This window comes from Micromonospora sp. NPDC006431 (genome assembly GCF_042870725.1).
In the GTDB taxonomy this organism is placed as follows: domain Bacteria; phylum Actinomycetota; class Actinomycetes; order Mycobacteriales; family Micromonosporaceae; genus Micromonospora.
On record NZ_JBIAHQ010000028.1, the window covers coordinates 1 to 57,671 of the forward strand.

The following is a 57,671-nucleotide window of genomic DNA, read 5'->3' on the forward strand; positions in this document are numbered from 1 at the left end:
CCGTAGGTGGCCTCCAACACCACCTGCGGGCTCTCACCCCACGAACCGACCTGCCGTGCCAACTCGAACGGGTCGTTGTCGATACGAACCGCGCCACCGAGCCGTTGCCCATCGGGGGTCATCCGCACGATCACACTGCGCCGCCGGTGCAGGTCTATCCCCACATACTGACGGCCGCCATACTCATCCACCAGGGGCCTCCTTCGTCGTGGTGAGTCGTGACAACCCCCAGCAAACAACCGCCGAGGGTGACTGTCACGAGGAGCGGAGGCCCCGCTCCTTCATCCCATCAAGGGTCGTCGGTTCAAATCCGGCCGTCCCGGCGCGGCAAAGAGGGCGCATTCATTGATGGGCGTGCCCTCTTTCCGTAGCCAGGTTACTAACTGAGTGTCACCGTAAAGCCGAGCCGTTCAGCGCCTGCGCCCGTGGGGTCAAACTGGGTGGCCCGATCGGGATGGGTCGGCGACCATGGTCGGCATGGCAAGGGACCGGGCATGAGGTTGCCGCTTCAGGGTGGGCTGCCGCCGGTGGATGCGGTGCCCGGCACAGTCGTGGAGATCGCCTGTGACGAGTCAGGGTTCTCCGGCACCAATCTGCTTGATCCAGCCACCCCCGTGATCACCCACGCGAGTGTCGACCTGTGTGGCGAGGAGGCGGCGGGGCTGATCGCGACACTGCGGTCCGGTTTCCGGTTCTCGCCGTACGAGTTGAAGTCTCGGCAGTTCCTCCGCAGGCCCGAAGCGGGTGAGGTGCTGGAGTGGTTCCTGGCGGCGCTGCGCGGCCGGGCACACGTCCACCTGGTCGACAAGCAGTACTTCCTCGTCACCCGCATCGTCGACCTGCTGCTGACGGAGCCGTCGTACGCGGCCGGTACCCGCCTGAGCCAGGAACACCGTTCGGCGGCCCTCGCCTTGTATCGGGCCAGGCGCTCGGCCGGTTCCGATTGGGGGGCCTTCCTCGCGGCCTTCGTCGAGATGCTCCGGACCAAACGGCGAGACCGGCCGGATCACCGCAGCGTGGAACGGTTTTTCCGGGCACGGGATGTGCTGCTACGACACGCGCTGGGCGCGCCGGCTGAGGCCACCCTTCTCGGACTCGACCGGGCCCGGGTGGCCAACGTCCAGGCCCGGCTGCACGGCAACGACCGGTCGATCCCGCCACCGCTGGAGCCGATGCTGCCGGCGCTGGCCGAGACCGTCCTGTTCTGGAGCGGCGGGGGGCGGCGGGTGCTGGTGATCCACGACGAGCAGAGCGCCCTCACGGCCGACCGGTTGCGCCGCCTCCAGCAGGTGCTGGCCGACAGCGCCGGACTGTTGCCGGCCGGGGGGTCGCCGTTGGCCGGGCTGGTGATGGTCGACTCCCGGGACGATCCGCGCGTCCAGGTCGCCGACCTGCTCGCCGGGGTGGCCCGGCGGTTGCCGGGGATTGTCGACGATGGCCCACTCCGGCCGTTGCTCTCCCCGACCTCACTGCGCGATCCGATCGGTGACGCCCTACCGACCTGACGGCCAAGCGGGGACAGGGCTACCGGAGCTCACCCGGGTGGGCGGTGGGTGGATCCGGGCCGCAGACAGTGACGGGTGGCCAAGATCCTCGACGTCGCGGCCCTGCTGGTCGGGCGGCCGTGCGCGCGTGTTGACCTCCAACACGAAGGCCGCTGGGATGGCCAGAAGGCGCAGCTGCGGAGAGGCGGCGGGGTGGCTGACCGGGCGACTACAGGTAGGCCATCGGTAGCCGGCCGCCCCATTGCTGGTCTACGGGCGTACGGCCCGTAGAAGGACTTCCCGGTCTTCTCGACCTGGTAGAACTGCGTTGGACAGCGAGAGCAGGAGTACCACCGGGTTGGCCGATGTCCGTGGAGGTTGGGCACGCCGAGAAGAACCAGCTCACGTCCCCATGTCTCGCACGTCACCCGGGCATGATTCCGTCAATCGCTGCCGCGATCCCTCGGCTTGTCAACCAAGGTCGTGATGATCCGGAGCAGCCAGTGCCTCAGCGTCCGACAAACCAAGGCGGCTGGCGACCCGCCGCCGCATCCGGACTTGGGCGCTCGTTCGTGGCCGGAACTTCGGCTCCCGCGAACAGCCGCACACCTCGAAGCCTTCGTAGCGCAGCCCCGCCCCGAGAACTGCCGCGACCGCAGCCCACCCGGAGTCGTTCCGCCGACGGGGCGCCGCGAAGTCGTGCCCAGCAAAGACCATCGGCTGCCGACACGACGTGCATGGGTGCTTCGCGCCGTCCCAGGGATACTTGTGACTACGACGGCACGGCACGCATACGTAGTGGACCTTGTAAGTGATCTCTGCGTACCGGCACACGTCCGCATGTTAGCGATATCTCTCGGTGGGACACTATGACAGCGCCAGGACGCTGGGTCGCGGCGGGCGGCCTGGCTACTGCCCGGCGAGGAGATCGTCTTGGTGCAGCGTCATCCCGCCGCCGCTCGAGCGACTATGGACGTATCTGGACTGTCGAGGTGATCCAGGGATGCCCGGGAATCCTGGCACCCTCCAGGTCCCGGGGGTCGATGCTCCATCGCCCCGCGAGCGTGAGTACGGTCTCCTCATCGGGCCACGGCCAAGGCTCAGCATCGCCCTCGGGCCAGGGTTGGTCCTCGCCGTGGGCGGTCCCGACGCCGAGGGCCTGTTCGTCCGCTGTCGGATCTCCTACCTGAAACAGCACCTCACCTCGCTCGCCCAAGGTAGGCGAATGCTCGCTCCACGACGCCGTCCCGGGCGAGACCCCATCCGTGATACTCGACAACGCGATGAGTTCCGAAGTACTGCACCTCACCGAGCAGGCGGCTCAGCCCCGCCAGCCAGGCGGCGAACCGGTCGTCCTCAGGAGCGGGAACATCCCGCGAAGCGGCGAGCGTCCAGCCATCGAGCGGTGGCGTGGGAAGCCAGCGGCCGCGTCCGTCATAGGCAGCAGCCATGGCCTCACGCCAGGTGGACCGAGCGGGACGGCTGAGGCGGAGCGCAGCGGCGACATCAGCAACGCCCCGGCCACGCACCGCGAGCCACTGAAGCTTGTAGCCAAAACCAACCGCGGCCTCAGCCATGGTGTGATCGTAGATGGCTGGGCCGCAGAGATGGTGTTGGTGCTCCTCATCCTCGGCGTCGCTCGACTGGCGATGCCAACTACCGGGCCATCTCGTCTGAGGTGTTCCGCGACACACTAGACACTGTGGACGACGGTGGTAGGAAATAGCTGACGCCTACCTCCAGGAGATCACCGTGAAGCTCTCTCGTCTCTCCCGCCGGTCGCTGCTCGCGACCGGCGGTGCCGCCGTCGTCGCCGCGGCGGCCGCTCAACCCGCCGTCGCCGCGCCGGCTGAGGAGCCCGCCGTCACGCCGGACGAGGCCCTGCGCCGCCTGCTGCGCGGCAACCACCGGTTCGTCACCGGGCACGGCCGGCACCCTCACCAGAGCCTCGACGACCTGCACCGGCTGGCCGCGGGGCAGCACCCGTTCGCCGTCACCGTCGGCTGCGCTGACTCCCGGGTGGCCCCGGAAGTGCTGTTCGACCAGGGCCTGGGCGACCTGTTCGACAACCGGGTGGCCGGGAACATCGTCGACGACCTGCTGCTGGGCAGCGTGGAGTTCGCGGTCGAGGAGTTCCACAGCCCGCTGATCATCGTCCTCGGGCACGAGCGCTGTGGGGCCATCACGGCCACCATCGACGCCATCCGCTCCGGCGGCACGGCGCCGGGCCACATCGGCACGATCGTGGAGGCCCTGCGTCCCATCGTGGCGCCGGTTCTCGAGCAGCCGGGGGACCCGGTCGACAACGCCGTGCGGGCGAATGTCCGGGCGCAGGTGCGGGGGTTGGTCGAGCGCAGCCCGATCATCGCCGAGCGGGTGCACCAGGGTGTGCTGCGCGTGGTGGGCGGCCGGTACGACCTCGACACCGGCCACGTCACGCTCGTGGACTGACCCGAAACCAGCCGCGACGCCCGGGGGCGCGAGACGTGCCTCCGGGCGGCGCTGCCCGTGGCGACCGCGCCGACGTCAGCCGTGCAGCGCCGCGGTCAGCAGGTCGTACGTGGCTTGGTCGAAGGCGACGAGGCGGACCTGCTCGACCGTCGTCGGGGTTGCCCGGATGGTCGAGACCGCGATCGTCGCCGCCTGGTCGGCGGGGAATCCGTAGACGCCGGTGGCGATGGCGGGGAAGGCCACGCTGCGGGCGCCGATCTCATCGGCGACCTGGAGGCTGCGCCGGTAGCACGACGCCAGGATGCCGGCCTCGCCGTGGTCGCCACCTTCCCACACCGGACCGACCGTGTGGATGACGTGGCGTACCGGTGGGTACAGGTCGAACGCGGGCGTGGCCACCGCCTCGCCCGGGGCGCAGGGTGCCAGCGCGGCACCTGCTCGGGCCAGGCGCGGCCCGGCCGCCCGATGGATCGCCCCGTCCACCCCGCCGCCGCCCAGCAGCGACTCGTTCGCCGCGGTGACGATGGCGTCGACGTCCTCGCTGGTGATGTCACCGAGCACAACTTCGACCACAGGCATCTGCCGATGATGCCACCCGGCGCTCCCTGGTGCGGCTCACCAGCCCGTTGTCGCCGCCGGCGTGCGACCGGTCGTCGATGCTGCCTCGACCCGGTCGTGGTCAGGTCGATGCTTCCAGGATCATCCGACCAACGACCGGCGATGGTGTGGCCAGGCCGGTGGGATAGAGGCGATCAGCTGTGCTGCGAGAGAGACTGCGGCGGTGGGACCCCCGGGTGTGGAACGCCACTCCGGAGGAGGTGGCGGCCGACTATCCGTGCGATCGCCACATGACGGTGCCGTTCCGCTCGTTCGTCCGGGCCGTCGACGTGGCGGCGCCCGCCCCGCTGGTGTACCGGTGGCTGTGTCAACTCAAGGTCGCGCCGTACAGCTACGACCTGGTCGACAACCTGGGCCGGCGCAGTCCCCGGACCCTCACCCCGGGCGCCGAGGAGTTGGCGCTCGGTCAGAAGTTCCTGATCTTCGAAGTGGTCGAGTTCGTTCCGGACGGGCATCTCACCGGGATGATCGCCCAGCGGCACCGGCGCAGCTACGGCGAGGTGGCGGTCACCTACCGGGTGACGCCGGCCGCGGGTGGCACCCGGCTGGTCGGGCGGCTCGACGTCGGTGCCACCACCGTCTTCGAGCAGGCTCGGCGGGCGGCGCTGGCGGTCGGTGACGCGCTCATGGGCCGCAAGCAGTTGCTCACCATCAAGGCTCTCGCCGAGCGGTCTGCCCGGGCGGGGTGAACCGTGGATGGGCCGGCGCCGGTTGGCGGCGGGCGCGTCGGTGAAATGGGAGTGAACGCGAATCGCAATCGCATTCCCGGGCTGCGGGTGGTCGGTTGTCGGCACCCGGCGGCCGGCTTGGGAACTGTTTGTGAAACTATCCTACACGCTCAGCAACTTCGATGCCTGAAAAGTCAAGGCCTTTAGGGGGGTGGTGGCGTACCACCAAAGTAGTATCGATGAGGTCCGATGAGTAGCGCGTACGTTCACCTTGGACGCAGAAGGGCTTGAGACGGGCTCACGGGCAGTTAGCGTCTACGTCAGATGCGTAGAGAAGAGGGTACAAAATGCTCCGCTTCAACATCCTCGGCAGCCTGGAAGTCCGACACCACGGCGTGGATTGCACCCCCACCGCGCCGAAGGTCCGTGCGGTCCTCGCGCTGCTGCTGCTCCGGGCCAATCAGACGGTGAGCCAGGACGCCATCTTCGACTGGCTGTGGGGCAACCGGCCACCCCGGAGCGCCGCCACCACCACCCAGACGTACGTCTACCAGCTCCGGGCGCTCTTCGAGCGGGTGGGCGTGGCCGGCTCCGCCGACCAGCTGCTGATCACCCGGCCGACGGGATATCTGCTGTCAGTCGGCGAGGAGCAGCTCGACGCGACCGTCTTCGCCCGCCTGTGCGAGGAGGGCGGCGAGTTGCTGGATGCCGGGCAGGCGGCGGAGGCGGCCCAGCGCCTGCGTACCGCCCTGTCCCTGTGGCGGGGGCCGGTGCTCGACGACGTCAACGTCGAGGACTGGATGGCCGCCGACCTCGCGCACCTCACCGAGCTGCGGATGCGGGCGCTGGAGCTGCGCATCGAGGCGGACGCCCGGCTGGGTCGCTACCGGGAACTGATCACCGAGCTGCGGGCCCTGGTCGCGGCGCACCCGTTCAACGAATGGTTCCACGCCCAGCTGATCACCGCGCTGAACCGGTGCGGCCGGCGGGCCGAGGCGCTGCACGCGTACCGGAGCCTGCGGCAGACCCTCTCCGATGAACTGGGCCTGGAACCGACGCCCGAGCTGCAGGAGCTCCAGCGGCAGGTGCTGAACGGCAGCCCCGCCCGGCTCCTCGTCGCCGCCGGCTGACCGCCGGGTCGGCGCCCTCGGTCCCGCGTGCGGATCGAGGGCGCCGGCGGTGCCAGCTGCCGCCCGCGGTCACCCACGTGGCCGCGGGACGGCCGGCTTCTCCGGGCTGACCAGGTTCATGGCGATGGCCTTGTTCACCGCGTCGATCCGGGACACCGCGCCCAGCTTGGTGAACACGTTGCGCAGGTGCCGCTTGACCGTGCCCTCGGTGATGTCCAGCCGCCGGGCGATCTGCGAGTTGCTGTAGGCCTGCGCGACCAGGCTGACGATCTCCACCTCGCGGTCGGACAGGATCCGCGCGCCGGCGTCGCTGACCTGCTCGAAGCTCTCCCGCGAGATCGACAGCATGATCCGGCCGGCGTCGGTGCGCACGCTGCGCAGCGTGGCGACCAGGTCGTCGCGGGTCACGCTCTTCAGCAGGTACGCGCGGGCTCCGGCGCCGAGCAGTTCCCGCACCACGATGGGCTCGTCGAACATGCTCAGGATGACGATGCGGGTGGCCGGCGCAGCCGCCAGGGTCCGGGCGATGGTGGTGGCGGCGTGGTCGCCGGGGATGCCGACGTCGAGCAGCATCACGTCGGGCCGGTGCGCGGCGGCGAAGGCCACCGCCTCGGCCCCGGTGCTGGCCTCGCCGACCACGGTCAGGTCCGGCTCCATCGACAGCAGCTCGCGCAGGCCGTGCCGGAACAGCGCGTGGTCGTCGACGAGGAGGATCCTGGTGGGCACGGGAGGCTGGCCGGACGATGTCATCGCGAGGTCCCCGAGAGTGGGATGAAGGCCTCGACCCGGGTGCCGCGACCTGGCGAACTGTGCAGGAAGAGCTTGCCGCCGAGCAGTTCGACCCGTTCGCCCATGGAGGCCAGCCCACTGCCGCCGGTGCAGCCGCCGTAATCGGGGTCGAAGCCCACGCCGTCGTCGCTGACCCAGACCCGGATCTCGTGCGGAGCGATGTCCACGTGGCTCAGGATGGTCTGCGCCTGCGAGTGGCGGAAGGCGTTGCGCAGCGCCTCGCGGACCACCAGGAAGACCTCGGCCAGCACCTCGGCGGGGATCCAGGCCTCGTCCCCGCTGACCGCGAGGTCGACCGCCGCGTTGCCCTCGCCCATGACGTCGAGGAAGCCGCGCAGGGCCTGCTCCAGGTTGTCGAACTTGGACTCCAGCCGCAGGTCGGTGGCCACCCCCCGGACCGCCTCCAGGGTCTGCACGCTGGCCCGGTAGGCGACGTCGACCTTGTCGTGCGACCGGTCCTGGTCGGTGTCCGCGTACGCCTTGGCCAGTTCCAGGTTGCGGGTCACGACGCTGGCCGATCCGCCGACGCGGTCGTGCAGTTCGCGGGCTATCCGGCGCCGCTCGGCGAGCTGCGCCTGCTGGACCCGGTCGAGCAGGAATCCGACGTACGCCTCGGAAGCCCAGCGGACCCGGGTCATGACGCTGCGCTGCAGGGCCTGGGTGGCGGTCCGGACGATGCAGGCGGCGTCCGGCTGGCCGGCGGCGGTCTCGATCACCGCGTCGAGCACCGGATCGAACAGTTCGGTCGCGGCCCGCAGCGACTCGACCGGGTGCAGGTTGCCCATGGCGCGGGCCGCGCCGGCCTGCCAGGCGAGGGCGATCGCCGTCTCGTCGACCTGGATCTGTCCAGTTCGGATGCTCTCAGTGACGTCGGCCAGCACCTGCCGGGCCTGGATAATTGCCTGGTTGAGAAGCGTTTCCTCGATGCCAATCGGGCCGCAGGCCCCGATCAGACGCTTACGGAAAGTGTCCAGAACCGTGTCGTGGCGGGCCTGGAACGCGCTCGCGATAAAGAATCCCGTGGCGAGCGCGCTTGGCTCCATTGGTCTCTTACCTTTCGCCGAACTGTCCCCGCGAACGGCAAGTCTCCATTGTTTCGCACCGGATGGGCAAGGTCTTGTGACACATGATCGAACTAGTTTACCTATTTGTGCCGTAGAGTTCGTATGCTAAGCCGCGAGTAGCGTATTGCCGCCAGGGTGAACAGCAGACCACCGGAGAGCCACACCGGATCCCAGAGCAGCAGGTGCCACGGCAGTGCCGCCCGGCCGAGCCCGGCCGGGACCTCGACCACCCCCGCCACGATCAGCAGGTGTTGCGCCAGGTTCGCCACACCATACAGGGACAGCAGGGCGGCGGCGCCCCAGCCGGCGAGCAGCCGCATCCAGCGCGGCAGCCAGCGGGGACGCCCGTCGACGAGCGCCAGGGCGAGCGCCGCGGCGACCAGCTTGAGCACCGCGGTGGCCCACAGCAGGGCCACGAAACCGGGCTCCCGGGCCAGTGCCGGGCCTTCGACGGCCGGGCCGATGGTGCCGGTGCCGGCCCGACCCCCGGCCGCCCAGTAGAAGCTGAGCGCGGCGAACAGCACGGACCAGACGCAGGCGCCGTACGCGGCCCAGGGACCAGCTCGCCCACCGGCCCGCCGCGCCGGATCGGCGGAGCCGCCGCCGCGCTGGCCGTCGGTGCTCGCTGCGGTGCTCCGGGTCACCGGTCCTCCCGTGGTCGGGTTCGTCGATCGGCATCGTATCGGTGGACGTCGGTGCGGCCGCGTCCGCCTTCCGTGGCAAGGCTTTTCCGCGGTCCTCGAAGCGGCCTCTACGTTGGCTCGACGTCGCGGCCGGGGGTTCGAGGCGCCGTCGAGGCCGCCGCGAGGCCGTCACAAGGCGGCAGCTCGACGGTGAGAACCCGACCACGCTGCGGATGACGGGGCGGCGCGCGACGCTCGCCGACGGACGCGGCCCAAGGACTCACGAAGGACTCCTGGGTGATGAACGGACGGGTTGTGGTAACCGGGCTCGGGCCGGTGTCGAGCATCGGCATCGGCGTCGACGCCTTCACGACGGCACTGCGCGCCGGGCGCAGCGGCATCACGCCGATCGCCAGCTTCGACACCACCGGCTTCCTGACCGACCGGGCCGGCGAGGTGCACGAGTTCGCGCCGGAGGCCATGCTGACCCGGCTCGACCCGGCGGACTGGGGCCGCAGCAGTCTCTTCGCCGCCGCCGCGGCCCGGCTCGCGCTCACCGACGCGGGGGCCACCGACCTCCCGGATCGGTCCGACCGGATCGGCGTCTGCATGGGTACGACCAGCGGCGAGTCCCAGGTGGTGGAGCGGCTCACCGAGCACTGGTTGGCTCACGGCTACCCGGACACGCCGCGGCGGCTGGCCCGCCAGCTGCCCGCGGGACGCGTCGCCGAGGCGGTGAGCCGGGAACTGGGCCTCACCGGCGCGGCGTTGACCGTCTCGACCGCCTGCTCGGCGAGCAACTACGCCCTCGGCTACGCCCTCGACGTCATCGCCACCGGCGAACAGGACTACATGCTGGTCGGCGGGGCCGACTCGGTGTGCCGGTGGGCCCATGCCGGCTTCTACCGGTTGGGCGCGCTCGCCGCCGAGCGGTGCGCGCCGTTCGACCGCGACCGGGCCGGGGTGATCACCGCCGAGGGCGGCGTGGCGCTGTTCCTGGAGAGCCTGGACTCGGCCCGGGCCCGCGGCGCCCGGATCTACTGCGAGGTGCTCGGCTACGGGCTCACCTGCGACGCCAAGCACCCGACCGCGCCGGACGCGACGAGCGTGGCCCGCTGCATGCGGCTGGCCCACCAGGACGCCGGCGTCAAGCCCGACGAGGTCGACTTCATCTGCGCCCACGGCACCGCCACCCCGGCCAACGACGCCGCCGAGTACGAGGCGGTCCGCGACGTCTTCGGCGACCGGCTGCCGCCGATGAGCTCGGTGAAGTCGATGCTCGGCCACACGATGGGCGCGGCGAGCGGGTTCAGCGCCCTGGCCGGGGCGCTGGCCATCTCGTCCGGCTTCCTCGCGCCGACCATCAACCACGTGACCACCGACCCGGCGATGACCGGCCTGGACGTCGTACCCAACGAGTCGCGTCCCGAGCAGCCGCGCATCGTCCAGGTCAACGGTTTTGCCTTCGGCGGCAACAACGCCATCACGATCCTTGGACGGCTCGCATGACCGTGACCACCGATTCGCGTACCGACGCCTTCGTGCTCGGCGTCTCCGGGTGGGGCGTGCTCTCCCCGTTCGGGTTGGGCGCCGACGAGTTCACCGCCGGGCTGCGTACCGGTCAGGCCGGCACGGTCGACGCGGCCGCGCTGACCGAGGAGCCGGTGCCGGACCCGCGGGCGTACGGCCTGGTCGGGTTCCGCGCCCGGGACCACCTGGGCCGCAAGGGCACCAGCTTCCTCGACCGGCGGACCGCGTTCGCGGTGCTGGCCTGCGGCCAGGCGCTGGCCGACAGCGACCTCGTGGTCGGCGACGACAACCGGGACCGGGTCGGCGTCGTGCTCGGCACCAGCGTCGGCAGCCTCCAGTCGACCAGCGACTACAGCCGGGACACCCTGGTGCAGGAGAAGCCCTACCTGGTCAACCCGATCCTGTTCCCCAACACCGTGCTCAACTGCGCGGCCGGCCAGGCGGCCATCTGGCACCAGCTGCGCGGGGTCAACACCACCCTCGCCGGCGGCGGGATGGCGACCCTGGCCGCGCTCCGCTACGCCACGACGGTGCTGCGGCGCGGCCGCGCGGAGGCGCTGCTGGTCGGCGCGGTGGACGAGTACACCCCGCAGCTGGCGTGGGCCGAGCATGCCACCGCCGCGTCGCCGACCGCGGTCGGCGGCGAGGGCGGCGCGGTCTTCCTGGTCGAGGACGCGGCCGCCATGCGCGCTGCCGGCCGTGAGCCGGTCGCCGAGATCCTCGCGGTCGGCCTCGGCCACACCGGAGGGCGGACGGACCTCGCCGCGGCGCTCGCCGACCGGGTACGCCGGGTGCTGGACCAGGCCGGCGTCCACCCCCAGGACCTCGCCACCGTGGTCACCTCCGGCGCCGCCGCCGAGGAGCAGGCGCTCGACGAGGTGGTCGGCCCGGACGCCGACCGGGTGGCCATCACCGACCTCGCCGGCAACTGCCCGACCGCCGCCGGCGCGCTCCAGGTCGCCGCGGTGCTGGCCCACCGGCGGGGCGCGCCGGAGCACGACGGGTGCCTCTCGCTGATCGTCGCCAGCACCGCCGACGGCTCCGTCGGCGTTGCCGTCCTGAAGGGAACCGGGCGTGCGGCTCGCGATCACCGGTAGCGCGATGCGCACCAGCCTCGGCGACACCGCCGAGACGTACCAGGCGTTGCTGGCCGGGGAATCCGGCCGGCAACCGCTGCGGTACGTCGCCCCGGACGGCGTCAACGTCCGCCACGGCTACCACGTCGACGCGGCCGGCCCGGAACGCCCGTACCGGGCCAGCGCCTGGCTGGCCGAGTGCGTGGCGGCGGCGGCCCGGGAGGCCGGCCTCGACTGCGCCCGGCAGCGCGTCGTCGTGCTGGTCGGCACCGGGCTGCGCGAGCTGCGGGCGGTGGAACGGTGGCGGGCCGACGGGCAGCCGGCGGACCTGGACGCGCTGCACTTCGGCGCCGCCGTGCGCGCCGCGTTGCCCGGCGTCGAGGACGTCGTCACGGTCTCCAACGCCTGCTCGGCCTCCTCGCACGCGCTCGCGCTCGCCGCCGACCTGCTCCAGCTCGACGAGGCGGACGCGGTGCTGGCCTGCGGCGCCGACGCGATGACCGAGAGCATGCTCGCCATGATCGGGCGGGTCGGGGACGAGTCCAGCGACGCGGTACGGCCGTTCGACGCCGACCGCAAGGGGGTGCTGCTCGGCGACGGCGCGGTGGCCGTCGTGCTGCAGCGGGCCCCCGACGACGCCACGGTGCTGCTGCGCGGAGTGGGCATGTCGTGCGACGCGTACCACGAGACGGCACCCGACCCGGCCGGTCTGCGCGCCGCGATGGACGACGCGTACCGGCGGGCCGGGCTGAGCCCGGCCGACGTCGGGCTGGTGCTGGCGCACGGCACCGGCACCGCGCTGAACGATCCGACCGAGGCCGGCGTGCTGGCCGGGCTGTTCGCCGACGCCCGCCCCGGGCCGCTGGTCACCGGGATCAAGGGCGCGATCGGGCACACCTCCGGCAGCGCCGGGCTGATGAGCCTGCTGGTCGCCGTCGAGGCGCTGCGGCACGGCCAGGTGCCGCCGGTGGTCGGACTGCGGACCCCGATCCCCGAGGCGGCCCCGCTGCCCCTGGTGGTCGGCGGGCCGGCCGGCACCGACGCCCGGGTGGCCCAGGTCAACGCGTTCGGATTCGGCGGCGTGAACGCCGTCTGCCTGGTGGAGGTGCGGTATGGGCGGTGATCGTGTGGTGGTCGGGGCCGCGGCGGTACACGTGCCCGGGATCGCGCCGGAGCGGCTGATCGCCTCGGCCAGCGAGCCCGACTGCGGCCCCGACGAGGCGCACACCCTGCTCGGCCGCAAGGGTCTGCTGTTCAAGGAGCCGGCGGTGCGGCTCGCCATGTGCGCCGTACACCGGGCCCTGGGCCTGCCGCCCGGCCGGCCGACCGGGCCGGTGCCGGGCGCCGCCGGGACCGCCGTCGTGGTCAGCTCCAACCTCGGCAACGTCGCCACCGTCTGCGACATCGTCGACCAGGTACGCGCGGGCGGCCTGCGCGGGGTGAGCCCGATGCAGGCGCCGAACGCATCGAGCAACATCATCGCCAGCAGCATCGCCATCCGGTACGGCTTCACCGGCCCCAACCTGATGGTCTGCTCCGGCGCGACCGGCGGGCTCGACGCGGTGCGGCTCGGTGCACTGCTGGTGCGCAGCGGCCGGGCGCACCGTGCCATCGTGGTGGGCGCCGAACCGGCCGACGAGATCGCGGCCGGGCTGCGCGCCGCCGGCGGGATCCCGCCGGGGCCGCCGCAGGGGATGGCCGCCTGCGTGGTGCTCGTCCCGGCCGAGCAGCCGGGCCCGGTCCGGCTGCACTCGGTACGCCGGCACCGGGCCCCGGAGCCGGTCCCGGCCGGCGGGCTGCGGACCATCCGGCTCGCCTGCGGCACCGGCGACGGCCCGGACCAGGACCTGGCCGCCCTGTTCGGCGGCGGTTACGGCGCGGCCGGGGTGCTGCAGACCGCGCTCGCCAGCCGGTGGCTGACCGACCCGGCGACCCGACCGGATGGTGTCGAGGACTCGGTCGAGGCGGTGCTGACCTGCGGCTCGACCGGCGACGGATTCGCCACCGCACGGCTGTGCCGCGACGGGGACCGGACATGACCTGGCGGCTGCTCGCCGCGCCCGGCGCCGCCGGCGAGCACGGGCGGGCCCGGGTGGTGGCGGCCGTGCACGGCCTGGCCGACCACGGGAGCACCTGGCAGGACCTGGCCGTACGACTCGGCCCCGGCTACCGCTGCTACGCCGTCGACGCCCCGTGGAGCGGCGACCCCGGTCGGTCCCTGGTGGACTCGGCCGGTCCCGCCGAGTGGCTGCGACGGGCCCTGGCGGCCGTGCCCGAACCCGTCGACGTGCTCGTCGGCCACTCCTTCGGCGCCAACGCCGTGCTGGACCACCTGGCCACCGGAGCGCCGCCGGCGGTCTCCGCCGCCGTCCTGCTCGCGCCGCTGGTCCGCCCCGCCGACCGGGCCCCGCACCCGGTGCTGATCGCCCGCACCCGGGCGGCGATCCGGCAGGTGGTGGCCGACGGGCTGCGGGCCCGGCTCGGCCCCCGCGCCGCGCACGTCGCCGACGACCTGCTCGCCGCGATGGTCGACAAGGCCCTGCAGCGGGTGCCCGACGGTGCCGCCGACCTGGTGCTGGACCGGCTGCTCGCCACGCCGCGGCCCGCGCTGGGGCAGGTCCGCACCCCGATCCTGGTCCTGGCCGGGCGGGACGACCAGCGGCTGGCCGGGGTGCGGGCCAACTCGCTCGCCGTGCTGCCGGCGGCGCAGGTGCGCGTCCGCCCGCACTACGGCCACTTCTGTCACATCACGCAGGCGACCGAGGTGGCCGCCGAGTGTGCCGAGTTCCTCGACCGCGTCGTGCCGGCACTGTCGCCGGCCGGTCCGACCCTGGAGGTTTCCGCATGACCGTCCTGCTCGACGCCCAGCCGACGACGTACCGCGGCCGGCCGCGGTACGAGGGTGCCAACATCGGCACCTGGGTCGGCTTCAAACAGTTCGTCTACCTGGCCGAGGACGCGGTGTTGCAGTACTACCGCGACCGCGGGACGGGTCCCGGCCAGCTGTTCCACGGGGCCGGGGTCCAGCTGTCCATCGTGGAGCACTCGGTGCGGCTGCCCGGCCCGGTCTTCGTCGACGACGAGGTGCACGCCGAGGCGACGCCCGCGCCGGGCGGCAACGACGTCGAGGACACGTTCGCCGTCACGCTGACCGTCGAGCGGCACGGGCAGCCGGTGCCCGTGCTCAAGGGCAAGGTCCGGGTCGCGTTCGTCGCGCCGACCGGGGTCACCGGGAAGCTGCCCGCGGAGCTGGCCGGCCGGGTGGTGCCCGGCGTCGCCGCGCTGCGCCCACCGGCCGAGCCGCCCGCCGCTTTCCGGCCCGGCTTCCGGTGGAGCGAGACCATCCCGTACCCGCACTGCCAGTTCTCCGACCGGATCCAGCACTCCGGTTACGTGCGCGACCTGGAGGAGGTGGTGCACCGGTACCTGGCCGAGCGGGGCATCTCGATCCGGCGGATGCTCACCGAACGTAACTGGATCCCCGCCGTGACGCGCTCCCAGGTGCGGCTGCTCGCCGACGCGTACCTCGAAGAGGAGCTGCACACGGTCTTCACCGTCGACGACATCGTCAAGGACGTCATGTTCAGCGGCCGGATGGACTGCTACGTGGTTCGCGACGGCCGGATCGTGCACACCGCCACCGGATCGATCACCCACGGGTACGGGGTAGCCAGCGGCCCCGACGCCGGACAGGTCGCCGTCATGGACCCGCAGACGCAGGCCGCGCTGCTGTGGAGCGCGCCGTGACCGGCCGGCCGAGGGTGTACTTCTCGTTCCAGAGCCCGTTCAGCTGGATGGCGTTGCGGCAGCTGGAAGAGCGCGTACCGGACTTCGCGGACCTGTTCGAGTACGTACCGTTCTGGGACCCCGACGCCCGGACCCGGGCCGGCCTCGACGCGCACGGTGCGGACTTCCACTACACCGTGATGAGCAAGGCCAAACACCTGTACATCCTGCACGACACCAAGCGGCTCGCCGCCGGCTTCGGCTACCGCCTGGTCTGGCCGGTGGACGTCGCGCCCTGGTGGGAGCCGTCCGCGCTGGGCTGGCTACGCGCCCGCGAACTGGGTTGTGAACGGCGGTTCTACCAGGTCGTCACCGAGGCCCGCTGGGACCGGGGCGACAACATCAGCGACCCGGCGGTGCTGCGGGCCGCCTGCGACGCGGCGGGCCTGCCCGGTGCCGAGCTGATGGCCGCCGTCGACGACGACCGGATCCGCGAACAGGGCGTGGCAGCGCTGGTCAGCGCGCACCACGACGAGGTGTTCGGCATCCCGTTGTTCGTCGTCGACCGCCAGCGCTACTGGGGCGTGGACCGGATCGCCGACGTCGAGGCGGCGGTACTGGCGCTGCGCGGTGCCGGCCCGGCGGTCGAGTCGGCCGACCTGCTGGCGAGTCTCCCGGTGGCGGCGCTCGCCACGGTCGGCTCGTTCGACCACGACGAGCCCGGCGGCTGCGGCTGACCGGGCGAGGGGAGGAGATGACAGTGCGCACCTGGCAGGGATCCCGCATCGCCGGGCTCGGCTACTACCAACCGCCGCGGGTACTCACCAACGAGCAGCTCACCCAACTGGTCGACACCGACGACGCGTGGATCCGCAGCCGGGTCGGCATCCAGCAGCGGCACATCGCGGAGGACCAGTCGGTGGCCGACATGGCGGCCGCCGCCGCCGGCAAGGCGCTCGGCGCGGCCGGCATCATGCCCGCCGAGGTGGACCTGGTGGTCGTCGCCACCTGCACGTCCATCGACCGGGTGCCGAACGTGGCGAGCCGGGTGGCGGCGAGCCTGGAGATGGCCGGGCAGGCGGCGTACGACATCAACACCGCCTGCTCCGGCTTCTCGTACGCGCTGGCCACCGCCGACCACGCCATCCGCGCCGGCGCCGCCGGCACGGCCGTGGTGATCGGGGCGGAGCGGCTCACCGACTGGATCGTCTGGCAGGACCGCAGCACCTGCATCCTGTTCGGCGACGGCGCCGGCGCGGCGGTGCTGGTCGGGGACGACGACCCGGGCATCGGCCCGGTGGTGTGGGGCGGGTCCGCCCAGCGCGGGCCGGCGATCCGGATCGAGGGCCGGTCGGCGCGGATCGAGCAGGACGGCGCGAGCGTGTTCCACTGGGCCACCACCGCCCTCGCGCCGATCGCGGAGGAGGCCTGCCTGCGGGCCGGCATCAAACCGGCGGAGCTGGCAGGATTCGTGCCGCACCAGGCGAACCTGCGCATCATCAACGCGATCGCCCGGGACCTCGGGGCCGAGCAGGCCGTGATCGCCCGGGACATCGTGTCGTCCGGGAACACCTCGTCGGCGAGCACCCCGATCGCCCTGGCGAAGCTGGTGGAGCGGCGGGAGGTGCCCAGTGGCGCGCCGGTGCTGCTGCTCGGGTTCGGTGGCGGGCTGACGTACGCCGGCCAGGTGATCCGCTGTCCCTGAGCCACCGCCGACCGCCCGGCGCCGCCCGGCGTCCGCCGCCCTCCGGGGCGTCGGGTGCCGGGCGGCGCCGGTTAACGCCGCGTCCGGGGCCGAAGGGGGAAAGCCCCGGACGGGCGGTCCGGCCCGGACTGGCAGCAAGGCGGGCCGCGTCAACCCCGCGGGTGTGTCCGGGGAGCTGTCGAGTGCCGGGACCGAGATCGTCGGCGCCTGGTCCGCGTCCACGCCCTGCCGCGGTGCGACCCTGGCCGGACTCCGGTTGGTTCCGGCCCGGGCGGCCTCTCGTGGCGGCCGCCGGTGTCGCACGGGAACAACCTGCCCGGCCACCCTCGAACCGGGATCGACCGTGGCTCGACGGCGGCGGCCCGGCGGCGGACCTCGGCCCGGCCGCCCGCCCTCTTCGGGCCGGCCGCCCGCGGCCTGACCGGCGGCTCGAGCCGGCTGCTAGCCGTCCCCGACCTCGATCCGAGCCCACCCCGAGCCGGGTGGCCGACCGTGAGCGGCGTTCCCATCCGCCCGCCGGTGCCTGACCTGAGCCGCCGGGCCTTCATCGAGCCGGACCGGGAGTAGCCGAGATGTTCCAGTGCGGAAGTGATAGCCATGAGCCGTGAGGCGCTGCTGGCGCGCCTGGCCATGGTCGGGCGGGCGATGCCCCGCACCCCGGTGGTGCAGCTGCGGCACGACCGGCTGGACCTGTTCGCCAAGCTGGAGTACGTCAACCCGAACGGCAGCTCCAAGGACCGCTCGGCGTACTGGATCCTGCAGCGGGCGGTCGAGCGCGGCGACGTCACCGAACGGACCACCATCGTGGAGTCCTCGTCGGGCAACTTCGCCATCTCGCTCGCCTCGTTCTGCCGCTGGATCGGGCTGGCCTTCGTCCCGGTGATCGATCCGAACGTCAACGCCAGCACCGAGGCGTACCTGCGCCGGCTCTGCGACCGGGTCGAGAAGGTCACCGAGCCGGACGGGACGGGCGGGTACCTGTCCACCCGGCTGCGGCGGGTGGAGGAACTGCGGGCGGAGCTGCCCTCGGTCTACTGGCCCAACCAGTACGCCAACCCGGACGCGATCGAGGCGCACGACCGGCTCACCGGCGCGGAACTCTGCGCCGACCTGCCCCACATCGACTACCTGTTCGTCGGGGTGAGCACCGGCGGCACCATCGGTGGGCTGTCCACCCGGCTCAAGCGGCTGCACCCGGACGCCTGGGTGGTCGGCGTCGACGCCGAGGGGTCCGTCATCTTCGGTGGCCCGCCGGCCAAGCGGCGCCTGCCCGGGCTCGGCTCCAGCATCGTGCCGCCGCTGGTGGGCAAGGCCAGCATCGACGACGTGGTGATCGTGCCCGAGGTGGACGCGGTACGCGGCTGCCACGAGCTGTTCGAGCGGCACGGGCTGTACACCGGCGGATCGACCGGCAGCGTCTACAGCGCGATCGAGCGGTACTTCGCCGACCACCGGGGACCGCGCCCGACCGTCGCCTTCCTGTGTGCCGACCGCGGCACCGGTTACGCCGACACCGTGTACGACCCGGACTGGGTCGACCGGTTCGTCGCCCAACGCGACCGCGGCCAGTCCGTGGCCCTGGTGTGAGAGGAACAGCATGACCGAGACGCACCGACCGACCGTCCGGCCGTTCACGGTGGTGACCGCGGCCGAGGTGGCCGCGGCCATCGAGGCGGACCGGGCGGCCTGCCTGGACGCGGTACGCCGCTGCTACCTCGCCCACGACGAGGCGACCAGCGCGCTGCCGCACAGCAGCTTCCTGCGCTTCCCGCAGCTGCCCCGGGATCGGATCATCGCGCTGCCCGCCTACCTCGGCGGCGAGTTCGAGGTGGCCGGCATCAAGTGGATCGCCAGCTTCCCCGGGAACACCGCGCACGGCATCCCCCGGGCGTCGGCGGTGCTGCTGCTCAACGACCTGGCCACCGGCTACCCGTATGCCTGCCTGGAGTCCTCGCTGATCTCGTCGACCCGGACCGCGGCGTCGGCGGTGCTCGGGGCGGAGGAACTGGTCGGTTGCCGGCGGGTCGGCAGCGTCGGCTTCATCGGTACCGGCCTGATCGCCGAGCACGTCCGCCGGTTCCTGCGCGACCTCGATTGGGAGATCGGCGAGTACCGGCTGTTCGACCTCGACCCGGCGGCGGCCGAGCGGTTCGCCGCCACCGTGCAGGCCGACGGGGTGGCCGCGGCCAAGGTGGTCCCCGAGGCCGCCGACGCCTTCGCCGCCGACCTCGTGGTGCTCGCCACCGTGGCCGGCGAGCCGCACCTGCACGACCCGGCGCTGCTCGCCCACCACCCGGTGGTGCTGCACCTGTCCCTGCGCGACCTGTCGCCGGAGATCGTGCTCGCCGCGCAGAACGTCACCGACGACGTCGACCACGCGGTCCGTGAACGGACCTCGCTGCACCTTGCCGAGCAGCGGGTCGGGCACCGCGACTTCGTCGCCGGCCCCCTCGCCGACGTGCTGCGCGGCCGGATCCGCCGGGACCCCGACCGGGCCGCGATCTTCGCGCCGTTCGGCCTCGGCGTGCTCGACCTGGCCGTCGGGGCATGGGCCTTCGACCGGGTACGCGCCGCCGGCGGCGGCCGGGAGATCGCCGACTTCTTCCCGCTGGCGAACTGAGGGGTGGGCACGTGGACCTGACGATCGAGGCCGAAGGGCTACGCAAGACCTACGGCACGCACACCGCGCTGGCCGGGGTGGACCTCGCCGTGCCGGCGGGCACCGTGCTCGGCCTGCTCGGCCCGAACGGCGCCGGCAAGACCACCATGGTGCGGATCCTGTCGACGCTGCTGATGCCGGACGGGGGCACCGCCCGGATCTGCGGGCACGACGTGGTCCGGCAGCCGCGTGAGGTACGCCGGCGGGTCGGCCTCACCGGCCAGTACGCGGCCGTGGACGAGCTGCTGACCGGCCGGGAGAACCTGGTCCTGATCGGCGTGCTGCACCACCTCGGCCGGCGGGCGGCCCGCGCCCGGGCCGACGAACTGCTCGAAAGGTTCCAGCTCACCGACGCCGCCGGCCGGGCCGCCCGGACCTACTCCGGCGGCATGCGACGCCGGCTCGACCTGGCCGCGAGCCTGGTCGCCGACCCGCCGGTGCTGGTGCTCGACGAGCCCACCACCGGGCTGGACCTCACCAACCGCCGCACCCTGTGGACGATGGTCCGGGAGCAGGTCGCCCGCGGCACCACGGTGCTGCTCACCACGCAGTACCTGGAGGAGGCCGACCAGCTCGCCGACCGGATCCTGGTCCTCGACGGCGGGAAGGTGATCGCCGAGGGCACCCCCGACGAGCTGAAGCGCAAGGTCGGCGACGAGCAGCTGCAGATCCGGCTGCGGGACGGCGGGCAGCGCTCCGCCGCCGTCGCCGCCCTCGCCGCCGTCACGGCGCACCAACCGGTGCCCGACGACGACGAGGCGAGCCTGAGGCTGCCGTTGACCGACGGGCTGGCCGGCATCGCGGCCGTGGCGGCGGCGCTGGACGCCGCCAGGATCGACGTCGAGTCGTTCGCCAGCTGCACGCCGACCCTGGACGACGTCTTCCTGTCCCTGACCGGGCGGAGCACCGCCGAGAAGCCGGAGGCAGCGGCATGACCACCCTCGCCGTCGAGACCTCGGCCCTGGTGGGCCGCCACCTGCGGCACCTGGCCCGGGTGCCGATGCGGTTGCTCGGCGTGACCGTGATGCCGGTCGCGTACGTGGTGATCTTCGGGTACCTGTTCGGCAGCGTCATCGAGGTGCGGGGCGGCGGCTACCGGGAGTTCCTGATGGCCGGCATCTTCGCCCAGATGATGCTCACCAACCTGCAGCACACCGCGCTCGGCGTGGTCGACGACCTGGGCAACGGCATCGACGACCGGTTCCGGTCGCTGCCGATCGCCGGGCTGGCCGTACCGCTGGCCCGGACCATGGCCGACCTCACCCGGGTGGTGGTCGCCTGCGTCGCCATGGCCGTGGTGGGCTTCGCGATGGGCTGGCGCACGCACGCCGGCCCGGTGCAGGTGCTCGCCGGCTTCGGGCTGCTGCTGCTGCTCGGCTTCGCCGCCTCCTGGCTTGGGGTCCTGCTCGGGCTGCGGCTGCGCTCGGCCGAGGCGGTCAGCGCCGTGGCCTTCCTCGTCGTGATGCCGATGACGTTCCTGTCCAACGCGTTCATCCCGCTGCACGGGCTGCCTGGCTGGCTGCGCGCGGTGTGCGAGTGGAACCCGCTGTCCGCCGTGGTCGCCGCCTGCCGGGACCTGTTCGGCAACCCGGGCTCGGCCGGCGACGCCCTGCCGATGCGGCACCCGGTCGCCGCCTCCCTGCTGCTGATCACCGCGCTGCTGGTGGTCAGCGCGTCCCTGGCCACCCACGCCTACCGGGCCGCCGCCCGGGGCCGCTGACCCCGCCGCCGCCCGGCCGGTCCGCGCGTACGCCGACCGGCCGGGCGGCCACCCGCTCGCCACCCCACCGAGCAGCCAGCCACCCCGCGAACACACCACGTCCGTAGCTCCGGAGGACTGCTGTGCCCGACCACGAGGATGTTCACTGCCCGCTGACCACCGCGCAGTTCGGGGTCTGGCTGGCCCAGCGGCTCGACCCGGACAACCCGATCTACCTCCTCGCCGAGTACGCCGACCTGACCGGCCCGCTCGACCACGCGGTGTTCGAGGCGGCGCTGCGCCGGACCGTCGCCGACACCGAGGCCCTGCGCATCCGGGTCGAGGAGCCGGCCGATGGCCGACCCGTGCTGGCGGTGTCGCCGGCGGTCAACTGGCCGCTGCCGGTGCTCGACCTGCGCGGGGAGGCCGACCCGTTCGGCGCCGCCCTGGACTGGATGCACGCCGACGCCACCCGGCCGCTCGACCCGGGACAGGCGCCGCCGTTCCGGTACGCGCTGCTACGCCTGGCCGACGACCGGACCCTGTGGTACCAGTGCTACCACCACCTGGCCCTGGACGGGTACGGCATGCTCCTGGTGGCCCGGCGGGTCGCCGCGGTCTACACCGCACTCAGCGGCGGCGACGAGCCGGAGCCGGCGTCGTTCGGGCCGCTGCGGGCGCTGGCCGACGCGGAGGCCGCCTACCGGACCAGCGAGCGGTTCGACCGCGATCGCGGGTACTGGACCGGGCGGTACGCCGACCGGCCCACCCCGGCCAGCCTCGCCGACCGGCGGCCGGCCACCCCGCGCCGGCTCACCCGGCGTACCGCCCCGGTGGCACCCGCCACCATGGACCGGCTGCGGGCGGCGGCCCGGGAGCGCGGCGTCGCCGTGCCGGCGGTCGTGGTGGCCGCGATCACCGCCTACCTGCACGGGCTAACCGGCAACGAGGACGTGGTGCTCGCCCTGCCGCTGACCGCCCGGCACAACGCCGCCGCGCGGGCCACCCCCGGCATGGTCTCCGCGATCGCGCCCCTGCGCGTGGCGGTACGCGCCGACGCCACCCTCGGCGCGCTCGTCGCCGGCGCCTCACGGGAACTGCACGACGCGCTGCGCCACCAGCGCTACCGCTTCGAGGACCTGCACCGCGACCTGGGCCTGACCGCCGGGGCGTCGGTGCTCGGCCCGCACGTGAACATCCTGCTCGACGCCGGCGGCGGAGCCGGGACCCGGTTCGGCGCCGCCACCGGCACCGACCACAACCTCGCCGGCGGCCCTGTCGACGACCTGGCCTTCGTGCTCGACGCCCGGCGCGGCGACGCCGACGCCCGGCTGGACCTGGACGCCAACCCCGACCTCTACCCCGACGAGCAGGTCAGCGGGCACGCCCAGCGCCTCGCCGCCTTCCTCGACACCTTCGCCCGGGCCGCGGCGGAAGACCCGGACACCCCGGTCGGCCGGCTCGACCTGGCCGGCCCCGCCGAACGGCGGCTGGTGCTGCACGAGTGGAACGACACCATCCGGCCGGTGCCGGACGTGCGGCTGCCCGCGCTGATCGAGCAGCAGGTGGCGCGTACCCCCGACGCCCCGGCGGTCACCTGCGGGCCGACCACCCTGACGTACGCCCAGCTCAACGCCGCCGCCAACCGGCTGGCGCGGCTGCTGGTCGCCCGCGGCGCCGGCCCGGAGCAATTGGTCGCGCTGGCGCTGCCCCGGTCGGCGGAGATGATGGTCGCCCTGCTCGCCGTCCTCAAGGCCGGCGCCGGGTACCTGCCGGTCGACCTGCGGTACCCGCCGGACCGGGTCGAGTTCATGCTGGCCGACGCGGACCCCCGGCTGGTGCTCACCGTCGACGGCGCCGGCGACGGGCTGCCGGTCGGTGACCGGCTGCTGCGCCTCGACGAGCCCGCCGTCCGCGCCCTGCTCGCCGCGCAGGACGACGGCGACCTGACCGACGCCGACCGGCTGCGACCGCTGCGCGGCGCCCACCCGGCCTACGTCATCTACACCTCCGGCTCCACCGGCCGGCCCAAGGGCGTGGTGGTCAGCCACGACAACGCGGTCGACCTGGCCTGCTGGGCGGTCGCCGAGATCGGCCCGGCCGCGCTGTCCCGGGTGCTGGCCAGCACCTCGCTCAACTTCGACGTCTCGGTCTTCGAGATGTTCGGCCCGCTCGCCTGCGGCGGCGAGATCGAGGTGGTCGACGACCTGCTCGCCCTCGCCGAGCGGGCCGGCGGCTGGTCCGGCAGCCTGATCAGCGCCGTCCCGTCGGCCTTCGCGCAGCTGCTGGCCGGCGGGGCGGTCGACGCGCACGCCGACCTGGTGGTGCTCGCCGGTGAGGCGCTGTCGGCCCAGGCGGTGCGGGACATCGGCGCCGCGCTGCCCGGCGCCCGGGTGGCGAACATCTACGGCCCGACCGAGGCCACCGTCTACTCCACCGCCTGGTACGGCGGGGACCTCGCCGACGGCGGCACCCCGCCGATCGGCCGGCCCACCACCAACACCCGGGTGTACGTGCTCGACAGCGCGCTGCGTCCGGTGCCGCCCGGCACCGTCGGCGAGCTGTACCTGGCCGGCGCCGGGCTGGCCCGCGGCTACCTCGACCGGCCCCGGCTGTCCGCCGAGCGGTTCGTCGCCGACCCGTTCGGTCCGCCCGGCGCCCGCATGTACCGCACCGGCGACCTGGTGCGCTGGCGGGCGGACGGTCACCTCGACTACCTCGGCCGGATCGACCACCAGGTCAAGGTGCGCGGCTACCGGATCGAGCTGGGCGAGATCGAGTCGGTGCTGTCGGCCCACCCGGCCGTGGCCCAGGCCGCGGTGGTCGCCCGCGCCGACACCGGGGTCACCGCCCAGCTCGTCGGGTACCTGGTGCCGGCCGACCCGGCCACCCCGCCGACCCCCGCCCAGCTGCGCGACCACATTGCCGCGGCGCTGCCGGAGTACATGGTGCCGGCGGCCTTCGTGCTGCTGGACGCGCTGCCGCTGAACCCCACCGGCAAGCTGGACCGCGGCGCCCTGCCCGCCCCGGACTTCGCCGCGGCGGCCGGCGCCGGCCGGGCCGCGGCCGGCCCGCGCGAGGAGCTGCTCGCCCGGCTCTTCGCCGAGGTGCTGGGGCTGCCCGGGGTCGGCGCGGAGGACAGCTTCTTCGACCTCGGCGGGGACAGCATCGTCTCCATCCAGCTGGTCAGCCGGGCCCGGCAGGCCGGGCTGCGGCTCACCCCGCGCGAGGTGTTCACCCACCGGACGGTGGCCGCCCTGGCCCGGGTGGCCGACGAGCTCGGCTCGGCCGAGACCGAGGACCCGGACGCCGCGCTCGGGGAGGTGCCGCTGCCGCCCATCGTCGACTGGCTGCGCGGCCGGGCGGCCGAGGCCCACCCCGTCGACCAGGTGGCGCAGAGCATCGTCGTGCGTACCCCCGCCGGGCTGCGCGGGGCGGACCTGGCGGCCGGGTTGCAGGCGCTGCTGGACCACCACGACGCCCTGCGGATGATCCTCCACCGCGACGGCGCGGCGTGGCGGCTGGCGGTGCCGCCCCGGGGCGCGGTGTCCGCCGCCGACTGCCTGCGCCGGGTGGCCGCCGACGCCGCGGTCGGCGCCGCCCGCGCCGACGCCCTGGCCGGGCTGCGCCCCGGCGACGGGCAGCTGCTGCGGGCGGTGTGGGGCGACGCCGGGGCGGACCGCCCGGGCTGGCTGGTGCTCGCCGTCCACCACCTCGCCGTGGACGGCGTGTCCTGGCGGATCCTCCTCGACGACCTGGCCACCGCCGTCGCGGCGAGCGCCGCGGGTGAACCAGCCCGGTTGGCGCCGGTCCCGACCTCGTACCGCACCTGGGCGCGGCGGGTGACGGCCGCAACGCCGACTGGGACCGCGACGGGCGCCGGGCAGGCGGTCGAGCCGGCCGGGTCCATCGTGGACCCGCCGCTCGGGCGCCGACCGGTCGGCCCGGACGACACCGAGGTGGCGGCCCGCCGCCGGACCGTCGGGCTGCCCGTGGCCCGCACCGAGGCGTTGCTGCGCACCGCCGCCCCCCGGTGGTACGCGGGCGTCGACGACCTGCTGCTGGCCGCCCTGGCGGTCAGCGTGGCCGACTGGCGGCGCCGGCACCGGCCCGGCACCGGAGCCGGACTGCTGGTGGACGTCGAGGGGCACGGCCGGGACGGCGTCGACGGGCCGGACCTGTCCCGCACCGTCGGCTGGTTCACCCGGCTGGCCCCGGCCCGGCTCGACCTCGGCGACCTCGACCCGGCCGAGGCGCTGGCCGGCGGTCCGGCCGCCGGCCGAGCGGTGAAGCGCCTGAAGGAACAGCTGAGGGCGCCCGGCCGACGGGGCGGCGAGCCGCAGATCGGGTTCAACTACCTGGGCCGGCTGACCGCCGACGACGGCGCCGACTGGTCGCCGCTGACGGTCGACGGCGAGGTCGCCGCCGGTGGGGCGAGCGCGCTGCCGATGGCCCACCCGCTGGAGATCAACGCGGTGGTGGTCGACGGACCGGACGGGCCTCGGCTCACCGCCGAGTGGAGCTGGCCGGACGGGGTGCTCACCGACGGCGACGTCCGCGAACTCGCCGACGGCTGGCTGGCCGCGCTCGAGGCGATCACCGAACACGCCGCCCGCCCGGGTACCGGTGGGCGTACCCCGTCGGACCTGCCCCTGGTCGAGCTGGACCAGGCCGAGGTGGAACGGCTGGAGCGGAGCTACCCGGCGCTGGCCGACGTGCTGCCGCTCGCCCCACTGCAGGAGGGGCTGCTGTTCCTGTCCGCGTACGACGAGCAGGCCCCGGACATCTACACCGTGCAGTTCGTCTTCGACCTCGACGGCGAGCTGGACCCGGCGCGGCTGCGCACCGCGGCCCAGGCGCTGCTCGACCGGCACCCCGGGCTACGCGCCGGCTTCACCCACCGGGACCTGCGCCGGCCGGTGCAGGTGGTGCTGGACGGCGTCGAGGTGGACTGGCGCGAGCCGGACCTGACCGGGCTCGCACCGGCCGACGTGGACCGCCGGCTCGCCGAGCTGCTCGCCGCCGACCGAGCCGAACGCTTCGACCTGACCCGGCCGCCGCTGCTGCGCTTCACCCTGGCCCGGCTGCCCGGCGGGCGGCACCGGCTGGTGCTGACCAACCACCACATCCTGCTCGACGGCTGGTCGATGCCGGTGCTCGCCGGGGAGCTCTTCGCGCTGTACCCCGCGGGTGGCCGTACCGACGGGCTGCCGCCGGTCACCGACGCGCGGGCGTACCCGGCCTGGCGGGCCCGGCAGGACCGGCCTGCCGCCGAGGCGGCGTGGCGGGCGAGCCTCGCCGGGCTGATCGAGCCGACCCTGGTGGCGCCGGCCGCCGAGCGGGGTCCGGTGCCGCCGGCCAAGCTGCTGCGTGAGGTGCCGGCCGCGCTCACCGCGGCGCTCACCGCCACGGCCCGGACGGCGGGCGTCACCCTGAACACCGTCGTGCAGGGCGCCTGGGCGGTGCTCGTGGGCAGCCTCACCGGCCGCGACGACGTGGTCTTCGGCGCCACCGTCGCCGGCCGGCCGGCGGACCTGCCCGGCGTGGAGACGATGGTTGGCCTCTACATCAACACCGTGCCGGTGCGGGTACGCCTCGACCCGGCCGAACCGGTGGCCACCGCGCTCGCCGGGTTGCAGGAACGGCAGGCCGCCCTGCACCCGCACCAGCACCTCGGCCTGCCCGACATCCAGCGGCTGGCCGGGCACGGCGAACTCTTCGACACCCTGGTGGTCTTCGAGAACTACCCGGTCGACCCGGCCGTGCTCGACCTCGCCGGCACCGGCCTGGCGGTGCGCGGGGTGCACGGGCACGACGCCACGCACTACCCGCTCACCCTGGTGCTGGTCCCCGGTGACCGGCTGGGGCTGCGGTTGGAGTACCGGCCCGACCTGATCGACGCGGACACCGCCGGGGCGCTGCTGGAGCGGATGTGCCGGCTGCTCAGCGGCATCGCCGCCGACCCGTCCGTCCCGGTGGGCCGGCTCGACCCGGTCACCCCGGCGGAACGCCGGCAGGTCCTCGTCCAGTGGAACCGCACCCGGCAGCCGGTCGACCCGGCCACCCTGCCGCAGCTGCTGGCCCGGCAGGCGGCCGCCACCCCGGACGCCACCGCGGTGGTCTTCGAGGGGAGCAGCCTGACCTTCCGCGAGCTGGACGAGACGAGCAACCGGCTGGCTCGGCTGCTGGTCGGGTACGGCGCCGGGCCGGAGCGGTTCGTCGCCGTGGCGGTGCCCCGCTCACTGGAGCTGGTGCTGGCGCTCTGGGCAGTGCTGAAGGCCGGCGCGGCGTACCTGCCGGTCGACCCGGACTACCCGGCCGACCGGATCGCGTACCTGCTCGACGACGCCCGGCCCGCCCTGCTGCTCACCACCCGGGCCACCGCCGCGCTGGCCACCGGCACCGCCACCGCCCTGGTCCTCGACAGCGACGAGGTACGCCAGGCCGTGACGGAACACGCCGCGACCGCGCTGACCGACGCCGACCGGGCCGGGCCGCTGCGCCCGGCCAACCCGGCGTACCTGATCTACACGTCCGGCTCGACCGGCCGGCCCAAGGGCGTGCTGGTGCCGCACCAGGGCATCGTCAACCGGCTGAGCTGGATGCAGCACGAGTACCGGCTCACGCCGCAGGACCGGGTGCTGCAGAAGACCCCGTCCGGCTTCGACGTCTCGGTGTGGGAGTTCTTCTGGGCCACCATCGTCGGCGCCACCCTGGTGGTGGCCCGGCCCGAGGGGCACAAGGACCCCGCGTACCTGGCCGGACTGATCCGCGCCGAGCGGGTCACCACCCTCCACTTCGTTCCGTCGATGTTGCAGGCGTTCCTGGCCGAACCGGCCGCCGCCGGCTGCACCGGGCTGCGCCGGGTGATCTGCAGCGGCGAGGCGCTCCCCGCCGACCTGGCCGAGCGGTTCTTCACCACCCTCGACCCGGGCGGCGCGCACGGCATCGAGCTGCACAACCTGTACGGGCCCACCGAGGCGTCGGTCGACGTGACGTACTGGGCCTGCCGGCCGGGGGAGCGGACCGTGCCGATCGGGGTGCCGGTCTGGAACACCCGGCTGTACGTGCTGGACGCGTTCCTCCGTCCGGTGCCCCCGGGCGTGGCCGGCGAGCTCTACCTGGCCGGCGTGCAGCTGGCCCGCGGCTACCAGGGCCGGGCCGGGCTCACCGCGCAGCGGTTCGTCGCCGACCCGTTCGCCGCCGCGCTGGCCGCCGCCGACCCGTCCGTCACGCCCGGGGAGCGGATGTACCGGACCGGGGACGTGGTGCGCTGGCGGGCCGACGGGGTGCTGGAGTACGTGGGCCGGACCGACCACCAGGTCAAGATCCGCGGCTTCCGGATCGAACTGGGCGAGATCGAGGCGACCCTCGCCGAGCATCCGTCGGTGGGGCAGTGCGTGGTCCTCGCCCGGGAGGACCAGCCGGGGGTGAAACGCCTCGTCGCGTACGTCGTAGCGGCCGCCGGGCAACGGGTCGACGCGACCGTCCTGCGCGAGCACGTCGCCGGGCGGCTGCCCGAGTACATGGTGCCGGCGGCGGTGGTGGCCCTGGCCGGCCTGCCGGTGACCGCCAACGGCAAGCTCGACCGGGCGGCCCTGCCGGCCCCCGACTTCGCCGGGGTCAGCGCGGCCGGACGGGCGCCGTCGACGCCGCGCGAGGAACTGCTCGCCGGGCTCGTCGCCGAGGTGCTCGGGCTGCCCCGGGTCAGCGTCGATGACAGCTTCTTCGACCTCGGCGGCGACAGCATCGTCTCCATCCAGCTGATCAGCCGGGCCCGGCAGGCCGGGTTGGAGCTGACCCCGCGCGAGGTGTTCACCCACAAGACCGTGGCGGCGCTGGCGACGGTGGCCCGGGAGGCGGCCGGCAGCGCCGCGACGGACCCCGACGCCGGCATCGGCGAGCTGCCGCTGACCCCGATCGTGCGCTGGTGGCTGGACCGGGCCGGTCCGCTGACCGGCTTCCACCAGTCGGTGGTGGTGCCCGCGCCGGCCGGACTGACCGCCGACCGGCTGCGCGGCGCGGTGCAGGCGCTGCTCGATCACCACGACGCGCTGCGGATGCGGCTGGCTGGCCCGGCCGGGCAGCGGCGGCTGGTGATCGGTCCGCGTGGCAGCATGGCCGCAGCGGACCTGATCACGCCCGGGCCCGCCGCGGACACCGGCCCAGCCAGTGCGGACAACGGGTTCGATGTCGGCGGGACCGACGCCGATGGACCCGGCCTTGGCGCGCTGGCCGAGGCGGCCCGGGCCGAGCTGGACCCGGTCGCCGGCCGGATGCTGCGGGTCGTCTGGTGCGACGCCGGCCCCGGCCGGCCGGGCCAGCTGCTGATCCTGGTGCATCACCTGGCCGTCGACGGCGTCTCCTGGCGGATCCTGCTGCCCGACCTGACCGCCGCGCTGGACGCCACCGCACCCGACGGGACGGCCGGCGAGGCCGCCGCCGGCAGCCACGCGCCCGGCACGTCGCCCCACCTCACCCCGGTCGGCACCTCGCTGCGGGAATGGGCGGAGCACCTGGTCCGGGACGCGCACAGCCCGGCCCGGCTGGCCGAGCTGCCACTGTGGACCAAGCTGCTCGACCAGCCGGAGCCGGCCCTGGCCGGGCGGCCGCTCGACCCGGCCCGGGACACCGTCGCCACGCTGGCCGACCTGCACGTGGAGCTCCCGGCCGCGCAGACCGAGCCGCTGCTGACCGCCGTACCGGCGCTGTTCCACGCCCGGGTGGACGACGCGCTGCTGGCGGCGCTGGCCCTCGCGGTGGCCCGCCGGCGGCAGCGGCGCGGCCTGGGCGACGACCCGGCGGTGCTGGTGGACCTGGAGCGGCACGGCCGGGCCGACCACGTGCCGGGTGTCGACCTGTCCCGCACCGTCGGCTGGTTCACGAGCCTGGCTCCAGTCCGGCTCGATCCCGGGACGGTGGACTGGGACCAGGTGCGCAACGGCGGTGCGGCCGTCGGAACCGCACTGAAGCGGGTCAAGGAGCAGCTGCGGGCCGCACCCGACGACGGCCTCGGCTACGGCCTGCTTCGACACCTGAACAGCGAGACCGCGGGCGTGCTGGCGGACCTGGCCGAGCCGCAGATCATGTTCAACCACCTGGGCCGGCTGGGCGGCGCCGAGGGCGGCGGTGCGCGGATCGGCGGCGGCGCGGACCCGGAGCAGCCCGTGGCGTACCCGATCGAGGTCACGAGCTGGACCGTCGACGGCGCCGACGGGCCGCGACTCACCGCGGTGTGGCGCTGGCCGGGCGGGCTGCTGGATGACAACGACGTCCGTCAGCTCGCCGACGACTGGCGGACCGCCCTGGCCGGGATCGTGGCGTACGCCGCGGCGGGCGGAAGCGGTGGGCACACCCCGTCCGACCTGACGCTGGCCTCGCTGTCCCAGGACGAGATCGACGAGTTCGAGGACGAACTGGAAGCGGAGTGGGGGCACTAGTGGTGAAGCAGTCACGCGTCGAGGACATCCTGCCGCTGTCACCGTTGCAGCAGGGACTGCTGTTCCACGCGCTGTACGACGGAGCGGCGTCGGACCTCTACACCGTCCAGTTCGCCCTGGACCTGACCGGTCCGGTCGACGGCGACCGGATGCGCCGCGCGCTCGACGCGATCCTGGCCCGGCACGCCAACCTGCGGGTCGGCATCCGGCAGCGCAAGACCGGGGAGTCGGTCGCCGTGGTGCCGCGCGAGATCGCCCCCGCCTGGCAGGAGCACGACCTGACCGGCCACGCCGCGGCGGACCGGGACGACGAGGTGGCCCGGCTGCTCGCCGCCGACCGGGCCGCCGGGTTCGACCTGGCCCGCCCGCCGCTGCTGCGCGCCGCGCTGATCCGGACCGGACCGGAGCGGTCGAAGCTGGTGCTCACCAACCACCACGTCCTGCTCGACGGCTGGTCGATGCCGCTGCTCGCCCGGGAGTTGTTCGCGCACTACGTCGCCGGCGGGCACGACCGCACCCTGCCACCGGTCACCCCCTACCGCGACTACCTCGGCTGGCTCGACCGGCAGGACCGGGCCGCCGCCGTGCAGGCCTGGCGGGACGCGCTGCGCGGGCTGACCGGGCCGACCCTGCTCGCGCCGGCCGACCCGGCGCGCCCGGCGGCCGCCCCCGAACAGCTCACCGTGGCCCTGCCCGCCGAACTCACCGCCGGGCTGACCGCCGCGGCCCGCAAGCTCGGCGTCACCCTCAACACCGTGGTCCAGGGCACCTGGGCGCTGGTGCTCGGCATCCTCACCGGCGACGACGACCTGGTCTTCGGCGCCACCGTCGCCGGCCGGCCGCCGGAGCTGCCCGGTGTCGAGTCGATGCTCGGCCTGTTCATCAACACGGTGCCGGTGCGGATCCGGCTCGACCCGGCCGAGTCGCTGGCCGGCCTGCTGGCCCGGGTGCAGGACGAGCAGTCGGCGCTGATGGCGCACCAGCACCTCGGCCTCGCCGACATCCGCCGGCTGGCCGGCACCGGCGACGGCGACCTGTTCGACACGCTGACCGTGTTCGAGAACTACCCCCTCGATCCGGCCGCGCTGGACCTGCCCGGCACCCGGCTGCGGGTCACCGCGGTCACCGGGCACGACGCCACGCACTACCCGTTGACCCTGGCCGTGCTGCCCGGAGAACAGCTCACCCTGCGCCTGGACCACCGGCCGGACCTGCTGGACGCGGCGGCCGCCCGGCGCATCGCCGACCGCCTGGTCCGCCTGCTCAGCCAGGTCGTCGACGCGCCGCAGACCCCGGTCGCCGCGCTCGACGTGCTCGACGGCGCCGAGCGCGCCGCCGTGCTCTGCGACTGGGCCGCCGGACCGCCGCCCGTCCCGCCGCGCACCTTCCCCGAACTGTTCGCCGCCCAGGTCACGGCCCAACCGCAGGCGCCGGCCCTGATCGGCGACGACACCATGTCGTACGCCGAACTGGACGCCGCCGCCGACCGGCTGGCCCGGCTGCTCGTCGACCGCGGCGTCGGCCCGGAGCAGGTGGTCGCCCTCGCCCTGCCGCGCAGCCCGGAACTGGTCACCGCCGCGCTCGCGGTGAGCAAGGCCGGCGGCGCCTGGCTGCCGGTCGACCCGGACTACCCGGCGGACCGGATCACGTTCATGCTCACCGACGCCCGGCCGGTGCTGCTGGCCACGCGGACCGGGATCGACCTGCCCGACACCGGCGTGCCCCGGCTGCTGCTCGACGAACCGTCCACCGTGGCGGACTGGGCGGCCCGGCCCACCGGCCCGGTCACCGACGCCGAGCGCACCGCACCGTTGCGGCCCGGGCACCCCGCCTACCTCATCTACACCTCCGGTTCCACCGGCCGGCCGAAGGGGGTGGTGGTCACCCACGCCGGCCTGTCCAGCTTCACCGCCGCGATCGTGGCCGGCTTCGACGTCGACCCGACCAGCCGGGTGCTGCAGTTCTCCTCGCCCAGCTTCGACGCGTCGGTCCTGGAACTCTGCGCCGCCTTCGGCGCCGGGGCGGCGCTGGTCGTACCGCCGCCGGGACCGCTCGTCGGCGACGACCTGGCCGCCGTGCTGACCGGCCAGCAGGTTACCCACGCGCTCATCCCGCCGGCCGCGCTCGCCGGCCTGCCCACCGTGGCGCCGCCGGTGCTGCGCACCCTGGTGGTCGGCGGCGACGCCTGCGGCGAGGACCTGGTCGCCCGGTTCGCCCCCGACCGGCGCATGGTCAACGCGTACGGGCCGACCGAGATCACCGTGGCCGCCACGCTCAGCGCGCCGCTGGTCCCCGGCGCCGGCGCCCCGCCGATCGGCGCCCCGGTCGCCGGTGCCCGCGCCTACGTCCTCGACCGGTTCCTGCGCCCGGTGCCGCCCGGCGTGCCCGGGGAGCTGTACATCGCCGGGGCCGGGCTGGCCCGCGGCTACCTGGACCGGCCGACGCTGACCGCCGAGCGGTTCGTGGCGGACCCGTTCGCCGCCGAGCCCGGCGGCCGGATGTACCGCACCGGCGACCTGGTGCGCTGGCGCGCCGACGGGACGCTGGAGTTCGTCGGCCGGGCCGACGCCCAGGTGAAGATCCGCGGCTTCCGGGTCGAGCCGGGCGAGATCGAGGCGGTGCTGTCCCGCCACCCGGCCGTCGCGCAGGTCGCGGTCATCGCACGGGAGGACCAGCCGGGCGTGAAACGCCTGGTCGGGTACGTGGTCCCGGCCACCGGCGCGCTGGTCGACCCGGCCGCGCTGCGGGCGCACGTCGGCGCCAGCCTGCCCGAGTACATGGTGCCGGCGGCCGTCGTCGGCCTGCCGGCGCTGCCGCTGACCCCAAGCGGGAAGCTGGACCGGCGGGCGCTGCCGGCCCCCGGGTTCACCGGCTGCGCTGGCGGCCGGGCCCCGGCCAACGACCGCGAGACCCTGCTCGCCGAGCTGTTCGCCGAGGTGCTCGGCCTGGACGCGGTGGGCGTCAACGAGAGCTTCTTCGACCTCGGCGGCGACAGCATCGTGTCGATCCAGCTGGTCAGCCGGGCCCGCAAGGCCGGGCTGTCGTTCAGCCCCCGGGACGTCTTCGTGCACCGGACGGTGGCCGGCCTCGCCGCCGCCGCCGCGGACGACGCCGTGCCGGTGCCCACCGACGACGGTACGGGTGAGGTGCCGCTGACCCCGATCGTGCACTGGCTGCGCGAGCGCGGCGGCCCGATCGACGGCTTCCACCAGTCGATGCTGGTGACCAGCCCGGCCGGGCTGCGGCCCGAGCACCTGGTCGCCGCGGTGCAGGCGCTGGTCGACCACCATGACGCGCTGCGGCTGCGGCTGGTTCGCGACGCGGCGGGCGGCTGGCGGCAGCTGATCGGCGCGCGGGGCAGTGTGGCCGCGGCCGAGCTGGTGACCCGGATCGACGCGGCCGGGCTGGACGCCGACGAGCTGCGCGGGCTCGTCGAAGAGCAGAGCAAGGCGGTGCAGGCCCGGCTGGCCCCGGGTGAGGGGCGGGTGCTGCAGGCGCTGTGGTTCGACGCCGGCGCGGACCGGCCCGGCCGGCTGCTGCTGGCCCTGCACCACCTGGTGGTCGACGGGGTTTCCTGGCGGATCCTGCTGCCCGACCTGGCCGCCGCCGCGCAAGCGGTCGCCGCCGGGCGTACCCCCGAACTGGAACCGGTGCGGACCTCGCTGCGCCGCTTCGCGGAGCACCTGGTCGCCGAGGCCGCGCGCCCCGAGCGGACCGCCGAACTGGCCGGCTGGCTGGACCGGCTCGGCGCCGCCGAGGCGCCGCTCGCGGGGCGGCCGCTCGACCCGGCCCGGGACATCGTGGACGCCGGCCGGCTGCTGACCGTCACCCTGCCCGCGGAGCGCACCACGCCGCTGCTGACCCGGGTCCCGGCGGCGTTCCACGGCCGGGTCAACGACGTGCTGCTCACCGCGCTCACCCTCGCGGTCACCCGGTGGCGGCGCCGGCGCGGCAGCCAGGAGGCCGGCCTGCTGGTCGACCTCGAGGGTCACGGCCGGGAGGAACTCGCCGCCGACCTGGACCTGTCCCGGACCGTCGGCTGGTTCACCACCATGTACCCGGTCCGGCTCGACCTCGGCCGGCTCGACCTGGACGAGGCGTTCGCCGGCGGCGCCGCCGCCGGGCGCGCGGTCAAGCGGGTCAAGGAACAGCTCCGCGCCGTGCCCGACAACGGCATCGGGTACGGCCTGCTCCGCTACCTCAACGCCCACACCGCCCGGCAGCTGGCCGACCGGCCGGCCGCGCAGATCGGCTTCAACTACCTCGGCCGGTTCGCCACCGCCGACGGCGGCGACACGGACTGGACGGTGGCCGCCGACGCCCGAGCCCTCGGCGGCGGTGCGGACGGCGCCCTGCCGGTGCCGCACGCCATCGAGGTCAACGCGGTCACCCGGGACCACGCCGACGGTCCCCGGCTGTCGGCGACCTTCTCCTGGCCGCAGACCCTGCTCGGCGAGGCGGACGTCCGCGAGCTGGCCGACGACTGGCTGGCCGCGCTGGACGCCCTGATCGCCCACGCCGCCACCCCCGGCGCCGGCGGGCACACCCCGTCCGACCTGCTGCTGCCCCTGTCGCAGGAGGAGATCGAGGCGATCGAGGCGGCCCAACCGGCCGCCAGCGACCTGCTGCCGCTGTCCACCCTGCAGGAGGGGCTGCTCTTCCACGCCCTGTACGACGGGCCGGACCACGACGTCTACACCGTGCAGCTCTGCTTCGACCTGGCCGGTGAGCTGGACGCGGCAGCCCTGCGCGGTGCCGCCGACGCCCTGCTGGCCCGGCACGCCAACCTGCGGGCCGCGTTCCGCCAGCGCCCGTCCGGCGAGTCGGTGCAGGTCGTGGTGGACGGGCTCCGGGCCGGCTGGCGGGCGCACGACCTGCGGGAGCTGGCCGGCGCGGAGCAGGCCGACCGGGTCCGCGAGCTGCTCGCCGCCGACCGGGCCGAGGGCTTCGACCTGACCCGCCCGCCGCTGCTGCGGTTGACCCTGCTGCGGCTGGCCGACACCGCACACCGGCTGGTGCTCACCAACCACCACATCCTGCTCGACGGCTGGTCGGTGCCGACGCTGATGCGGGAACTGCTGGCCCTGTACGCCGCCGGCGGCGACGACCGGCAGCTGCCCCGGGTGGCGCCCTACCGCGACTACCTGGCCTGGCTCGGCGCGCAGGACCGGGCGACCGCGGAGCGGGCCTGGGCCGAGGCCCTCGCGGGCCTGGCCGAGCCGACCCTGCTCGCCCCGGCCGACCCGGCCCGGGCCCCGGAGCTGCCCGACCGGCTTGTCATCGACCTGCCGGCCGAGCTGACCGCCGACCTGCAGACGCAGGCCCGGCGGCACGGCGTCACCCTCAACACCATCCTGCAGGGCGCCTGGGGGGTGCTGCTCGGCGCGCTGACCGGCCGTGGCGACGTGGTGTTCGGCGGCACGGTCTCCGGCCGCCCGCCGGAGATCGCCGGCGTGGAGACCATGGTCGGGCTCTTCATCAACACCCTGCCGGTCCGGCTGCGGCTGGACCCGGCCGAGCCGGTCGCCCGAATGCTGCTGCGCCTGCAGGACCAGCAGTCCGCGCTGATGGCCCACCAGCACCTGCCGCTGACCGAGGTGCAGCGGCTGGCCGGGCACGGGGAGCTCTTCGACACCCTGGTGGTCTTCGAGAACTACCCCCTCGACCCGAAGCTGCTGACCCTGCCCGGCACCGGACTGCGGCTGACCGGGGTCTCCGGCCGGGACGCCACCCACTACCCGCTCACCGTCACCGCGATCCCCGGCGAGCGGCTGCGGCTGCAGCTGGACCACCGCACCGACCTGTTCCCGGCCGACGCGGCGCAGCGCCTCGCCGACCGGCTGCTGCGGCTGCTCACCACAGTCGCAGCCGACCTGGACACCCCGGTCGGCCGGCTGGACGTCCTCGACCCGGCCGAGCGGCGGCTGGTGCTGGCCGACTGGAACGACACCACCCAGCCCGAGCCGGCGCTGACCGGCGGGGGTGGCCACCCGGTTCGCCGCACAGGCCGCCCGCACCCCGGACCAGGTCGCCGTCCGCGCCGCCGACGGCGCCACGCTGACCTACCGGGAACTCGACACCCGGGCCAACCGGCTGGCCCAGCACCTGGTGGCGCTCGGCGTCGCCGCCGAGGGCCGAGTCGCCCTGCTCCAGGAACGCTCGGTCGACCAGGTGGTGTCGGTGCTGGCCATCCTCAAGGCCGGCGCCGCGTACGTCCCACTGGACCCGCGCTACCCGGCCCACCGGTTGACCCACATCGCCGCCGACACTGCCAGCTCGGTGCTGCTCACCGACCGGGCCATGGCCGGCCTACGGTTCGACCACGACCTGACCGTGGTGACCGTCGACGGCGCCGCCGCCGCCGAGATCGCCACCCGGCCGGACGCCGACCCGGGCCGGCCCGCCCACCCCCGGCAGCTCGCCTACGTCATGTACACCTCCGGGTCGACCGGCACCCCCAAGGGCGTCGCGGTCACCCAGTACGACGTGCTCAGCCTCGCCGCCGACCGATGCTGGCGGACCGACCGGCAGCGCCGGGTGCTGCTGCACTCACCGCTGGCCTTCGACGCCTCGACGTACGAGCTGTGGGTGCCGCTGCTGAACGGCGGGGAACTGGTCGTCGCGCCGCCCGGTGAGCTGAGCATGGACGACCTGCGGGCCGTCCTCACCGGCGGCCAGGTGACCGCGCTGTGGCTGACGGCCGGCCTGTTCCGGCTGCTGGCCGAGGAGACCCCGCAGGCGTTCGCCAAGATCCGTGAGGTCTGGACCGGCGGTGACGTGGTGCCCGCGCCGATGGTGCGCCGGGTGCTGGCCGCCTGCCCGGGCCTCGTGGTCGGCGACGGCTACGGCCCGACCGAGACCACCACGTTCGCCTCGCACCACCTGATGCACGCCGTGGCCGAGGTGCCGGACTCGGTGCCGATCGGCCGGCCGCTGGACAACATGCGGCTGTACGTGCTGGACGACTACCTGCGCCCCACCCCACCCGGGGTGGCCGGTGAGCTGTACATCGCCGGCGCCGGGCTGGCCCGCGGCTACCTGAACCGGCCGCGGCTGACCGCGGAGCGGTTCGTGGCGAACCCGTTCGGCGCCGCCGGCACCGGCGACCTCGGCTCCCGGATGTACCGGACGGGAGACGTGGTCCGCTGGCGGCCCGACGGCAGCCTGGAGTTCGTCGGCCGCGCCGACGAACAGGTGAAGATCCGCGGCTTCCGGATCGAGCTCGGCGAGATCGAGGCGGCGCTGGCCCGCGACCCCGGCCTGGGGCAGGTGGCCGTGGTGGTCCGCGAGGACCGGCCCGGCGACAAGCGGCTGGTCGCCTACGTCGTACCGGCCGCCGACGCGGCGCCGCCGGACCCGGCCACGCTGCGCGCCCACGCCGCCGCGGTGCTGCCGGAATACATGGTCCCGGCCGCCGTGGTAGTGCTGGCCACCCTGCCGCTGACCGGCAACGGCAAGGTGGACCGCCGGGCCCTGCCGACGCCCGACTACGCGGCCGGCTCCACCCGCCGGGCGCCGCGTACCCCGCAGGAGGAGGTGCTCTGCGGGCTCTTCGCCGATGTGCTCGGCCTGCCCGAGGTCGGCATCGAGGACAGCTTCTTCGCCCTGGGCGGCCACTCCCTGCTGGCCACCCGCCTGGTCAGCCGGATCCGTACCGCGCTCGGCGCGGAACTGGCCATCCGGGACCTGTTCGAGTCGCCCACCGTGGCGGGGCTCGCCGCCCGGCTCGGCGGCGCGAAGCAGGCCCGCCGGGCGTTGGCGCCGATGCCCCGCCCGGAGCGGATCCCGCTGTCGTACGCGCAGAACCGGCTCTGGTTCATCAACCGGCTCTCCGGCGCCGACTCCCCGTACAAGATCCCGATCCTGCTGCGGCTGACCGGCGATCTGGACGTGGCCGCGCTGCGCGCCGCGCTGCGCGACGTGCTCCAGCGCCACGAGAGCCTGCGCACGATCTACCCGGACGCGGACGGCGACCCGTACCAGGTGATCCTGACCGCCGACGCGGCCTGCCCGCCGATCACCGTGGAGACCGTCGACCCGGCCGAGGTGCGCGAGCTGATGCTCGCCGAGACCCGGCGCGGGTTCGACCTGGCCGTCGACCCGCCGCTGCGGGCCCGGCTGTTCGACCTCGGCGCCGGCGAGTACTTCCTGCTGCTCGTGCTGCACCACATCGCCGGTGACGGCTGGTCGATGGCCCCACTGGGCCGGGACTTCTCCGCCGCGTACGCCGCGCGGGTCGCCGGGCGGGCACCGGAGTTCCCCCCGCTGCCCGTGCAGTACGCCGACTACGCCCTCTGGCAGCGAGCGGTGCTCGGCGACGAGTCCGACCCGGACAGCGCCATCGCGGAGCAGGTGCGGTTCTGGCGGGACACGCTGGCCGGCGCGCCGGACGAGCTGACCCTGCCGGCCGACCGGCCGCGCCCGCCGGTCGCCAGCCACCAGGGCGGGATGCTCGGCTTCGTCGTCGAACCGGCGCTGCACGAGCGGCTCAACGCGCTGGTGCACGCCACCGGGGCCAGCCTGTTCATGGTGTTCCAGGCGGCCCTGGCCGCGCTGCTCACCCGGCTCGGCGCCGGCACCGACGTGCCGATCGGCAGCCCGATCGCCGGCCGTACCGACGACGCCGTCGACGAGCTGGTCGGCATGTTCGTCAACACGCTGGCGCTGCGCACCGACACCGCCGGCAACCCCACCTTCCGGCAGCTGCTGGACCGGGTCCGCGAGGCCGACCTGGCCGCGTACTCGCACCAGGACACCCCGTTCGAGCGGCTGGTCGAGGTGCTCAACCCGCCCCGGTCGATGGCCCGCAACCCGCTGTTCCAGGTCATGCTGGTGCTGCAGAACAACGCCACGGTGGACCTGGACCTGCCCGGCCTGCGGGTCGTGGTGGACAACGTCGGGGCGCACGCCGCCCAGTTCGACCTGTCCATCGACCTCACCGAACGGCCGGCGGGCGCCGGCGGCATCGACGGCCGGCTGGACTACAGCCGCGACCTGTTCGACGAGATCACCGCCGAGCGGATCCTCGCCGGGTTCCTCCGCATGCTGGAGGCCGCCGTCGCCACCCCGGACGCGCCGATCGGCGCCGTCGACGTGGTCGGCCCGGCCGAACGGCAGCGGATGCTCGTCGACTGGAACGCCACCGGCCGGCCGGTGCCCGGCGAGGACCCGGTGACCCTGATCCGGGCGGTGGCCGCCGCGCGGCCCGACGCGGTCGCGGTGACCGACCCGCGGCAGACCCTCACCTACGCCGGGCTGATCGCCCGCGCCGACGAGCTGGCCGCCCGGCTGCGCGCCGCCGGCACCGGGCGGGGCGCCCTGGTCGCGCTGCTGACCGACCGGGGCGCCGACGCGATCACCGGGGTGCTGGCCGCGCTCACCGCCGACGGCGCCTACCTGCCGCTGGACCCGCGCTCGCCAGTGGCCCGCAACGCTGACCTACTGGTCGACAGCGGCACCCGCTGGCTGCTGGTCGACCAGGCGCACGAGGCGCTGGCCGCCGCGCTGGTCGCCGCCGCCGGTGTCCCGGTCACCGTCCTGCCGCTGGCCCAGGCCGGCCCGCCGGTCGGGTCCGCGCCGCTGGCCGCCGGCCTGGCCGACCTGGCGTACGTCATCTTCACCTCCGGCTCCACCGGCCGGCCCAAGGGCGCCATGGTGCACCGGCGGGGGATGCTCAACCACCTGCTGGCCAAGGTGGAGGACCTGGACCTCACCGAGGCGGACGTGGTGGTGCAGAACGCCGCGCTCACCTTCGACGTCTCGGTCTGGCAGATGCTCTCCTCGCTGCTCACCGGCGGCAGCGTCGACGTGGTCGACGACGACACCGCGCTGGACCCGGGCGCCCTGTTCGGCCGGGTCCAGCGGCACGGGGTGACCATCCTCGAGGTGGTGCCGTCGCTGCTGCGCACCGCGCTGGACGCCTGGGACGCCGGCGCCCCGGTGCCCGAGCTGCCGAAGCTGCGCTGGCTGCTGGTCACCGGCGAGGCGCTGCCGCCGCAGCTGTGCCACCGCTGGCTGGCCCGGTTCCCGCAGATCCCGCTGCTCAACGCGTACGGGCCGACCGAGTGCTCCGACGACGTGACGCACGCGGTCATCGCCACCCCGGCCGACGCCGACGCGGACCGGGTGCCGATCGGCCGGGCCATCCGCAACACCCAGCTCTACGTGCTCGACGCCAACCTGCAGCCGGTGCCGCCCGGCGTGCCGGGCGAGCTGTGCGTCGGCGGCGTCGGGGTCGGCTTCGGCTACCTGGGCGACCCGCGCCGCACCGCCGCGGTGTTCGTCGCCGACCCGTTCACCGATCGGCCCGGCGCCCGCCTCTACCGCACCGGTGACCGGGTCCGCTACCGCCCGGACGGGCAGCTGGAGTTCCTGGGCCGCAACGACGACCAGGTCAAGATCCGTGGCCAGCGGATCGAGCTGGGCGAGGTCGAGGCGGCGCTGCGGGCCGCAGCCGGGGTGACCGCCGCCGCCGTGGCGGTGAACACCGACCCGGCCGGCACCAACCGCCTCGTCGGATACGTCGTCGGTGACACCGACCCGGAGGCGGTCCGCGACCACGTGGCCGCCCGGCTGCCGGACGCCATGGTGCCCTCGGTGGTGGTCCGGCTGGACGCGCTGCCGCTGAGCGCCAACGGCAAGGTCGACCGCAAGGCGCTGCCCGCGGTGGACTTCGGCTCGGCCGGTGGGCGGGCCGCCCGCACCCCGCAGGAGGAGCTGCTCTGCGGCGTCTTCGCCGACGTGCTCGGGGTGGCCCGGGTCGGCGTGGACGACGACTTCTTCGCCCTCGGCGGCCACTCGCTGCTGGCCACCCGGATCGTCAACCGGATCCGCGCGGTCTTCGGCGTGGAGCTGCCGATCCGGGCGGTCTTCGAGACCCCGACCGTCGCCGGCCTCGCCGCGCGGCTGCTGGCCGGCGGGGAGAGCCGCCCGCCGCTGCGCCCCGGGCCGCGCCCGGAGCTGGTGCCGGTGTCCTACGCCCAGCGGCGGCTGTGGTTCCTCAACCGCTTCGACGACTCCGACGTCAGCTACAACGTGCCGCTGGCGCTGCGGCTGCACGGCGACCTGGACCGGGCCGCGCTGCACGCCGCGCTGGCCGACGTGACGGCCCGGCACGAGACGCTGCGCACCGTCTTCGTCGAGGTCGACGGCGAGCCGTACCAGCAGGTCCTCGACCCGGCGGCGGCGGTGCCCACGCTGGCCGAGCACGACGTCACCGAGGCGGACCTGCCCGCCGCGCTGGCCGCCGCGATCGGGCACCGGTTCGACCTGGCCGGCGAGCCGCCGCTGCGCGCCGATCTGTTCCGGCTCGCCGACGACGAGCACGTCCTGCTGCTGCTGATGCACCACATCGCCAGCGACGGGCAGTCGGCCGGGCCGCTCTCGGCCGAACTGGCCGCCGCGTACACCGCCCGCCGGGCCGGCCGGGCGCCCGACCTGCCCGCCCTGCCGGTCCAGTACGCGGACTTCGCGCTCTGGCAGCGCCACGTGCTGGGCGCGGAGACCGACCCGCGCAGCCTGGTCAGCCGGCAGACCGGCTACTGGGCGCAGACCCTCGCCGGGCTGCCCGAGCAGCTGGAGCTGCCGGTCGACCGGCCCCGCCCGGCGGTGTCCAGCCGGCGCGGCGGCAGCGTCACCTTCGAGGTGCCGGCCGACCTGCACGCCCGGCTGACCGACCTGGCCCGGCAGCGACAGGCGAGCCTGTTCATGGTGGCCCAGGCCGCCCTGGCCGCCCTGCTCACCCGGCTCGGCGCGGGGGAGGACGTGCCGCTGGGCACCCCGATCGCCGGCCGGGTCGACGAGGCCGTCGACGGGCTGATCGGCTTCTTCGTCAACACGCTGGTGCTGCGCACCGACACCTCCGGCGACCCGACCTTCGGCGAACTGCTGGACCGGGTCCGGGCCACCGACCTGGCCGCGTACGCCCACGCGGACGTGCCGTTCGAGCGGCTGGTCGAGGTGCTGAACCCGGCCCGGTCGGTGGCCCGCCACCCGCTGTTCCAGGTCGTCCTGGCGGTGCACAACCACGCCCGCCTCGACGTGACGCTGCCCGGCCTGACCGTGTCCGGGCTGCCGGCCGGCACCGGCGGGGCCAAGTTCGACCTGAACGTCAGCCTCGCCGAGCAGCTGGACGACGCCGGCGCCCCGGCCGGGCTGGCCGGCCGGATCGAGTACAGCGCCGACCTGTTCGACCACGGCACCGTCGAGCGGATCGCCGACCGGCTGCGCACCATGCTCGCCGCGCTCGCCGCCGACCCGGACCAGCCGATCGGCGCGGTGGACCTGCTCACCGGGCCGGAACGCGAGCAGGTGCTGGTGACCTGGAACGACACCGCCGCCCCGGTGCCGGCGGCCACCCTGCCGCAGCTGTTCGCCGCGCAGGTCGCCCGTAACCCGGACGCGCCGGCCCTGGTCGACGCGGACACCGAGCTGAGCTACGCCGAGCTGGACGCGTACAGCAACCGGCTGGCCCGGCTGCTGATCGCGCGGGGCGTCGGTCCGGAGCGGTTCGTCGCGGTGGCCCTGCCCCGCTCGGCCCGGCTGGTCGGCTGGCTGCTCGCGGTGCTCAAGGCCGGCGGCGCGTACGTGCCGGTCGACCCGGCCTACCCGGCGGACCGGATCGCCTTCATGCTCGCCGACACCGCGCCCGCGTTGCTGCTCACCGACGCGGCCACGGCCGCCGAGCTGCCGGCGGGCGGGGTGCCGCGGCTGCTGGTGGAGGAGTGCGACCCGGACGGCTTCGCCGCCGAGCCGGTCACCGACGCCGATCGGGCCGCCCCGCTGCGGCTGACCAACCCGGCGTACGTCATCTACACCTCCGGCTCGACCGGCCGGCCGAAGGGGGTGGTGATCGAGCACCGCTCGCTCACCGACTACCTCACCTTCGCCGGCGGCGACTACCAGGGCGTACGCGGCAGCGCGCTGCTGCACTCGTCGATCTCGTTCGACCTGAGCGTCACCGGCATGTGGGTGCCGCTGACCGTCGGCGGCACGGTGCACGTCGCCGGCCTGGACGACGACCCCGCGACCCGGGAACGGCTGGGCCGGCAGGCCTGCACCTTCCTGAAGGCCACGCCGAGCCACCTGCCGCTGCTGGCCGCGCTGCCGGACGACTACGCCCCGACCGCCGAGCTGCTGCTCGGTGGGGAGCTGCTGCTCGGCGAGGTGGTCGACGAGTGGCGCCGGGAGCACCCGGGCGTGGCGGTGTACAACATGTACGGCCCGACCGAGACCACGGTCAACTGCACCGAGTACCGGATCGCACCGGGGGCGGTGATCCCGCCCGGCCCGCTGCCGATCGGCGGCCCGCTGGCCAACACCCGGCTGTACGTGCTCGACGCCCGGCTGCGGCCGGTTCCGCCCGGCGTGCCCGGTGAGCTGTACGTCGCCGGTGGCGGCCTGGCCCGCGGCTACCTGGCCCGGCCTGGCCAGACCGCCGGGAAGTTCGTGGCCGACCCGTTCGGCGCGCCCGGCACCCGGATGTACCGCACCGGCGACATCGTGCGGTGGACCGACACCGGCGAACTGATGTTCCTGCGCCGGGTCGACGACCAGGTCAAGCTGCGCGGGTTCCGGATCGAGCTGGGCGAGATCGAGGCGGTGCTGGCCGGCCACGACGACGTGGCCCGCTGCGCGGTGATCGTCCGCGAGGACCGCCCCGGCGACCAGCGGCTGGTCGGGTACGTCGTACCGGCCCCCGGCCGGAGTCCGCAGCCGGCCGAGCTGCGCGCCACGGTCGCCGCGGCGATGCCGGAGTACCTGGTGCCGGCGGCCGTGGTGGTGCTGGACGAGCTGCCGCTGACCCCGAACGGAAAGCTGAGCCGGGGTGCCCTGCCGGTGCCGGACGCGGCCGAGACGGGCGCCGGCGCGCAGCGGCGCGCACCGCGCAGCCACCGGGAGCGGGTGCTGTGCGGGCTGTTCGCCGAGGTGCTCGGCGTACCCGAGGTGGGCATCGACGATGCCTTCTTCGACCTGGGCGGGCACTCGCTGCTGGCCACCCGGCTGATCAGCCGGGTCCGCGCCACCTTCGAGGTGGACCTGGCCCTGCGTACGCTGTTCGAGGCGCCGACGGTGGCCGAGCTGGCCGACCGGCTCGACACCGCCGACGACGACGGCCGCAGCGCTTTCGACGTGCTGCTGCCGCTGCGCCGGCACGGCGCCCGGCCGCCGCTGTTCTGCGTCCACCCGGCCAGTGGCTTCAGCTGGGCCTACTCCGGCCTGATGGGGCACCTCACCGACCGGCCGATCTACGGTCTGCAGTCGCGGGGCCTGGCCGAGCGCGCCGAGCTGCCGGGCAGCGTCGGGCAGATCGCCGAGGAATACCTGGCCCGGATCCGGGAGGTCCAGCCGGTCGGCCCGTACCACCTGCTGGGCTGGTCGTTCGGCGGGCTGATCGCGCACGAGATCGCCGCCCGGCTGCGGGCCGGCGGTGAGCAGGTGGCGCTGCTGGCGCTGCTGGACTCGTTCCCGAAGACCGAGGCGGAGCGGGCCGAGCCGGGCATCCTCAACCGGGCCGAGTTCCTGGCCGGGATGCTGCAGCTGGCCGGCTACCCGGCCGACGCCGCCGCCGCGCAGGTCGACGAGGAGCACGTCGCCGAGCTGCTCAGCCGCAACGAGGGGGTGCTCGGCCGGCTGGAGGCCCGGCACATCACGGCCCTGTACGAGGTGTTCGCCAACAACTCCCGGCTGGCCCGGGAGCACCGCCCGGGGCACGTCGACCTCGACGCGCTGCTGTTCGTCGCCACCCGCGACCGGGCACCCGGGGCGGACCCGCGGGCCGCCTGGCGGCCACACCTGTCCGGCGGCGTGCGGACGCACGACGTCGACTGCCAGCACAACGACATGACCCAGCCGGAACCCCTGGCCGCCATCGGCCGGGTACTGGCCGAGCGGCTGAGCGCGATCGACACCGAGCGAGAGGGAGAAACGCGATGAGCAGCAACCCGTTCGAGAACGAGGAGGGCCGGTACGTGGTGCTGGTCAACGACGAGGGGCAGCACTCGCTGTGGCCGTCGTTCGTGCCGGTGCCCGACGGCTGGCACACCGCCTTCGGCGACGACAGCCGGCAGGCCTGCCTCGACTACGTCGAGCGCGAGTGGACCGACATGCGCCCGAAGAGCCTGATCGCCGCGATGGCCGCCGACGGCGCCGCCGCGGCCCGCTAGGAGGACCGGATGGAGCAGCGCACCGCGCTGGTCACCGGCGGCTCGCGCGGCATCGGCCGCGCGGTGGCGCTGCGGCTGGCCGAGGACGGGTACGACGTGGCGTTCTGCTACCGCAGCGGCGGTGAGGCGGCGGCGGAGACGGCCGACGCGATCAAGCAGCGGGGGGTGCGCTGCTTCCACGCCCCCTGCGACGTGGCCGACCCGGACGCGGTGACCGAGTTCGTCGCCGCCGCCGAGGCGGACCTCGGGCCGGTGGAGGTGCTGGTCAATAGCGCCGGCATCGTCCGGGACAAGCCGTTGGTGCTGATGCCGTTCGCCGACTGGGCGGCGGTGCTGGACACCAACCTCACCGGCACCTTCAACTTCTGCCGGACCGTGGTGTTCGGCTTCATGAAGCGCAAGCGCGGCACCGTGATCAACATGTCCTCGGTGGCCGGGGTGTACGGCAACGCCACCCAGGCCAACTACTCGGCCAGCAAGGGCGGGATCAACGCGATGAGCCGCGCGCTGGCCAAGGAGCTGGGCCCGTACGGGGTGCGGGTGAACGTGGTGGCGCCCGGGTTCATCGAGACGGACATGACCGCCGCGCTGTCTGAGAAGGCCCGGGCGAAGGCGGTCGGCATGATCCCGCTGCGCCGGCTCGGCCAGCCGGCCGACGTCGCCGAGCTGGTGTCCTTCCTGGCCTCCGACCGGGCCGGGTACGTCACCGGCCAGGTGCTGCAGGTCGACGGCGGGATCGTGCTCTGACGACCCGAGCCGACCTTAAGCCGGCCTCGAGCCGACACCGGTGCAATGCGGACAGCGAATGGAGAGGAGGGCCATGAGCCGCAGTTTCGCCGCCCCACTGGACGCGGTCGACCAGATGGAACAGAACGCCGATGGCATCACGGCGACCAAGCGGATCGTGGCCACCGACCCGTACCTGGTGGGCCACTACCCCGGTTTCCCCATCTACCCCGGGGTGTTCACCGTGGAGACGGTCCACCAGGCGGCCCGCCGGGCCGTCGAGGCCAGCCGCGGCCCGGATGTCCGGGTGGAGCTGGCCGCGGTGCGGTCGGTGCGGTTCAAGGCGCCGCTGCTGCCCGGTGACGTGCTCACCGTGAGCTGCCAGCTGCGCGACGACCCGGACGACCCGCGCCGGGTCCGGGTGGTCGCCGACTGCCGCCGCGGCGACGGCGCGGCCAGCGCCAAGGTCACCCTGGAGCTGCGCGTGCGGTCGGGGGCGACCGATGCTTGAGTACGCCGACCTCACCGCGATCCTGCCGCACCGGCACCCGATCCTGCAGGTGGACCGGGTCCTCGAGGTGGAGCCCGGGCGGCGCATCGTGGCGACCAAGGCGGTCACCGGCACCGAGCCGTGTTTCGCCGGTCTCGCCGAGGGACTGCCGCAGTCCGCGTACGCCTATCCGGCGGCGCTGATCGTGGAGTCGCTCGGCCAGGCCGGGGCGGTGCTCTGGCTGCTCTCCGCCCGGGCCGCCGGCGAGACGCCGAAGGGCACCCTCGTCTTCGGCGCGGCCCGGGACTTCGAGTTCCTCGGTGCCGCGTACCCGGGCGACGTCCTGCGCCACGAGGTGGTGGTGGAGTCGCTCAAACCCAACAGCGCGGTCATGCGCGGCGAGACCTGGGTCGGTGAGCGGCGGATCGCCGTCGTCGGCTCGATGCTCGCGGTCGCCCGGCCGGACACCGAACTGGCCGCCGGGCCGACCGGCTGAGCCAACCAGTCACACCAGAGAAGGGAAGGCAGCACGATGACCCAGGTCATGAGCAACCGGATGAACGAGTTGCGCGAGATCGTCGCCGAGGTGCTCGAGGTGGAGCCCGAGGAGATCACCGAGACCAGCCACTTCGTCGACGACCACGAGGCGGACTCGCTGCGGGCGATCGAGATCCTGGCCCGGCTGGAGAAGATGTACAAGATCGAGATCCCGCAGACCGAGCTGCCCAAGATGGAGAACCTGCGCGCCGTCTACGACGTCGTCAAGCAGTACGCCGGCTGGCAGGACTGACCCACATGACCGCCCCGGTCCCGCCGCGGGCAGCCACCGCCTGGTGGCCCCGCGGCGGGCGAGGCTCGGAGGTACGCCGTGACCTGGTATCCCGTCGTCGAGGCCGAGTGCCACGGCGAACGCCTTGCCGTGCACCGCGGTCCGGGCAGCGGCCCGGCGCTGGTGCTCGCGCACGGCATGGAGGACTCCTGGCACACCTGGCAGCCGTTCCTCGACGCGCTGGGCGCTGACCCCCCCTTCACTCCCTACGCCCTCGACCTGCCGTGGCGCGCCGGCGCCGAGTACGGCTGGGTGCACCGCACCAGCCCCGCAACGCTGCTGCGGCACGCCCTGGACCTGCTCCCCGAACCGCCCGCCCTGCTGGTGGGCCACTCGTTCGGGGCGAACGCGGTGCTGGAACTCCTCGCCGCGGCGGACCGGCCCGCGACGGACGGTGTCGTGCTGCTCGCCCCGTACTTCCGGTCCCCCGACGACCCGGTCAGCTGGCAGCTCTTCGACCGGGAACTCGCCCGGTTCCGCGCCGTGATCGGCGAGGGACTCCGGCTCCGGCTGGGCCGGCGGCGGCACACCCTGGACCCGGACCTGGTCGACACCATGGTCGCGAAGGCCCTCGACCGGGTCGGCCCGCTCGGCTTCGTCGCCCTGCTCCGCCAGTTCATCACCACCGCCGATCTCGGTCTCGACACCGTCACGGTGCCCACCCTGGTGGTCACCGGCGCGCTCGACCCGGCCCTCGCCGGCGCCCGCACCGAGGCGCTCCGCCGGGCGATGCCGGTGGCGTCCGTGCACACCAGGTCCGACGGCGGTCACTTCTGCCACCTGAGGCAGGCCGCCGCGGTGACCGCGGAGATCCGGCGGTTCCTCGCGGCGCTGCCCACCCCGACCGTCGCCTGATCCCGAGGAGACCCCCCGACATGCGTAAGCCTCCCCGGCTCTACTTCTCGTTCCGCAGCCCGCGCAGCTGGCTCGCCGTACGTCAGCTCACGGAACGCTGGCCGGAAGCGCCGGACGCCATCACCTTCGTGCCGCACTGGGTGCCGGAGGACGGGCTGCGCGCCGCGTTGGCCGAGGCGGACTCGAGCTTCCTGGACACCCCGATCAGCCGGGCGAAGCACGAGTACCTGCTGACCGACACCAACCGGCTGGTGCACCGGCTCGGGTACCGGATGGTCTGGCCGGCCGACATGGACGTCGACTGGGCGGTGCCCCACCTGGCCTGGCTGTACGCCCGCGAGCAGGGGCGCGCCTGGGAGTTCTACCAGGCGGCGGTCCGCGCCCGGTGGGAGCAGGGCGAGAACATCAGCGACCCGGGCGTGCTGGCCGGCCTGGCCACGGAGGCGGGGATCGATCCGGTCGGGGCGATCGGCGCCGTGGCCGACCCGACCCTGCGCGAGGCGGCGGTGCAGGCCCTGGCCGGCGCGTACGACGACGACATCTTCGCGGTGCCGTACTTCATCGTGGGCCGGCACCGGTTCTGGGGCCTGGAGCGGCTGGACGGCTTCCTCGACGCCCTGCACGCCGCGGGGGTAGGCCGGTGACCGTGCTGGCCCCGGTCCAGCCGGCCGCGACCGGCGGCGGCCGCACCGTGCTGCTCGGCACGGTCTCCTCCGACGCGCACACCTGGAACCTGGTCTACCTGCAACTGCTGCTGGAGGAGGCCGGGCACCGGGTGATCAACCTGGGTGCCTGCGTGCCGGAAGAGCTGTTCGCCGCCGAGTGCCACCGGAGCAACCCCGACCTGGTGGTGGTCTCCAGCGTCAACGGGCACGGCTGCACCGACGGCAAACGGCTGGCCGCCGTGCTGCGCGCCGACCCGGCCCTGGCCGACGTGCCGATCGTCATCGGCGGCAAGCTGGGCGTCGACGGCAGCCTGACCGGGGCGCAGGTCGCCGAGCTGTTCGCCGCCGGCTACACGGCCGTCTTCGACGACGGCGCCGACCGGGACCGCTTCCTGGAGTACCTCGGCCGGCTCGAACTCGTCGCGGCGGACCGGTCGGCATGACCGAGCGGAGCGCCGCCGGGGTGCCGCGCGGCCCGTTCGCCGCGGCCGTCGCCGCCGCCCGCGCGCGGGGCGAGCTGGTCGTGCAGCCCCGGATGGGCTTCGGCGACCCGGCCGCCATGCGGGCCGGGCTGGACGCGGTGGCGCGGGCCCGGGCGGCGACCGCGGCCACCGTCACGCTGGACAGCTACACCCGGGTCGGTGACCACGCGGCCGCCCGGCGCGCGCTGGCCGACGGATCACCCCTGAACGGGTATCCGATCGTCGACCACCCCCCGGAGGTGACCCGCTGGGTGCTCGCCGCCGCGCACCGGCACGACGTGCCGGTGCAGGTGCGGCACGGCTCGGCGCGGCCCGAGCAGATCTTCGCCGCCCTGCTGCGGACCGGGGTGGACGCGACCGAGGGCGGCCCCGTCTCGTACTGCCTGCCCTACAGCCGGGTGCCGCTGCGGGACGCGGTCGACAGCTGGGCGCGATGCTGCGCCGGCTACACCCGGCTGCGGGACCTCGGCGTCGAACCGCACCTGGAGAGCTTCGGTGGCTGCCTGCTCGGGCAGCTCTGCCCGCCCAGCCTGCTGCTCGCCGTGACCGTGCTGGAGGGCATGTTCTTCCGGCAGCACGGGCTGCGCAGCGTCTCGCTGAGCTACGCCCAGCAGACCTCGCCCGAGCAGGACGAGGAGGCGCTGGCCGCGCTGCGCCGGCTGATCGACGAACTGCTGCCCGACCTGGACAGTCACGTGGTGCTCTACACCTACATGGGCGTGTATCCACGGACCACCGAGGGGGCGCTGCGGCTGCTCGGCACCGCCGCCCGGCTGGCGGTACGCGGCGGAGCGGCCCGCCTGATCGTGAAGACCCCGGCCGAGGCGCACCGCATCCCGACGGTCGAGGAGAACGTGGCTGCGCTGGAGCACGCCGCCCGGGCCGCCGCCGCCGAGCAGCCGGCCCCGGCCGAGGTACCGGACACCGGCATCTACGCCGAGGCGCGGACCCTGATCGAGGCGGTGCTGGAGCTCAGCGAGGACGTGGGCGTCGCCCTCCGCCGTGCCTTCGCCCGCGGCTACCTCGACATCCCGTACTGCCTGCACCCGGACAACGCCGGACAGGCCCGCGGCTACATCACCGACCGGGGCCGACTGGCGTGGTCCCGGGCCGGCCGGATGCCGGTGACCGTCGACCGGTCGGCCGCCGGGCGGCCGGTGGAGATGACCAGCGACGGGCTGCTCGCCGCGCTGTCGTACGTGGCCAACCGGTACGACTCGGTCCCGCCGCCGGTGGTCAGACCCGGGCCCACCACGGCCCTGCCGGCCACGGAGTTCATCTGCCAGCGGGCTCAGGAACCGGCCGTACCATGACCGTCCATGACCCGTTCCACTCCGATCGCGCCGCCCGCCGCGCCGCTGACTGACGGCACGGTCGCCCTGCGGCCACGGCGGGAGTCAGACGTCGAGGCGATCGCCGCGGCCAGCCACGATCCGGAGATCCGCCGCTGGCTGGACGACGAGCCGATGGACGCGCAGGCGCGCCGCGACTTTGTGGCGCGGGGCGAGGAGATGTGGCGCAGCGGGAAGGCCGCCCCGCTGGTAATCGCGGACGCGGTGACCGACGAACCGGTCGGGAGCATCAACCTGCAGTTCCGCAGCGACGCGGTGGTCACCGTGGCGTACGGGGTGTTCCCGCAGTGCCGGGGGCGGGGTGCCGCGCCCCGGGCGGTCCGGCTGCTGGCCCGTTGGGCGCTGTCCGACCTCGGCCTGGAGCGGGTGATCCTGGAGGCGGACGAGGCGAACACGGCCTCGATCCGGGTGGCGGAGAAGTGCGGGTTCCAGCCGGCCGGCACCCGCACCGAGCCGGCGGGCGACGGCGGCGAGCGGAGCATCGTCGTCTTCGCGCTGGGCGACTCCGGCGGGACAGGCTGACGCCGGCCGGGCTCGTCAGGGCTGCGGGGCGGTGGCGCGCCGGACCCGGTAGCGCAGGTGGGTCACGTACGGCGAGTCCACCGTGGCGAGCCGCTCCAGCTCGATGGGCGCACGGCGTGGGCTGCCTGGCCGGCCGCTCAGACGGCGCCGGCGGGGCGGTGGTCGGTTGCGCCACGCTTTGGAGCTGATGGCGCAGACGATTCAGTCGGCGGCGTCGCCGTCAGCGACCGCCGGTCGGTCCGTCGGCGTCGCCCGTGACGGCGGAGAGGCACGACCCGCGCCCTGCAACGAGCCAGAACGACGCTCAAGGCCGCACGGCCGTGAGGCCGAGCTCGTTGCCGGTGGCTGGACCGTGCGGAGGGGATGGCTCCGCCCTCGCGAGGCCGGGCAGCTGAGTCGTTTGCGCCATCAGCTCCAAAGGCGTCGCCACAGTGACGCCCGCCCGGCGGGCTGGCCCCGGTGAAGGCCACCCGGCGCCCCGACCGATCGACCCCTCTGGCGCCTACGACGGGCAGCCGCCTCGGGCCGCCCGGGCCGGCAGCAATGCGACGCGAGGGGACGCGGTCAGCGGGACCGGCCTCGGGGGAGCGGGTTGATGTTGCCGAGCCAGTCGACCACCTCGTCCTGCAGCGGCGACACCACGGCGTACGCCGCGTTGTACCGGCGGGGCGCCTGGTCGTCGGGTTGGAGGTGGGCCTGTTCGCGCCAGGTCACGGCCACGTCGGCCAGTTCGTCGGCCACGTCCTGCACCCGTTGGGCGAGCCGGGCGTTCTGTTCCGCGACCAGCGCGGCGGCGAGCCGCAGCTGGAAGTTGAGCACGGCCACCGCTTCGTAGTCCGCTCGCCAGGGCCGGTTGTCGGGCACGCCGACGAAGGTGTGGATGCTCGCCTCGATCGCCTCGATCAGCTTCTGCCGGGCCTCCTGCCGGCGGGTGAGCAGGCGGGTGCCGGCGTTGGTGCGGTTGACCACGGCGAAGCTGACCACGGCCGCGACCGCGCCGGTGATCGCGCCGCTGAGCAGGCCTTGGAGGAGGTTCGGCCAGCCACCGGCGACGGTGTCGAACCAGGTGGGCGGGACGGCGGTGGGCATGCGGCGACCCTACCGGCGGCGCCCGACCTTGATCAGGTCGGTGGATGCCCGCCGGGGCCCCGGGCGGACCGGACCTGCCGGCCCTGCTCAGTCGACCGCGGGCGGGGTCGGCGGCACGGCCAGGGCCAGCGTGAGGTCGAGGACGGTGGCCGGATGGTGGAGTCGCTCGCCGTACAGCTCGCGCAGCTTGCCCATCCGGTAGCGGACGGTCTGCGGATGCACGAATAGGTCGGCTGCCACGTCGTCGCGCCGGCCCTGGTGCAGCAGCCAGGAGCGCAGCGTCTCGGCGAGCCGGTGCGCGGTGGCCGGGGGCAGCGCGGCCAGCGGGCGCAGTGCCTGGGCGCGCAGGTCCGCCAGCCCCTCCGGGTCCATGCTGAGCAGCAGTTCGGCCAGGTGCTGTTCGGTGTCGACCGGGCCGGCGTCCGGCTCGCCGAGGCCGAGGGCGAGCGCCCGGGTGGCCCGCTGGTAGGAGGCGGCGACCCGGTGCCAGGGCCGGGCCGGCCCGAGCACCGCCCGGTGGCCGGGCAGCAGCCGGGCGAGCTGGCGGCGCCGGCCGCCGTGCATGTCCGGCACCAGCAGCACGGCCAGTTCCTCGGCCGGGTCCATCCCGGGCAGGTCCTCGCCGCTCTCTAGCGTGTGCGGGCTGAGCAGGGCGAGCACCGCGCGCAGGTCGCGGCGGGGCAGCAGGACGACGGTGAGGGTCTGCGGCAGCGGCCAGTCGGCCCGCTCGGCGCTGCGGCGCAGGATCTCCTCCGGCTCGCCGGCCAGGAGTTGCTGGGTGAGGCGTTCCAGGTTGCGGCGGCGGGCCCGGCCGGCGCTGGCCAGCTCGTCGGCGTGCCCGGCCACGCTGGCCGCCGACAGCTCGTCGATGTACGCGAACATCAGCTCGGCGAACTCGGCCACCGTCTCGGCGGCCAGCCCGCTGCGTACGGTGGTGGCGGACACCTCCCGCCAGGCCACCCGGGCGCCCACCCGGTACGCGGCCAGCAGCGCGTCCATGCTCCGCCCGGAGCGGGCCTCGCCGCTGCCCAGCGCGTACGCGGCTTCCAGCGCGGGGGCGAGTGGGGTGCTCGGGTCGGCGGCCTGCGCCCCCTCGATGAGCTGCAGGAACGTGCCCAGCGCGATGCGTACCGCGTTCTCGATCTTCGCCCGCATCGTGCCGGTGAGGGCGCCGGAGTAGGCGGTCACCTCGGCGGTGATCGCGCTGACCGTCCGCTCGGCCACCACGGGCAGACGGTCGCGGAGTCGGGAGGCGACCCGTTCGTCCAGTTCGAGGTGGGTGGCGTGGCGCGCCTCGTCCGACATCTTGTTCACCCCGCACAAAAACCCGTGGTCAATTCACCTTTGTCGGACAAGATGTTATGCGATCGGGTAGCCACCCTGGTCACATGACCACAATCGCCCGTCCGAAGGCCAGCTTCCGGCACCGGCTGCTGAGGCTGGCCGAGACGGTCACCACCCCGCTGCTGCCGGCGGACTACCTCGACCTGGTCGCGCCGCTGCGGGCCGGCGCCGCCCTGCGCGGCCGGATCGTCGAGGTGCGTCCCGAGACCCCGGACGCGGCGACCGTGGTCATCCAGCCGGGTCGGGGCTGGCGTGGCCACCTGCCCGGACAGTACGTGCGCCTCGGGGTGGACGTCGACGGGGTGCGTCAATGGCGGGCGTACTCGCTCACCTCGGTGCCGGGCGGCGCCGATCGCCGGATCACGGTCACCGTGAAGGCGATCCCGGACGGCAAGGTCAGCAACCATCTCGTCCGCCGCGTCCGGCCCGGCACGATCGTCCAGCTCGACCAGGCGCAGGGCGACTTCGTGCTGCCCGCGGCGATCCCCGAGCGGGTCCTCTTCCTCACCGCCGGCAGTGGCATCACCCCGGTCATGGCGATGCTCCGCGCCGGCCTGCCGGCCCGGGCCGACGTCGTGCTGGTGCACTCGGCGCCCCGCCGGGACGACGTCATCTTCGGCGCCGAACTGCGGGCGCTCGCCGCCACCGGCGCGCTGCGGCTCATCGAGCGGCACACCGACACCGACGGGCTGCTCGGCGTACCCGAGCTGGACGAGCTCGTGCCCGACCACGCCGAGCGGCAGACCTGGGCCTGCGGCCCGGTCGGCCTGCTCGACGCCGTCGAGCGGCACTGGACCGACTGCGGCGTGGCCGACCGGCTGCACACCGAGCGGTTCCGGCCCACGGTGATCGCCCCCGGGGAGGGTGGGGCGGTGACCTTCACCGGCGCCGGCGTGACGGTCGAGGCGGACGGGGCCACCCCGATTCTGGACGCCGGTGAGAACGCGGGGGTGCTCATGCCGTCGGGCTGCCGGATGGGGATCTGCTTCGGCTGCGTGGTGCCGCTGCGCCAGGGCGCGGTCCGGGACCTGCGCAACGGCGACCTCACCACCGCCGTCCCCGGCGACGGCGTGCTCATCCAGACCTGCGTGTCGGCGGCCGCCGGTACCTGCGACATCGAACTCTGACAGGAGGCCCCCGACGTGACCGCGATCCAGAAGAAGGCCGACAACCCGATCGCCCACCTCACCGCCGCGGACATCGAGATCCTCGGCAAGGAGCTGGACGCCATCCGGGACCGGGTGATCGCCGACCGGGGGGAGCGGGACGCCCGCTACATCCGGCGGGTGGTCAAGACCCAGCGGACACTGGAGATGAGCAGCCGCGCCGTGCTGCTCTTCTCGCTGTTCCCGCCGGCCTGGATCGTCGGTACCGCCGGCCTCGCGGTGGCCAAGATCCTGGAGAACATGGAGATCGGCCACAACGTCCTGCACGGCCAGTGGGACTGGATGCGCGACCCCAAGATCCACTCGACGACCTGGGAGTGGGACCACGTCACCCCGGCCGAGCAGTGGAAGCACTCGCACAACGAGCTGCACCACCGGTACACCAACGTGCTGGGCAAGGACAACGACCTCGGCTACGGCATCATGCGGGTCGACGAGGACCAGCCGTGGAGCAAGGGCCACCTGGGTCAGCCGTTCTACAACCTCGTCAACGCCTGCTTCTTCGAGTACGGCATCGCCGCGTACGACCTGGAGCTGGGGAAGTACCTGCGCGACGGCGGGCACAAGGACCCCGAGTTCCGGGCCCGGGCCCGGGCGGTCGGCCGCAAGATCCGCCGCCAGGTGCTCAAGGACTACGTGGTGCACCCGCTGCTGTCCGGCCCGTCGTTCCTGAGCACCCTGGCCGCCACGTTCACCGCGAACCTGATCCGCAACCTGTGGAGCCACTCGGTGATCATGTGCGGCCACTTCCCCAGTGGGGTGGAGACCTTCGAGAAGACCTCCATCGAGGGCGAGACGAAGGGCGAGTGGTACCTGCGGCAGATGCTCGGCTCGGCCAACATCAGCGGCAGCCGGCTGACGCACATTATGACCGGCAACCTGTCGTACCAGATCGAGCACCACCTCTTCCCGGACCTGCCGAGCAACCGCTACCAGGAGATCGCCCCCCAGGTCCGGGCGCTGTTCGACCGGTACGGGCTGAAGTACACCACCGGACCGCTGCCCAAGCAGGTGGCCTCCGCGTGGTGGAAGGTCATCCGGCTGTCGTTCCCCAACCGGCGCCGCAAGAGTCTGGAGCCCGTGGCGCCGGCGCCGCTCGTCTCCGCCAGCGCCTGACGAGTCAGACGCCGTGGGCCAGGGCCCACGGCCGGACGGTGCGCGGCGGCCGGCCGGTCACCCGCTCGACCGCGGCGGCCAGCGGTACGCCGACGCACCGTGACCGGGTGGCCACGAGCTCTGACGGCGTCACGACCCGGCCCGCGTAGCGCCGGCGGGACGGCCGGAGCGCGCCTCGTCGTACAGCTCCTCCAGCAGCCGGGTCTGCCGGTGCAGGTCGAAGTGCGCCTCGACGTGCGCGCGGGCGGCGGCGCCGAGGCGGGACCGCAGCGCCTCGTCGCCGAGCAGCGTGTCGAGGTGCTCGGCGAGCGCCGGCCGGTCCCGTTCGGCGCTGAGCAGCCCGGTCTCGCCGTGCCGCACCGCCTCCGGGATGCCGCTGTGGTAGGTCGCCACCGCCGGCAGGCCGGCGCTGCCCGCCTCCAGGATGGTGGTGGGCAGCCCCTCGCAGTCGCCGTCTGGGGCGGTCCGCGACGGCGCCGCCAGGATCCGCGACTCGGCCAGATGACGGCGGACCACCTCGGGGCTCTGCGCGCCGAGGAAGGTGGCGTCCAGGCCGAGTTCGGCGGCCCGGCGCCGGACCGGCGCCTCGAGCGGCCCGCTGCCCACGAGGAGCAGCCGGGGCCGGCGGGCGGCGGGCAGCATCCCCACCGCCTCCACCAGGTCGTCGACGCCCTTCTTGGCCACGAACCGGCCGACGAAGATGACGTCCCACCGCTTCGGCGTCGCCGCGGGCGGGGGCGGGATCGGCACGCCGATGTGGTGCACCCGGACCTTCGCCGGGTCGGCGCCGAGGGCGGCCGCCCGGTCGCGGATGAACTCCGACACCGCGATGACCAGCGCCGCCCGGTCGAACGCCTGGCGCAGGTGGCGCCGGTTGCGGGCGCCGCGCGCCCCGGGCAGCGCGGGCTGCCGGGTCACGTCCTGCCCGTGCAGGGTCACCACCAGGGGTACGCCGAGCCGCCGCGTGCTGCCGCTGACGAGCCAGCCGTCGCCGCCGAAGTGGGCGTGCACCAGATCCGGCGCGAGTCGCGCCAGCGCCGCGTCGAGCCGGGCCGACCAGCCGGTGAGCTTGAGCCGCAGCAGGTCGGCCCGGCCGCGCGGGTCGTCCGGAAACGCGACGGCGTCGCTGTCCCGGGCCAGCGGGGAAGCCACCTTGACCGCGCCCAGGTAGTGGGGCGCCCAGCGGGTCAGCGCGTCACCCTGGTTGCG

40 protein-coding genes and 1 pseudogene (1 of these 41 running past the window's edge) are annotated in these 57,671 nt (G+C 74.4%); 31 read left to right on the top strand and 10 right to left on the bottom strand.

Annotation, left to right across the window (positions count from 1 at the left end; genetic code table 11):
- Positions 1 to 191, bottom strand: a 191-nt coding sequence (locus ACFYM6_RS31330; RefSeq protein ID WP_387281082.1) for a hypothetical protein, incomplete at its 3' end; no start/stop codon positions are given.
- 303 nt (positions 192 to 494) lie between these two features.
- Between ACFYM6_RS31330 and ACFYM6_RS31335 the strand changes: the two genes are divergently transcribed.
- Positions 495 to 1,505 (top strand): hypothetical protein, encoded by a 1,011-nt coding sequence (locus ACFYM6_RS31335; RefSeq protein ID WP_387281083.1) that lies wholly within the window; start codon positions 495 to 497, stop codon positions 1,503 to 1,505.
- A 1,178-nt stretch (positions 1,506 to 2,683) separates the two neighbouring features.
- Here ACFYM6_RS31335 and ACFYM6_RS31340 read toward each other — a convergent pair.
- Complete coding sequence (locus tag ACFYM6_RS31340; RefSeq protein ID WP_387281084.1) at positions 2,684 to 3,061, bottom strand: hypothetical protein; 378 nt, start codon at positions 3,059 to 3,061, stop codon at positions 2,684 to 2,686.
- A gap of 175 nt (positions 3,062 to 3,236) precedes the next feature.
- On the opposite strand from ACFYM6_RS31340, the gene ACFYM6_RS31345 reads away from it, so the two are divergent.
- A complete protein-coding gene (locus ACFYM6_RS31345; protein ID WP_387281085.1) occupies positions 3,237 to 3,935 on the top strand; it encodes a carbonic anhydrase in 699 nt (232 codons plus the stop codon).
- A 75-nt stretch (positions 3,936 to 4,010) separates the two neighbouring features.
- Here ACFYM6_RS31345 and ACFYM6_RS31350 read toward each other — a convergent pair whose 3' ends face one another.
- Positions 4,011 to 4,514 carry an O-acetyl-ADP-ribose deacetylase gene (locus tag ACFYM6_RS31350; protein WP_387281086.1) on the bottom strand — a complete coding sequence of 168 codons (504 nt, stop codon included), beginning with the start codon at positions 4,512 to 4,514 and terminating at the stop codon, positions 4,011 to 4,013.
- A gap of 179 nt (positions 4,515 to 4,693) precedes the next feature.
- Between ACFYM6_RS31350 and ACFYM6_RS31355 the strand changes: the two genes are divergently transcribed.
- On the top strand, positions 4,694 to 5,242 hold the full coding sequence (locus ACFYM6_RS31355) for a hypothetical protein (RefSeq protein WP_387281087.1): 549 nt from the start codon (positions 4,694 to 4,696) through the stop codon (positions 5,240 to 5,242).
- A gap of 326 nt (positions 5,243 to 5,568) precedes the next feature.
- A complete protein-coding gene (locus ACFYM6_RS31360; protein WP_387281088.1) occupies positions 5,569 to 6,351 on the top strand; it encodes a BTAD domain-containing putative transcriptional regulator in 783 nt (260 codons plus the stop codon).
- A 69-nt stretch (positions 6,352 to 6,420) separates the two neighbouring features.
- On the opposite strand, the gene ACFYM6_RS31365 is transcribed toward ACFYM6_RS31360, so the two are convergent.
- The 3 genes from ACFYM6_RS31365 to ACFYM6_RS31375 form a co-directional block, all read right to left on the bottom strand.
- Entirely contained in the window at positions 6,421 to 7,077 is a 657-nt protein-coding gene (locus ACFYM6_RS31365) for a response regulator (RefSeq protein ID WP_387281089.1), read from the bottom strand.
- 20 nt (positions 7,078 to 7,097) lie between these two features.
- Positions 7,098 to 8,183, bottom strand: a complete 1,086-nt coding sequence (locus tag ACFYM6_RS31370; RefSeq protein WP_387281090.1) for a sensor histidine kinase — start codon at positions 8,181 to 8,183, stop codon at positions 7,098 to 7,100.
- 101 nt (positions 8,184 to 8,284) lie between these two features.
- A complete protein-coding gene (locus tag ACFYM6_RS31375; RefSeq protein WP_387281091.1) occupies positions 8,285 to 8,848 on the bottom strand; it encodes a DUF3995 domain-containing protein in 564 nt (187 codons plus the stop codon).
- A gap of 279 nt (positions 8,849 to 9,127) precedes the next feature.
- Here ACFYM6_RS31375 and ACFYM6_RS31380 point away from each other — a divergent pair, with 279 nt between their 5' ends.
- From ACFYM6_RS31380 to ACFYM6_RS31500, 25 genes and pseudogenes are all read left to right on the top strand, one after another.
- The gene (locus tag ACFYM6_RS31380) at positions 9,128 to 10,336 is read left to right on the top strand and encodes a beta-ketoacyl-[acyl-carrier-protein] synthase family protein (RefSeq protein WP_387281092.1); all 1,209 of its coding nucleotides are present in this window, start codon (positions 9,128 to 9,130) and stop codon (positions 10,334 to 10,336) included.
- The gene (locus tag ACFYM6_RS31385) at positions 10,333 to 11,454 is read left to right on the top strand and encodes a beta-ketoacyl synthase N-terminal-like domain-containing protein (protein WP_387281093.1); all 1,122 of its coding nucleotides are present in this window, start codon (positions 10,333 to 10,335) and stop codon (positions 11,452 to 11,454) included. The genes ACFYM6_RS31380 and ACFYM6_RS31385 overlap by 4 nt, the downstream gene beginning before the upstream one ends.
- Positions 11,432 to 12,556 carry a beta-ketoacyl synthase N-terminal-like domain-containing protein gene (locus ACFYM6_RS31390; protein ID WP_387281094.1) on the top strand — a complete coding sequence of 375 codons (1,125 nt, stop codon included), beginning with the start codon at positions 11,432 to 11,434 and terminating at the stop codon, positions 12,554 to 12,556. Before ACFYM6_RS31385 ends, ACFYM6_RS31390 begins: the two co-directional genes overlap by 23 nt.
- Complete coding sequence (locus tag ACFYM6_RS31395; protein ID WP_387281095.1) at positions 12,546 to 13,472, top strand: beta-ketoacyl synthase N-terminal-like domain-containing protein; 927 nt, start codon at positions 12,546 to 12,548, stop codon at positions 13,470 to 13,472. Before ACFYM6_RS31390 ends, ACFYM6_RS31395 begins: the two co-directional genes overlap by 11 nt.
- On the top strand, positions 13,469 to 14,281 hold the full coding sequence (locus ACFYM6_RS31400) for an alpha/beta fold hydrolase (protein WP_387281096.1): 813 nt from the start codon (positions 13,469 to 13,471) through the stop codon (positions 14,279 to 14,281). Before ACFYM6_RS31395 ends, ACFYM6_RS31400 begins: the two co-directional genes overlap by 4 nt.
- Positions 14,278 to 15,180 carry a thioesterase gene (locus ACFYM6_RS31405; protein ID WP_387281097.1) on the top strand — a complete coding sequence of 301 codons (903 nt, stop codon included), beginning with the start codon at positions 14,278 to 14,280 and terminating at the stop codon, positions 15,178 to 15,180. Before ACFYM6_RS31400 ends, ACFYM6_RS31405 begins: the two co-directional genes overlap by 4 nt.
- On the top strand, positions 15,177 to 15,896 hold the full coding sequence (locus ACFYM6_RS31410) for a 2-hydroxychromene-2-carboxylate isomerase (protein ID WP_387281098.1): 720 nt from the start codon (positions 15,177 to 15,179) through the stop codon (positions 15,894 to 15,896). Before ACFYM6_RS31405 ends, ACFYM6_RS31410 begins: the two co-directional genes overlap by 4 nt.
- A 17-nt stretch (positions 15,897 to 15,913) precedes the next feature.
- Positions 15,914 to 16,864, top strand: a complete 951-nt coding sequence (locus ACFYM6_RS31415; RefSeq protein WP_387281099.1) for a beta-ketoacyl-ACP synthase 3 — start codon at positions 15,914 to 15,916, stop codon at positions 16,862 to 16,864.
- A 597-nt stretch (positions 16,865 to 17,461) separates the two neighbouring features.
- A complete protein-coding gene (sbnA, locus tag ACFYM6_RS31420; protein ID WP_387281100.1) occupies positions 17,462 to 18,451 on the top strand; it encodes a 2,3-diaminopropionate biosynthesis protein SbnA in 990 nt (329 codons plus the stop codon).
- Positions 18,452 to 18,461: 10 nt separating this feature from the next.
- A complete protein-coding gene (sbnB, locus tag ACFYM6_RS31425; RefSeq protein ID WP_387281101.1) occupies positions 18,462 to 19,484 on the top strand; it encodes a 2,3-diaminopropionate biosynthesis protein SbnB in 1,023 nt (340 codons plus the stop codon).
- Between the two features lie 11 nt (positions 19,485 to 19,495).
- Complete coding sequence (locus tag ACFYM6_RS31430) at positions 19,496 to 20,458, top strand: ATP-binding cassette domain-containing protein (RefSeq protein WP_387281102.1); 963 nt, start codon at positions 19,496 to 19,498, stop codon at positions 20,456 to 20,458.
- Positions 20,455 to 21,243, top strand: a complete 789-nt coding sequence (locus ACFYM6_RS31435) for an ABC transporter permease (protein WP_387281104.1) — start codon at positions 20,455 to 20,457, stop codon at positions 21,241 to 21,243. Before ACFYM6_RS31430 ends, ACFYM6_RS31435 begins: the two co-directional genes overlap by 4 nt.
- Positions 21,244 to 21,365: 122 nt before the next feature.
- Positions 21,366 to 30,662, top strand: coding sequence for an amino acid adenylation domain-containing protein (locus ACFYM6_RS31440; RefSeq protein WP_387281105.1), 9,297 nt, complete (start codon positions 21,366 to 21,368; stop codon positions 30,660 to 30,662).
- 2 nt (positions 30,663 to 30,664) lie between these two features.
- Positions 30,665 to 36,574 (top strand): annotated as a pseudogene (locus ACFYM6_RS31445) (amino acid adenylation domain-containing protein); the annotation flags it as partial.
- Between the two features lie 70 nt (positions 36,575 to 36,644).
- A complete protein-coding gene (locus tag ACFYM6_RS31450; protein WP_387281106.1) occupies positions 36,645 to 45,596 on the top strand; it encodes an amino acid adenylation domain-containing protein in 8,952 nt (2,983 codons plus the stop codon).
- The gene (locus ACFYM6_RS31455; RefSeq protein WP_357441519.1) at positions 45,593 to 45,826 is read left to right on the top strand and encodes an MbtH family protein; all 234 of its coding nucleotides are present in this window, start codon (positions 45,593 to 45,595) and stop codon (positions 45,824 to 45,826) included. Before ACFYM6_RS31450 ends, ACFYM6_RS31455 begins: the two co-directional genes overlap by 4 nt.
- Before the next feature lie 9 nt (positions 45,827 to 45,835).
- Positions 45,836 to 46,573 carry a 3-oxoacyl-[acyl-carrier-protein] reductase gene (gene fabG, locus ACFYM6_RS31460; RefSeq protein ID WP_387281107.1) on the top strand — a complete coding sequence of 246 codons (738 nt, stop codon included), beginning with the start codon at positions 45,836 to 45,838 and terminating at the stop codon, positions 46,571 to 46,573.
- Between the two features lie 73 nt (positions 46,574 to 46,646).
- The gene (locus tag ACFYM6_RS31465; RefSeq protein WP_387281108.1) at positions 46,647 to 47,063 is read left to right on the top strand and encodes a 3-hydroxyacyl-ACP dehydratase FabZ family protein; all 417 of its coding nucleotides are present in this window, start codon (positions 46,647 to 46,649) and stop codon (positions 47,061 to 47,063) included.
- Complete coding sequence (locus ACFYM6_RS31470; protein ID WP_387281109.1) at positions 47,056 to 47,538, top strand: 3-hydroxyacyl-ACP dehydratase FabZ family protein; 483 nt, start codon at positions 47,056 to 47,058, stop codon at positions 47,536 to 47,538. The genes ACFYM6_RS31465 and ACFYM6_RS31470 overlap by 8 nt, the downstream gene beginning before the upstream one ends.
- 36 nt (positions 47,539 to 47,574) lie before the next feature.
- Positions 47,575 to 47,832 (top strand): acyl carrier protein, encoded by a 258-nt coding sequence (locus ACFYM6_RS31475; protein ID WP_073836461.1) that lies wholly within the window; start codon positions 47,575 to 47,577, stop codon positions 47,830 to 47,832.
- A gap of 78 nt (positions 47,833 to 47,910) precedes the next feature.
- Positions 47,911 to 48,726, top strand: coding sequence for an alpha/beta fold hydrolase (locus tag ACFYM6_RS31480; protein WP_387281110.1), 816 nt, complete (start codon positions 47,911 to 47,913; stop codon positions 48,724 to 48,726).
- A gap of 20 nt (positions 48,727 to 48,746) precedes the next feature.
- Complete coding sequence (locus tag ACFYM6_RS31485; protein WP_387281111.1) at positions 48,747 to 49,370, top strand: 2-hydroxychromene-2-carboxylate isomerase; 624 nt, start codon at positions 48,747 to 48,749, stop codon at positions 49,368 to 49,370.
- Complete coding sequence (locus ACFYM6_RS31490) at positions 49,367 to 49,834, top strand: cobalamin B12-binding domain-containing protein (protein WP_387281112.1); 468 nt, start codon at positions 49,367 to 49,369, stop codon at positions 49,832 to 49,834. Before ACFYM6_RS31485 ends, ACFYM6_RS31490 begins: the two co-directional genes overlap by 4 nt.
- Entirely contained in the window at positions 49,831 to 51,186 is a 1,356-nt protein-coding gene (locus ACFYM6_RS31495) for a methylaspartate mutase (RefSeq protein WP_387281113.1), read from the top strand. The genes ACFYM6_RS31490 and ACFYM6_RS31495 overlap by 4 nt, the downstream gene beginning before the upstream one ends.
- A 6-nt stretch (positions 51,187 to 51,192) precedes the next feature.
- Positions 51,193 to 51,747, top strand: coding sequence for a GNAT family N-acetyltransferase (locus tag ACFYM6_RS31500; RefSeq protein ID WP_387281114.1), 555 nt, complete (start codon positions 51,193 to 51,195; stop codon positions 51,745 to 51,747).
- 564 nt (positions 51,748 to 52,311) lie between these two features.
- On the opposite strand, the gene ACFYM6_RS31505 is transcribed toward ACFYM6_RS31500, so the two are convergent.
- The gene (locus tag ACFYM6_RS31505; protein ID WP_387281115.1) at positions 52,312 to 52,836 is read right to left on the bottom strand and encodes a hypothetical protein; all 525 of its coding nucleotides are present in this window, start codon (positions 52,834 to 52,836) and stop codon (positions 52,312 to 52,314) included.
- 87 nt (positions 52,837 to 52,923) lie between these two features.
- Positions 52,924 to 54,141 carry a PucR family transcriptional regulator gene (locus ACFYM6_RS31510; RefSeq protein ID WP_387281116.1) on the bottom strand — a complete coding sequence of 406 codons (1,218 nt, stop codon included), beginning with the start codon at positions 54,139 to 54,141 and terminating at the stop codon, positions 52,924 to 52,926.
- A gap of 83 nt (positions 54,142 to 54,224) precedes the next feature.
- Here ACFYM6_RS31510 and ACFYM6_RS31515 point away from each other — a divergent pair, with 83 nt between their 5' ends.
- Complete coding sequence (locus tag ACFYM6_RS31515; protein WP_387281117.1) at positions 54,225 to 55,307, top strand: ferredoxin reductase; 1,083 nt, start codon at positions 54,225 to 54,227, stop codon at positions 55,305 to 55,307.
- A gap of 15 nt (positions 55,308 to 55,322) precedes the next feature.
- The gene (locus ACFYM6_RS31520) at positions 55,323 to 56,462 is read left to right on the top strand and encodes a fatty acid desaturase family protein (protein WP_387281118.1); all 1,140 of its coding nucleotides are present in this window, start codon (positions 55,323 to 55,325) and stop codon (positions 56,460 to 56,462) included.
- A gap of 4 nt (positions 56,463 to 56,466) precedes the next feature.
- Here ACFYM6_RS31520 and ACFYM6_RS31525 read toward each other — a convergent pair whose 3' ends face one another.
- Both ACFYM6_RS31525 and ACFYM6_RS31530 read right to left on the bottom strand, forming a co-directional pair.
- Positions 56,467 to 56,595, bottom strand: a complete 129-nt coding sequence (locus ACFYM6_RS31525; protein WP_387281119.1) for a hypothetical protein — start codon at positions 56,593 to 56,595, stop codon at positions 56,467 to 56,469.
- Positions 56,592 to 57,671: the 3' portion of a glycosyltransferase gene (locus ACFYM6_RS31530; RefSeq protein WP_387281120.1), read on the bottom strand. 63 nt of this gene lie beyond the right edge of the window; the window shows 1,080 of its 1,143 coding nt (coding positions 64–1,143); its start codon lies beyond the right edge, outside the window — the gene reads right to left on this strand; its stop codon occupies positions 56,592 to 56,594. The genes ACFYM6_RS31525 and ACFYM6_RS31530 overlap by 4 nt, the downstream gene beginning before the upstream one ends.

Bases quoted from the DNA above. Each gene is read 5' to 3' on its own strand.
- sbnB (WP_387281101.1), top strand. From the start codon at position 18,462: ATGACCGAGACGCACCGACCGACCGTCCGGCCGTTCACGGTGGTGACC.
- sbnA (WP_387281100.1), top strand. From the start codon at position 17,462: ATGAGCCGTGAGGCGCTGCTGGCGCGCCTGGCCATGGTCGGGCGGGCG.
- ACFYM6_RS31500 (WP_387281114.1), top strand. From the start codon at position 51,193: ATGACCCGTTCCACTCCGATCGCGCCGCCCGCCGCGCCGCTGACTGAC.
- fabG (WP_387281107.1), top strand. From the start codon at position 45,836: ATGGAGCAGCGCACCGCGCTGGTCACCGGCGGCTCGCGCGGCATCGGC.
- ACFYM6_RS31400 (WP_387281096.1), top strand. From the start codon at position 13,469: ATGACCTGGCGGCTGCTCGCCGCGCCCGGCGCCGCCGGCGAGCACGGG.
- ACFYM6_RS31360 (WP_387281088.1), top strand. From the start codon at position 5,569: ATGCTCCGCTTCAACATCCTCGGCAGCCTGGAAGTCCGACACCACGGC.
- ACFYM6_RS31455 (WP_357441519.1), top strand. From the start codon at position 45,593: ATGAGCAGCAACCCGTTCGAGAACGAGGAGGGCCGGTACGTGGTGCTG.
- ACFYM6_RS31495 (WP_387281113.1), top strand. From the start codon at position 49,831: ATGACCGAGCGGAGCGCCGCCGGGGTGCCGCGCGGCCCGTTCGCCGCG.
- ACFYM6_RS31380 (WP_387281092.1), top strand. From the start codon at position 9,128: ATGAACGGACGGGTTGTGGTAACCGGGCTCGGGCCGGTGTCGAGCATC.
- ACFYM6_RS31515 (WP_387281117.1), top strand. From the start codon at position 54,225: ATGACCACAATCGCCCGTCCGAAGGCCAGCTTCCGGCACCGGCTGCTG.
- ACFYM6_RS31335 (WP_387281083.1), top strand. From the start codon at position 495: ATGAGGTTGCCGCTTCAGGGTGGGCTGCCGCCGGTGGATGCGGTGCCC.
- ACFYM6_RS31475 (WP_073836461.1), top strand. From the start codon at position 47,575: ATGACCCAGGTCATGAGCAACCGGATGAACGAGTTGCGCGAGATCGTC.
- ACFYM6_RS31435 (WP_387281104.1), top strand. From the start codon at position 20,455: ATGACCACCCTCGCCGTCGAGACCTCGGCCCTGGTGGGCCGCCACCTG.
- ACFYM6_RS31485 (WP_387281111.1), top strand. From the start codon at position 48,747: ATGCGTAAGCCTCCCCGGCTCTACTTCTCGTTCCGCAGCCCGCGCAGC.
- ACFYM6_RS31510 (WP_387281116.1), bottom strand. From the start codon at position 54,141: ATGTCGGACGAGGCGCGCCACGCCACCCACCTCGAACTGGACGAACGG.
- ACFYM6_RS31385 (WP_387281093.1), top strand. From the start codon at position 10,333: ATGACCGTGACCACCGATTCGCGTACCGACGCCTTCGTGCTCGGCGTC.
- ACFYM6_RS31505 (WP_387281115.1), bottom strand. From the start codon at position 52,836: ATGCCCACCGCCGTCCCGCCCACCTGGTTCGACACCGTCGCCGGTGGC.
- ACFYM6_RS31405 (WP_387281097.1), top strand. From the start codon at position 14,278: ATGACCGTCCTGCTCGACGCCCAGCCGACGACGTACCGCGGCCGGCCG.
- ACFYM6_RS31370 (WP_387281090.1), bottom strand. From the start codon at position 8,183: ATGGAGCCAAGCGCGCTCGCCACGGGATTCTTTATCGCGAGCGCGTTC.
- ACFYM6_RS31470 (WP_387281109.1), top strand. From the start codon at position 47,056: ATGCTTGAGTACGCCGACCTCACCGCGATCCTGCCGCACCGGCACCCG.
- ACFYM6_RS31340 (WP_387281084.1), bottom strand. From the start codon at position 3,061: ATGGCTGAGGCCGCGGTTGGTTTTGGCTACAAGCTTCAGTGGCTCGCG.
- ACFYM6_RS31395 (WP_387281095.1), top strand. From the start codon at position 12,546: ATGGGCGGTGATCGTGTGGTGGTCGGGGCCGCGGCGGTACACGTGCCC.
- ACFYM6_RS31465 (WP_387281108.1), top strand. From the start codon at position 46,647: ATGAGCCGCAGTTTCGCCGCCCCACTGGACGCGGTCGACCAGATGGAA.
- ACFYM6_RS31350 (WP_387281086.1), bottom strand. From the start codon at position 4,514: ATGCCTGTGGTCGAAGTTGTGCTCGGTGACATCACCAGCGAGGACGTC.
- ACFYM6_RS31415 (WP_387281099.1), top strand. From the start codon at position 15,914: ATGACAGTGCGCACCTGGCAGGGATCCCGCATCGCCGGGCTCGGCTAC.